Here is a 57,671-nt window from a genome sequence, read left to right on the forward strand (position 1 = left end):
CGGTGCAGCCAGCGCCTTAAGCGTCTGCTGCGAGGTGGCGTATATTACGCTTTCCTCCTCCGGAGTCAACCACTTTTTTCAGCGTTTTCTCCGGCGGGGTGAATCGCTTCACGCCCTGCTGAGCCCGGCTGCGTTGCCGCTTTGCCGTCTCAGTGGTGGCGCATTATAGGGAGTTCTCGCCGGGTGACAAGCACTAATTTCAACTTTTTTATCACCCGGTTAATGTTTGCGCAAAACCGGTTATTTATGCCTGTTTAATGCGCGCCGGCAGCTCTGCCAGGCTATTTAACACCCAATCTGCTGCTGCTTCACCTTCAGCGGTAACCGTTTTACCGCTGCGCACCAGCACGCGGGTGCCGACGCCAGCGGCCTGCCCTGCCAGCATATCTTCCAGCTTATCCCCTACCATATATGAAGCGGCCATATCGATGTTCAGCTCTTGCTGCGCAGACAGCAGCATTCCAGGCTGAGGTTTACGGCAGTCGCAGTTTTGACGGTAAGCAGGCACGGTGGCATCCGGCAGGTGAGGACAATAGTAGATGCCGTCCAGGTCGATATCGCGATCGGCCAGTGACCAGTCCATCCACTCCGTCAGCTGCATAAAGGTATCTTCCGTAAACATCCCGCGGGCAATACCCGACTGGTTAGTGACCAGCACCAGCGCGTAGCCCATCTTTTTCAGCGCCTGCAGCGCTTCAATGGTGCCTTCTATAAACTGAAAATTGTCGATCTCATGAACATAACCGTGATCAACATTTAATGTGCCATCACGATCGAGAAAAATAGCCGGGACTGGGTTCGCCACGTAAATACTCCTGCTGCAATTAATAGTGCTAAGTATTGCATGATTGGGCATAGCGAGAGAATGGCAGATTGCATTACGTCGATTGATTTAGACGTCTGGATGCCTTACCATCCATTCAGCTTTCGTCCAGCTTCGCTGATCGAATATTGATACACCACGGATAACGTCAGACGATAATAATTAACTAATGATTAAACTCGAAAATATCACCAAAGTGTTCCAGCAGGGCTCACGCACAATACAGGCGCTCTCCGGCGTCAGCCTGCATGTGCCGGCGGGACAGATTTATGGCGTCATCGGTTCGTCAGGCGCGGGCAAGAGTACGCTGATCCGCTGCGTCAACCTGCTTGAGCGCCCTACATCCGGTCGTGTGCTGGTCGACGGACAGGATCTCACCGCACTCTCTTCCGGGCAGCTGACGCTGGCACGTCGCCAGATCGGCATGATTTTTCAGCACTTCAACCTGATGAACTCGCGTACGGTGGCCGGCAATGTGGCGCTGCCGCTGGAGCTGGGCAATCTGTCACGCGATCAGATCAAAGCGCGCGTTAGCGAGCTGCTGGAGCTGGTTGGCCTGAATGACAAGCATGACAGCTGGCCAGCTAATCTCTCTGGCGGGCAAAAACAGCGTGTGGCTATTGCGCGTGCGCTGGCCAGCAATCCCAAAGTACTGCTGTGCGACGAAGCCACCAGCGCGCTCGACCCGGCGACCACCCGTTCGATACTGGAGTTGCTGAAAGACATTAACCGCCGCCTCGGTATTACTATTCTGCTTATCACCCATGAGATGGATGTGGTTAAGCGCATCTGCGATCAGGTTGCTGTGATCAGTAACGGCGAGCTGATTGAAAAAGATAGCGTCAGCGAAGTTTTTTCTCATCCAAAAACGCCGCTGGCGCAGCAGTTTATTCAGTCGACGCTGCATCTGGATATTCCGGAAGATTATCAGGAGCGCATGCGCGCGCAGCCTGCCGCACAGGCTGTGCCCCTGCTGCGCCTGGAGTTTACCGGGAAATCTGTTGATGCACCGCTGCTGTCAGAAGCTGCCCGCCGCTTTAATGTGAACAACAACATTATCAGTGCGCAGATGGATTATGCAGGCGGAGTCAAGTTCGGCATCATGCTGGCAGAAATGGATGGCAGTGAAACAGATACGCAGGCCGCGATAAGCTGGCTGAAAGAACATCATGTGAAAGTAGAGGTATTAGGTTATGTCTGAAGCGATGCTGTGGTTACTGACGCGCGGCGTCTGGGAAACGCTGATGATGACCTTTGTCTCTGGCTTTTTCGGGTTTGTTATTGGCCTGCCGGTCGGCGTACTGCTGTATGTTACACGCCCTGGTCAGATTCTGGCGAACAGCGCGCTTTACCGCGTGCTCTCTGCTATCGTCAATATCTTCCGATCGATCCCGTTCATTATATTGCTGGTATGGATGATTCCGTTTACCCGCGCAATTGTCGGCACCTCTATCGGCCTGCAGGCGGCGATTGTCCCGCTGACCGTTGGCGCCGCGCCGTTTATTGCCCGTATGGTTGAAAACGCCCTGCTGGAGCTGCCGACCGGCCTGATCGAAGCCTCCCGCGCGATGGGTGCCACGCCGCTGCAGATTGTCCGCAAGGTGTTGCTGCCGGAAGCGATGCCGGGCCTGGTTAACGCGGCCACCATTACGCTCATTACGCTGGTTGGCTATTCTGCTATGGGCGGTGCCGTGGGCGCGGGTGGTCTGGGCCAGATTGGCTATCAGTATGGCTATATCGGGTATAACGCTACCGTAATGAATACTGTACTGGTGCTGCTGGTCGTGCTGGTATATCTGATTCAGTTCTGCGGCGATCGCATTGTTCGCGCGGTGTCGCATAAATAAGCCAATAACATCAATACTTCTCTATTAAGGAAAGGATATGTCTTTCACATTTAAAAAGATTGCCGCAGCAGGTGCTCTGATTGGTGCTATTGCTCTGGCCGGATGCGATCAGCAGGCAAAAGATCCCAACCATATCAAAGTGGGCGTGATTGTTGGTGCTGAACAGCAGGTTGCTGAAACCGCCGTTAAAGTGGCTAAAGATAAATATAATCTCGACGTCGAACTGGTAACGTTTAACGATTACGTTTTACCTAATGAAGCGCTGAGCAAAGGGGACATTGACGTTAACGCTTTCCAGCATAAGCCCTATCTGGATCAGCAGATTAAAGATCGTGGCTACAAGCTGGTACCGGTTGGCAACACCTTTGTTTACCCGATTGCCGGCTACTCTAAAAAGATCAAGTCGCTGACCGAACTGCAGGATGGCGCGCAGATCGCCATCCCTAACGATCCGACCAACCTGGGTCGCTCCCTGCTGCTGCTGCAGAAAGCGGGCCTGATTAAGCTGAAAGAGGGTGTGGGCCTGCTGCCAACTTCACTGGATATTGTGGAAAACCCGAAGAACCTGAAGATTGTTGAGCTGGAAGCGCCACAGCTGCCGCGCTCACTTGACGATCAGCAGATTGCGCTCGCGGTAATCAACACAACGTATGCCAGCCAGATTGGTCTGACCCCGGCAAAAGATGGCATCTTTGTGGAAGATAAAGATTCCCCATACGTTAACCTGCTGGTGAGCCGTGAAGATAATAAAGACGCTGAGAACGTGAAGAAGTTTGTTGAAGCGTATCAGTCAGACGAAGTGGCTGAGTCTGCCAACAAAATCTTTAACGGTGGCGCGGTTAAAGGCTGGTAAGTTCACTTCTTTTCTCTCCCGAGGGCGGCGCTGGCCGCCCTTTCTATTTCTGCATGTGGCTGCTGACTTGTTATTTGCGGGCGTCCTTGTTTCAATAACGCCACTTTTATTACAGGAGGATGTTGCCATGCGTTTTTTACCGCTCTGCCTGTTGGCGTTGATGCTGACCGGGTGCGTTCGTGAATATCACCCGATAAGCAGCGCTCCGGCTCGTCCGCAGCAGTCATCAGCTCAGCCACAGCGCAAGCCGGCCCCGCGCCCGGCTCCGGTGAAAATCTATACCGACGCAACCGATCTGGTCAGCAATCCTTTCCGCGATCTGGGTGAAGTGTCTGGCGAAGATTGCCAGAGCAGCACGCAGGATTCGCCTCCCAATATCAATACCGCGCGTAAACGTCTGCAGATCAAAGCAGCGGGTATGAAAGCCAACGCCGTGCTGCTGCACAAATGTGAAATTGTGACCAGTACGCCAGGCTGCTACCGCCAGGCAATTTGCCAGGGCTCAGCGCTGAAAGTTTCCGGTCAATGAGTGAGTTTGCCGTTGCGCAGATTGGCGTGATCCGCTCCCCGTGGAAAGAGAAATTTGCCGTGCCGCGCCAGCCGGGCCTGGTTCAGGATGGCGGCGGTGAACTGCATCTGCAGGCCCCGTACAATCAGCCGGAAGCCGTACGCGGTCTGGAGGCGTTCAGCCACATCTGGATCCTGTTTATGTTTCATCAGACCATGGCCGGCGGCTGGCGCCCTACTGTCCGTCCGCCCCGCCTCGGCGGTAACGCGCGTATGGGCGTCTTTGCAACGCGATCAACGTTTCGTCCTAACCCGGTGGGCATGTCGCTGGTTGAGCTAAAAGGGATCCGCTGTGAAAAATCGCAGGTTATCCTGCAGCTCGGCAGCCTTGATCTGGTTGATGGCACACCGGTGATTGATATCAAGCCCTACCTGCCGTTTGCCGAAGCGCTGCCCGACGCGCGCGCCGGCTATGCTCAGGCTGCACCTGAAGCGACCATGCCGGTGCGTTTTTCAGCCGCCGCTCAGCAGCAGATTCAGCAGCAGGCGCATATTCCTCAGCTGCAGCGTTTTATTACCGAAGTTCTGGCCCAGGATCCGCGTCCCGCCTATCGCAAAGGTGAATCGCTGGATCGCGAATATGCCGCCTGGCTGCTCGATTTCAACGTGCGCTGGCGCATTGATGAAGCGGGTACTGAGGTCATTGCCGTGGATCCACGCTAAAACAGGCTTTTGAGCGCTGTTTCTCGCTGGTACACTAACGGCCAGTAACGGTCTGCTCTTCTTCTTCCATATAACTGGAATCATAATTAATGCGTACTACTCAATATCTGCTCTCCACGCTTAAGGAGACGCCTTCCGATGCAGAAGTGATCAGCCATCAGCTGATGCTGCGTGCCGGGATGATCCGCAAACTGGCTTCCGGACTCTATACCTGGCTGCCGACCGGGGTTCGCGTGCTGCGAAAAGTTGAAAACATCGTGCGCGAAGAGATGAACAACGCCGGCGCAATTGAAATCTCTATGCCGGTGGTTCAGCCGGCCGACCTGTGGGAAGAGAGCGGGCGCTGGGAGCAGTATGGCCCGGAGCTGCTGCGCATTAAAGATCGTCACGAACGTCCGTTTGTGCTCGGTCCGACGCATGAAGAGGTCATTACCGATCTGATCCGCAACGAGCTGAGCTCTTATAAGCAGCTGCCGCTTAATCTGTATCAGATTCAGACCAAGTTCCGTGATGAAGTGCGCCCGCGGTTTGGCGTGATGCGTTCGCGTGAGTTCATCATGAAAGACGCTTACTCCTTCCATACCTCGCAGGCGTCGCTGCAGGAAACCTACGATGCGATGTATCGCGCCTACAGTCAGAGCTTTACCCGCATGGGTCTCGATTTCCGCGCGGTGCAGGCTGACACCGGCTCTATCGGCGGCAGCGGTTCACATGAATTCCAGGTACTGGCGCAGAGCGGTGAAGATGATGTGATCTTCTCCAGCGAGTCAGACTACGCCGCAAACATTGAGAAAGCTGAAGCGCTGGCTCCGGCTGGCGAGCGTCCGGCGGCAACACAGCCGATGACACAGTTTGCTACGCCACATGCCAAAACCATCGCGGAGCTGGTTGAGCAGCATCAGATCCCGGTTGAAAAAACGGTTAAGACGCTGATTGTGAAGGCGAGTGAAGAGAGCGGCCATCAGCTGGTTGCTCTGCTGGTGCGTGGCGATCATGAGCTGAACGAAATCAAAGCTGAACATCTTGATATCGTTGCTTCGCCGCTGGAAATGGGCAATGAAGAGGCGATCCGTGCCGTAACGGGTGCAGGCTTTGGCTCTATCGGTCCGGTCGGTCTGACCATCCCGGTGATTGCGGACCGTACCGTGGCAAAAATGAGTGACTTCTCCGCCGGTGCCAACATCGACGGTCAGCACTTTGCCGGCATCAACTGGGGCCGCGATCTGCCGGAAGCGCGGGTTGAAGATATCCGCAATGTGGTCGAGGGCGATCCAAGCCCGGATGGTAAAGGCGTACTGCAGATCAAGCGCGGTATCGAGGTGGGTCACATTTTCCAGCTCGGCACCAAATACTCCGATGCGATGAAAGCAGCCGTACAGGGCGAAGATGGCCGCAACCAGATCATGACCATGGGCTGCTACGGTATCGGTATTACCCGCGTGGTGGCTGCCGCAATTGAGCAGAACCATGACGAGCGCGGCATTATCTGGCCTGCGGCGCTGGCACCGTTTGAAGTCGCAATTCTGCCAATGAATATGCATAAATCTTTCCGGGTTCAGCAGCTGGCAGAATCGCTCTACAGCGAACTGCGCGCCAGAGGCATCGACGTTATCCTCGACGATCGTAAAGAGCGTCCGGGCGTGATGTTTGCTGATATGGAGCTGATTGGCGTGCCGCACACCATCGTGATTGGCGATCGCAATCTCGATAACGAAGAGATTGAGTACAAATCCCGCTCCGCAAGCGAGAAGCAGATGATCAGCCAGCATGAGATCGTCAGCTTCCTGGCCAGCGCGCTGAATAAGTAATGGCAAACGCCTCCTGCGGGAGGCGTTTTTTATCGCACTTTGCCGCGCATCGCTTTTACGCTGCTGCGCCGCGATTTCCCCTCCAGCCGCCGTTCTTTTGACGCGCGCGTGGGCCGCGTCGCGCGACGCGCTTTCTCCACCGTGGTTAACTCGCGGATCAGATTGATCAGGCGCTGCAGCGCGGCCTCACGATTCATCTCCTGACTGCGATACTCCTGCGCTTTAATAATGACCACGCCTTCTGCCGTAATCAGGTGATGACTGGCAGCGAGCAGCCGCGTTTTATAAAACTCCGGCAGCGAAGATGCGCGGACATCAAACCGCAGATGAATAGCCGTCGAGGTTTTATTCACGTGCTGCCCCCCTGCCCCCTGAGCGCGGATAGCCGTCAGCTCTATTTCACTCTCCGGGATCTCAACCGTGCGCGACAGCATAATCATCTGTCACCTGCCGGTTCATACGGCGTTCTGTACTGAATTTTCCTGTTCATCAACTTAACCTTTTGTGCGCCAGCCAGCGTCCGGCAGGCCATGCCAGCCGCTGTTCTGCTGCTTTTCTTTCTCTGTTTCCCCGCTTGCCCTGGCTGATTTCCGGGAAACCCCTGTGTTATAGTCGCCAGGCAACCAGGGTATTTATGCTCTGCTGAGGAGGTGCATGTGCAAACGTATTGTGAGTTAGTTCGCCAGAAATATGCTGAAATCGGCAGCGGTGAGCCGGGATATGTGCCCGACGCGCTGATGTGCGCGCTGAATGCACTCAATGATATCGCCGCTCATTCCGCGCTAAACTCTTCTGTCAGGGATCAGGCAGCCTCGGCTGCTGCAAACTTATTGGTGAGCGACTATGTTGACAAATGAAGCTTATAAACCCATCAATTGCGATGACTACGACAACCTGGAACTCGCCTGCACCCGACACTGGATGCTGTCACTGCAGCTGAAAAATGGTGACCAGCTGAAGGCGAAAGCGCGGGATATGGTTTCGCGCAAAAACGTCGAATATCTTGCGGTTGACCTCTCCGGGGAAACCCGCGAGCTGCGCCTCGATCACATTGCCAGCTTCAGCCATCCTGAACTCGGCACCGTGGTGGTCAGCGAAGACGAGTAGTCTCGCGGCGGGCGGACCCTCTCCGCCCGCGTTTCCTACGGCTTAAGTCCGCTATAGTAAGCCGCTAAATCCTCAATATCGGTATCGCTTAGTCCCGCCACAAACGCTTTCATCACCTCTGCCTGACCGCCGCTGCGCTCACCTTTCTGATAGGCGTGCAACGCATGCGCCAGATAAGGCGCCTGCTGCCCGGCCAGATGAGGATAGAGGGGTATCGCGCTTTTGCCCTCTGCACCGTGACACGCCATACAGCGGGCTGCTTTTTCTGCGCCCGCGGCCGCATCGCCTTCTGCCCATAGCGGCAGCGATACAAAACATAGCACAGCCGTCAGCCAGTGCCTCATGATACCTTCTCCCTGTCAGGCTGATGCCAGATCGCCTGCCAGCCCCGATCGCTGCAGGCAGCGCCTTCATGGGTAACAAACAGGCCCGGCGCGCAAATCAGCGTCTGGTTATAGTAGATCAGTGGGATACGCTCCCGCTGCCAGGGCGGGATCGCCAGCTCCTGCCACAGTTTTTTCATTTCGCGTCCGCCCGCCCGTCCCAGCAGATGATAGTAGCCGCGCGCCTGAAAGCGAACGTGGACCGTTTCATCCGCCGCAGGCAGACGCAGCTCCGCGCGTGAGAAGTCAGCCAGCAGCTGACCCACTCCGCCGGGCAGCACCAGCGATCGGGTAAGCTGCGGCCAGCAGCATGCCTGGTCACGCAGCGACGGCTGCGGCGGCAACCAGTAGAGGGCATCGCGATAGCGGCGCAGCGTAAAATTTCCCAGCTGCAGCGCCGGCTGTGCATCAGTCCGGCTTGCGATAACGTCGGTACTGATGCGCTGCAGCGCCGCACGTGACGGCATCGCCCCGCCCTGCCCGGCGATCCAGCGCCGCAGTAGCGCGTTACGCCGCGCTTCGCTCATGCTCTGCAACGGCGGAAAATGCAGTGCGCCCTGTGGCGTAAGCAGCTGGCTCAGCTCCTGCTGTAGCAGCTCATCCAGCAGCTGCTCCTGCTCTGCGCAGAGCGCGGCGCTGCGGGCGCTGGCAGCGCTGAAGTGCGGCCAGCGCTGATGCAGCAGCGGCATAATCTGCTGACGCAAAAAGTTGCGGTCGTAGCGGCTGTCGTCATTGCTCTCATCCTCAATCCAGCTGAGCTGGTGCTCAGCCGCCCACTGCTCCAGCTGCTCACGGCTAAGGCTGAGCAGCGGACGCAGATGTTCATGCCCCTGCACTGTGCGCCGCGGCGGCATCGCCGCCAGCCCCGCCGGGCCGCTGCCGCGCTTTAGCGCCAGCAGCAGCGTTTCGCACTGATCGTCCAGATGCTGCGCGGTGAGCAGCTGTTCATCCGGCTGCAGCCGGGCGAACAGCGCCTGATAGCGCTCTCTGCGCGCCGACGCCTCCACGCCTCCTGCCCTGGCATCAACCGTTACCGGCAATACGTCGCAGGCGATATGCCAGCGCTGGCACTGCTGCCGGCAGTGTGCGGCCCACCGGTCGGCGTGCGGACTCAGGCCGTGATGCACGTGCAGCGCCCGCACGCTCAGCTGCGGATGCTGCTGCTGCCAGCAGACTAGCTGATGCAGCAGCACGGTGGAGTCGAGCCCGCCGCTGAATGCCACCACGTAGCGACCGGCGGGATCCAGCAGCGCAGCAAGGTGGGAAAAAGACATAGTGCCGTTCCATCTGATGATGCCGCCTGATTGCGGCATTCTGCGGCGGCTATTTTACGCCTGATAAAGCTCCAGCGGCAAACCATCCGGATCGGTAAAAAAGGTGCAGGCTTTACCGGTCAGCGCATCGATACGCACCGGTTCGCAGATCACGCCTTTTTCTGCCAGCGCCGCAACCGACTGCGCCACATCCTCTACGCAAAATGCCAGATGGCGCAGGCCGCAGGCTTCAGGTGCGGTTACGCGCGGCGGCGGGGAGGGAAATGAGAACAGCTCAATGGTATAGACGCCGTGCAGGCCGAGGTCGCCTTTCCATGAATCCCGCTCCGCGCGGTAGTACTCACCCAGCAGGGAGAAGCCCAGCACATCGCAGTAGAACGCTTTGCTGCGCGGATAGTCAGTGGCAATAATCGCAATGTGGTGAATCTGTTTGATCTGTAGCATAGCGGCTCCGAAAAAAAATCTGAGCCGCCAAGCCTACGTGCCGGACGTCAGCGTGACCAGAGGCATTTATCCGAAGTCAGGGCTGCGGCGCGTCGCGCAGTACCCGAACCAGATAGCGCCCATCCTCTGTCAGCGTGGTGCCGTGAATATCGGTTTCAAAGCCAGGGTAGTGGCGCCCGATGGTGCAGAGCATCAGCAGAAAGTCGAGCACGGCCCGGCTCTGTTCTGTGATCATCTCACCGGGCATTACCAGCGGCACGCCTGGCGGATAGGGCAAGATCATATTGGCGGAGGTACGCCCTACCAGCTCGCGGATATCCACGGTTTCAACCTCACCTTTGACCTGATGCTGGAACGCCTGATGCGGCGTCATTTTCATTTCAGGCAGGACATCAAAGGCTTTCAGCATCAGCCGCGGCAGATCGTGCTGCAGGATCAGCTGGTGGATCCCCTGCGCCAGCGTCTGGATCCGCATATTGCGATAGAAATCGGGATCCTCCGCATAGAGATCCGGCAGCATATTTTTCACGCGCAGATTAAGATCGTAGGCGCGTTTAAACTCGGTCAGACCGCGCAGCAGGCTCATGGCGCGGGTTTTATCGATCCCGATACTAAACAGAAACAGCAGATTATAAGGCCCGGTTTTCTCTACCACCACGCCGCGCTGATCGAGAAATTTCGCCACCAGCGCCGCCGGGATCCCCTCTTCCGCCATCGCGCCCAGTTCGCTCATGCCGGGCGTCAGGATCGTGACTTTAATGGGATCGAGATACATATGATCGCGATCGGCCTGCTGAAAGCCGTGCCACGCCTCTTCTCCCGGCTGGATCGGCCAGCACTCTGCCTCATCCACCTGCTCTGGCTGCCAGATATCAAAAAACCAGCCATCAGACTCTTCACGCAGCCGCTGGATCTCGCGCCGGAAGTGCAGCGCGCGCTCAACCGAACGGTTAATTAGCCGCTTACCCGGATTGCCGCGCAGCATCGCCGCAGCGGTTTCAATCGATGACACAATGCCGTAGCTCGGCGAGGTAGTGGTGTGCATCATATAGGCTTCGTTAAACGTATCGTGGTCGTAGTCGCCTTTGATATGAATCAGTGAAGCCTGGGAAAACGCGGCCAGCAGCTTATGGGTGGATTGCGTTTCATAGATCACCTTGCCCGGGATCCGTTCACCGCTCATGCCGCTTTTTCCGCTGTAGATGGGATGAAAATTGGTATAAGGCACCCAAGCGGAATCGAAGTGGATCGACGGCACATCCAGCGTCTGCTTGATATATTCCGTGTTGTAGAGCAATCCGTCGTACGTTGAATTGGTGATCACTGCATGGACCGGCCAGCTGGCGCGCGGCGTGCTATCCACTTTGCTCTGAATAGCCTCCCGGGTAAATTCACGCTGCGGAATACCGCCCAGAATGCCCAGCGCATTACGCGTTGGCTTGAGCCAGACGGGCACGATGTCGCTCATCATCAGCAGATGGGTCAGCGATTTGTGACAGTTGCGGTCAATCAGTACCGTACTGCCTGCCGGGGCGGCATACATACCGACAATTTTGTTTGAGGTTGAGGTGCCGTTGGTCACCATATAGCTCTGCTCTGCCCCAAAGGTACGGGCAATATACTCTTCGGCGTCGAGATGCGGGCCGGTATGGTCGAGCAGCGACCCCAGTTCAGTGACGGAGATAGAGACATCGGCTTTAAGCGTGTTAGCGCCGAAAAAGTCATAAAACAGGCTGCCGACCGGGCTTTTCTGAAAGGCGGTACCGCCCATATGGCCTGGCGTACAGAAGGTGTATTTACCCTCTTTAACATAGGTAAACAGCGCTTTGGTCAGCGGGGGTAAAATTTTATCGATGTACTCATCGGTATACTGGCGGATATGCAGCGCGATATCGTCTGCGGTGCTGAGCGCATATTCAAAAAACTGCAGCGCCATGCGCATTTCATTAACGCTGACGTCCATCTGCGAATGCGTGTTGATAAAGGCGTAGAGCGGCAGCGACTCATTGAGCTGGTTGATGTCGCTGCAGAGCGCCATGCTGTACTCATCCCAGTCAAATACGACGCCGCATACGCGCGGGTTGTGCTCAATCAGCTTCAGCAGGTCGCTGGCATTGCTGGGATAAACGGTGTGAAAGCCCTGCAGTTTCAGCGCGGCATCCAGTTCGCGAATTGGTTCATCTTTGTAGAACGCGCCGTGCGGTCCCATGATCGCAATAATATTCAATGCTCACCTCCTGTGGTCTTGTGGCACAGAGTAAGGATAGCGAAAAGTGGCCGGAGAATGTTCCGGAATAGCGCCGTTGCAGGCCTGATGTTTTCAGCGATGCATTTCGGTCGCCATAAATGGCGCCCTTGGGGGATCGCTGCCGCCATAAATGGCGGTCCTGCAGGGAACTCAGGCCCGATCGTGGAAAACAGGCATAAAAAAAGCGGACCGGAGTCCGCTTTTTTGCTGCAGGGCTTACCTTACGCGTAACCGTAGTTCATCAGGCGCTGATAGCGGCGATCGAGCAGCTCTTCCGTGCTCAGCCCGTCGAGATCGGCCAGATCGGCCAGCAGCTGCTGTTTCAGAGAAGCGGCCATATCAACCGGACGACGATGCGCGCCACCCAGCGGCTCAGGAATGATTGAGTCGATCAGCTTCAGCTCCTGCAGACGCCCGGCGGTGATGCCCATCGCTTCTGCCGCCAGCGGCGCTTTATCTGCGCTTTTCCACAGAATTGACGCACAGCCTTCCGGTGAAATCACCGAGTAGGTGCTGTACTGCAGCATGTTCACTTTGTCGCCCACGCCAATCGCCAGCGCGCCACCAGAGCCGCCCTCGCCAATCACGGTGCAGATCACCGGAATTTTCAGACCAGACATCTCACGCAGGTTACGGGCAATCGCTTCAGACTGACCGCGCTCTTCGGCGCCCACGCCCGGATAAGCACCCGGCGTGTCGATAAAGGTGATAAGTGGCATCTTAAAACGCTCTGCCATCTCCATCAGACGCAGCGCTTTACGATAGCCTTCTGGTGCAGGCATACCGAAGTTACGGCGAATTTTCTCTTTGGTTTCACGCCCTTTCTGATGACCAATGATCATCACCGGACGGCCATCCAGACGTGCGATACCACCCACAATCGCTTTGTCGTCAGCATAGGCGCGATCGCCTGCCAGCTCGTCAAAGTCGTCAAATGCGTTGCGCACGTAGTCCAGCGTATAGGGACGCAGCGGATGACGCGCCAGCTGCGCGACCTGCCATGCACCTAAATCGGAGAAGATTTTACGGGTCAGTTCAACGCTTTTCTCGCGAAGGCGCTGAATCTCTTCATCCAGATTAATATCGTGTTTCTCATCTGAACGGCCAATCGATTTAAGCGAATCGATCTTCGCTTCGAGTTCGGCGATCGGCTGTTCAAAATCCAGGTAATTAAGACTCATAATGTTCCTGTTTTAGTCAAACTCCAGTTCCACCTGCTCCGATCCTACTAACGACCGCAGGTCGTTAAGTAAACGATCGCTGGGCGAAATACGCCACGCTGCACCAAAGCGCAGCTTCGCCCGCGCATCTGCTCTCTGATAATAGAGATGTACCGGAATGGTCCCGGAACGATGAGGTTCCAGAGACTGGCGGAGACGGTTTAAAAGCTGGTCATCAATTTGCCTGTCCGTCAGCGAGATAGCAAGTCCGCGCGCATATTTTTCCCGCGCTTCATCGATATCCATCACTTCCCTGGCGGTCATTTTAAGCCCGCCGCTGAAGTCATCAAAGCTGACCTGTCCGCTGACGATCAGGATACGGTCTTTCTCCAGCAGCTGCTGGTACTTATCTAACGCATCGGTAAATAGCATGACTTCCAGACGACCGGAGCGATCGTCCAGAGTACAAATACCAATTCGGTTGCCGCGCTTGGTCACCATCACGCGGGCGGCAATCACCAGCCCCGCAGCGATGGTGACCTTGCCACGTTCAGTAGGATGCATATCTTTCAGCCGCATCCCGCCGACGTAGCGCTCAATCTCTTTCAGATACTGATTAATCGGATGCCCGGTAAGATAGAGCCCCAGCGTTTCACGCTCGCCATCCAGCTGCACCTGCTCTGGCCACGGCGTAATTGACGCATACGATTTTTCGACCTGCTCCGGCTCTTCAGCCAGCACGCCAAACATATCTGCCTGCCCCGTCGCCTCTGCTTTAGCATGCTGGTCAGCGGCTTTCAGGGCATCGCTCAGGGCGCTCATCAGCGCCGCACGATGGGGTCCGAGCCGGTCAAACGCGCCGGACATGATCAGCTTCTCCATCACCCGGCGGTTAATTTTGCGCGTATCGGTACGCGCGCAGAGATCGAACAGCTCTTTAAAATAGCCGCCCTGATTACGCGCTTCGAGAATCGCTTCAATCGGGCCTTCACCGACGCCTTTGATCGCGCCGATGCCGTAGACAATTTCACCGTCGTCGTTAACGTGGAACGGATAGAGGCCGGCATTGATATCCGGCGGCAGCACTTTCAGGCCCATGCGCCAGCACTCATCCACCAGCCCGACCACTTTCTCGGTGTTATCCATATCGGCGGTCATGACCGCAGCCATAAACTCAGCCGGATAGTGTGCTTTCAGCCACAGCGTCTGATAGGAGACCAGCGCATAGGCTGCAGAGTGCGATTTGTTAAAACCATAGCCGGCGAACTTCTCTACCAGGTCGAAGATTTTCATCGACAGTTCGCCGTTGATACCCATGCTTTCAGCGCCCTCTTTGAACACTGAACGCTGCTTCGCCATCTCTTCCGGTTTCTTTTTACCCATCGCACGACGCAGCATATCAGCGCCGCCCAGCGTATAACCCGCCAGCACCTGTGCGATCTGCATCACCTGCTCCTGATAGAGAATGATGCCGTAGGTAGGCTCCAGTACCGGCTTCAGACTCTCATGCTGCCACTGGATGTCAGGATAGGAGAGTTCTTCGCGGCCATGCTTACGGTCGATAAAGTTATCCACCATGCCGGACTGCAGCGGGCCGGGACGAAACAGCGCCACCAGGGCGATCATATCTTCAAAGCAGTCAGGCTTCAGTCGCTTGATCAGATCTTTCATGCCGCGCGATTCAAGCTGGAACACCGCGGTGGTCTCTGAGCGCTGCAGCATATCGAAGCTTTTTTTATCATCAAGCGGAATAGCCGCAATGTCGATCGGCGGCAGCCCCTGCTTTTCACGGCGCGGGTTGATCATCTTCAGCGCCCAGTCGATGATGGTCAGCGTACGCAGGCCGAGGAAGTCAAACTTCACCAGTCCGGCATACTCCACATCATTTTTATCAAACTGGGTGACGGGGAACTGGCCGTTTTCATCGCAGTAAAGCGGGGCAAAATCGGTGATTTTGGTCGGCGCAATGACCACGCCGCCAGCGTGCTTGCCGGCGTTTCGCGTGACGCCTTCCAGCTTGCGCGCCATGTCGATCAGCGCCCTGACCTCTTCATCGGCGTCATAGATCTCAGGCAGCTGCGGTTCAGCCTGAAACGCTTTTTCCAGCGTCATGCCCGGATCGGGCGGCACCAGCTTGGAGATGCGATCGACAAAGCCATAAGGATGGCCCAGCACGCGCCCTACATCGCGGATCACCGCTTTCGCCGCCATGGTGCCGAAGGTGATAATCTGCGAAACCGCTTCACGGCCATACATCTCGGCAACGTGATCGATCACCTGATCGCGCTTCTCCATGCAGAAGTCGACGTCAAAGTCGGGCATGGAGACACGTTCCGGATTCAGGAAGCGTTCAAACAGCAGGTCAAATTCCAGCGGATCGAGGTCGGTAATCTTCAGCGCATAGGCCACCAGTGAACCGGCACCGGAACCGCGTCCGGGTCCGACCGGGATCCCGTTATCTTTTGACCACTGGATAAACTCCATCACGATCAGGAAGTAGCCCGGGAACCCCATCTGGTTGATAACGTTGAGCTCAATCTCCAGACGCTCATCGTAGGCCGGGCGCTTCTGCGCACGCAGCTCTTCATCCGGAAAGAGAAACGCCAGGCGCTCTTCAAGCCCCTCGCGTGATTTCACCACCAGAAACTCTTCGGTGGTCATCTCGCCGGTCGGGAACTGCGGCAGAAAATATTCGCCGAGGCGGACGGTGACGTTACAGCGCTTAGCAATCTCTACGCTGTTTTCCAGCGCTTCCGGGATGTCCGAAAACAGCTCGCACATCTCCTCTTCGCTGCGCATATATTGCTGAGGACTGTAGTGGCGCGGACGTTTCGGATCGTCCAGCGTATAACCGTCGTGGATCGCCACGCGGATCTCATGCGCATCGAAGTCCTCTTCATTGATGAAGCAGACTTCATTGGTTGCCACTACCGGTATCCCTTCCGCTATCGCCAGCTCAACGGCGGCATGCAGATAGCTCTCCTCATCGGCGCGTCCGGTGCGGAGCAGCTCAAGGTAGTAACGGTCGGGAAAGTGCTGCTGATAAAAGCTCAGACACTGCGCCACCAGCGCGTTATTGCCGCGCAGCAGGCTGCGTCCGACATCGCCGCGTCGTCCGCCCGACAGGACAATCAGCCCTTCGCCCAGCTCAATCAGCCAGTCGCGATCGAGGATAGGCCCGGCAATGCCGTAGCCGCGCTGATAGGCGCGCGAAATCAGCAGTGTCAGATTCTGATAGCCGGTGTTATTCGCCGCGAGCAGCGTAAGCTGCGTAAGCTCATCGCCCATCAGCTCGCTGGCGACCTGGAAATCAGCGCCGATAATCGGCTTAACGCCGGCACCGTGGGCGCTGCCATAGAAGCGCACCAGGCCGCAGAGGTTGGTGTAATCCGTAATCGCTATTGCCGGCATCCCCAGCGCCGCGGCTTTTTTCACCAGCGGACCGGTCTTCGCCAGGCCATCGACCATGGAGTAGTCGCTGTGCACGCGCAGATGTATAAAACGAGGTTCAGCCATATCGGTTTCCGGTTAAAACAGCGTCAGGCTTAATAAAGCGGCGCGGGTTGTACTGAGGCGTGCAGTTCGGCATCCAGCAGCGCGTTGCGCACCGGCGCAAAACTGCGACGATGATGCGGCGTGGCACCAAACTGTTTGAGCTTCGCCATATGAAGCGCGGTGGGGTAACCTTTATGCTGCGCAAAGCCATACTGCGGAAAGAGACGATCGAGTTCAGCCATTTCGCGATCGCGCGTCACTTTGGCAATAATGGATGCAGCGCTGATTTCCTGCACCAGACTGTCGCCTTTGATCACCGCCTGCGCAGGCATCGCCAGCGCCGGACAGCGATTGCCATCGATCAGCACAAAATCGGGCGTAAGGTGCAGCCCTGCCACCGCGCGCTGCATCGCCAGCAGCGTGGCATGCAGAATATTGAGCTGGTCGATCTCTTCTGGCTCAGCCCTGCCGAGGCTCCACGCCAGCGCCTTTTCGGTAATTTCATCATACAGCGCCAGACGGCGCTTTTCCGACAGCTTTTTTGAGTCTGCCAGACCAGCAATCGGGTTAGCAGGATCGAGGATCACCGCCGCCGTTACTACGGCCCCTACCAGCGGGCCGCGTCCGACTTCGTCCACGCCCGCAATACGTTGCGCATCAGGATAGATAAATTCAGCCATGAGCAATCTCCAGTACCGCATCCGCCGCCTGCTCATCGGCATTCCAGCGGATCTGCTGATGCAGTTGAGTAAAGGTTTCCAGCAGCGCGTCGCGTTCGGCACCCGCATGCAGCAGCGGCTCCAGCGCGGCGGCCAGCGTCTGCGGCTGGCACTCATCCTGCAGCAGCTCTTTAACCAGCTCCCGTCCCGCCAGCAGATTAGGCAGCGAGACGTAAGGCGTTTTGACCAGGCGCTTCGCCAGCCAGAAGGTAACGGGTTTCATACGATACCCCACGACCATCGGGCACTTTGCCAGCATACACTCCAGCGCCGCGGTGCCGGATGCCAGAATAGCCGCATCGCTGGCGATCATCGCCTGACGCCCTTTGCCATCCAGCAGGTGCATAGGCAGCTCAGGCGCAATCTCCGCTTTAATCTGTTCAAACTGCGCCCGCCGCTTTGCGTTAACCAGCGGAACCACGATTTCCAGCGCCGGGTAGCGCTGACGCAGCAGCTGCGCCGCGCGCAGAAAATCGGCGCTCAGCATTTCAACTTCTGCGCCACGACTGCCTGGCAGTAAACCCAGACAGATCGCGTCGTCTGCAATACCCAGCTCGCGACGCGCGGCCTGCTTATCAGGCTGCAGCGGCATCGCATCAGCCATGGTGTGACCGATAAAACGACACGGCACGTTAAAGCGATCGTAAAACGCTTTCTCGAACGGCAGAAACGCCAGCACCATATCGGTATTGCGGCCAATCTTAAAGACGCGCTTCTGACGCCATGCCCAGACGGAAGGGCTGACGTAGTGCACGGTACGAATACCGGCGCGCTTCAGGTTGCCTTCCAGGGTGATATTAAAATCTGGCGCATCGATACCCACAAATACGTCAGGGCGGAGCGCGGTGAAGCGTTGCGTCAGGTCTTTGCGGATGGTCAGCAGGCGTCGCAGGCGGCCCAGCACTTCGACAATGCCCATGACCGCCAGCTCTTCCATTTCGTACCAGACTTCGCAGCCTTCTGCCTGCATCAGCGGACCCGCTACGCCAACAAAGCGTGCATCAGGATGACGCGCTTTCAGCGCGCGGATCAGACCGGCACCAAGAATATCGCCGGAGGTTTCTCCGGCGACCAGGGCAATCGTTAAGGGACGCACTGACATGAATTAACGGATCAATCCACGGGTTGAACGGGCGAAGAAATCAAAGAACGGCTGGACTTCGCTGTGCTGCTGCGCCAGCGCCTCGATTTCAGGCTTTACCTCATCCAGCGTTTTACCACTGCGGTAGAGCAGCTTGTAAGCGTTGCGAATAGCATGCAGCGCCTCTTTGCTGAAGCCGCGACGCTTGAGACCTTCAATATTGACGCCAAACGGCGTGGCGTGGTTACCCTGCGCAATAATGTATGGCGGAATATCCTGCGCCACGCCGGAACAACCGCCAACCATAACGTGAGCGCCGATAGTGCACCACTGGTGCACGGCCGTCACGCCGCCGATGATCGCAAAATCATCCACGGTAACGTGGCCACCCAGCGTCACGTTATTTGCCAGAATGCAGCGGCTGCCAATCACGCAGTCGTGTGCAATGTGCGCATTCACCATCAGCAGGTTGTCGCTGCCAACTTTAGTCAGTCCGCCACCCTGCGTGGTGCCGCGATGAATGGTCACGCTTTCGCGGATCCGGTTGCGATCGCCGATTTCGGTGCGGGTAGGCTCACCCGCATATTTCAGATCCTGGTTTACCTCACCAATAGAGACAAACTGATAGATCTGGTTTTCTTCGCCGATGCGCGTATGGCCATTAACCACAACGTGTGATTTCAATACCGTACCTGCGCCAATTTCCACGTCAGCGCCCACAATACAGAAGGGACCGATATGAACATTTGCACCCAGTACAGCACCCTCTTCAACGATGGCGGTCGGATGGATGGTGGCGGTTGAATCAATCACTAATTATGCCTCCCGGCTACGGGCACACATCATGGTCGCTTCACAGACAATTTTACCATCCACTGTAGCAACGCCTTTAAAACGTGTCAGACCACGACGGGTTTTTTCGAAGGTGACTTCCATGATCATCTGGTCACCTGGTACTACCGGGCGCTTGAAGCGGGCTTCATCGATACCGGCAAAATAATAGAGCTCGCCAGGTTCCAGTTTGCCAACGCTTTTAAACGCCAGAATACCGGTCGCCTGCGCCATCGCTTCTAAAATCAGAACGCCTGGGAAAATCGGTTTACCAGGGAAGTGCCCCTGGAAAAACGGTTCATTAACAGAAACGTTCTTTACCGCACGCAGATATTTGTGCTCTTCAAAATCCAGCACGCGATCCACCAGCAAAAACGGATAGCGGTGCGGCAGCAGTTCTAAAATCTCTTCGATTTTCAGAGTATGCGTTTCAGTAGTCAAAATACTCTTCCTGTCCTAAAAAATCTGATGGCAACAATAACACGGCCTGCACCGATCAAAATGATCTTTCGCAGGCCGCAAATCAGTTCGGTGGCGTTCGCTTCTCTGCGCTACCTGCCGTCCTTTACCACACTGAAGGGCAAAAGCAGGCAGGCGGCATTATTATGAAAGCGGGTCGCGCGGATGTGCTTAGCTGTTTTTATCAACTTTGCGTTCGATGGCTTTCAGACGTTTGCTTATGTCATCGATATTCATCACCAGCGCTGCCGTTTTACGCCAGGCTTTGTTCGGTTGCAGTGGGATCCCTGAGGAGTAAACCCCCGGCTCTGTAATGGGACGCATCACCATGCCCATACCGGTTACGGTTACTTTATCGCAGATCTCCATATGGCCGTTAATGACGCTGGCGCCGCCAATCATACAGTAACGTCCAATCTTCAGGCTACCGGCCATGATCACACCTCCCGCAACGGCTGTATTGTCACCAATTACAACGTTGTGGGCAATCTGACACTGGTTGTCTATGATAACACCATTGCCGATCAGAGTGTTATCCAGCGCACCGCGATCGATAGTGGTGCAGGCACCAATCTCTGTCCGGTCACCGATGATGACCGTGCCGAGCTGAGGGATTTTCACCCAGTTGCCGCGATCGTTAGCATACCCGAAACCATCTGCACCGATGACAGTGCCTGACTGAATCAGACAATCCTGACCAATCTGAATCTCATGATAAATCGTCACGTTGGCCCAGAGGCGCGTGCCGCTGCCAATCCGGCTCTTTTTGCCGACAAAGCAGCCTGCACCAATCACAACGTTGTCACCCAGCTCAACGCCAGACTCAATCACCGCGTTCGCCCCTACCGACACATTTTGTCCCAGCGAGGCGGAAGGATCGATCACCGCGCTGGGCGCGATATTCTGCGCGGGCTGCGGCGTGGTGTCCAGCAGTTGTGCCATGCGGGCATAGGTAAGATAGGGATTTTTCACTACCAGGGCGGCAGTATTGCACCATTCCAGATCCGCTTCCGTCAGCACCACGGCTGACGCCTGAACGCTGGCGAGCTGCTCGCGGTAGCGGCTGTTGGCAAGAAAAGTGATTTGACCAGGGGTGGCGGATTGCATAGAAGCAATGCCGGAGATGACGATATCGCCATCTCCGTGCAATTCTGCATCCAACTGCTGGGCTAAATCAGCCAGTCGAATTGATGACATCGATTATTTAACCTGTTTCAGCACGTCAGCAGTAATGTCTTTCGCATTAGCAGCATAGGCTACGGCGTTAGCATCAATCACGACATCATAACCATCGCTGTCTGCCACTTTCTTCACGGCATCCTGGATACGGCTCAGCAGTTTGTTACGCTCTTCCATCTGGCGACGACGGTTATCCTGTTCGAAAGCCTGGGCTTTGCTGGAGAAGGCTTCGCGCTGGGACATGATGTCTTTTTCCATGCGGCTGCGCTCGCTCGCCTTCATGGTAGAAGCATCACGCTGCAGTCTCTGCATTTTGGTCTGCAGATCGCGTTCCTGGCCCTGCAGCTCAGTTGCGCGGCCTTTGAACTCATTTTCAAGCTGTTTAGCAACGGTCGCACGTTGCGGTAACTGCTGGAAAATGCTGGACACGTTTACCACTGCAATTTTGTCAGCAGCCTGAACGCCAGCGGAAACCGCTAAAGCAAGACCCAGACCTGCGGCACACAACAACTTTTTCACTATAAACTCCTTACCATCAACGTTTGTGTCTGCGACACAGTGTTTGGCTCGCTTAGCGCTTTGCTGCGCTAAGCTATGCCGTACTTCGCTTCCGCTTCCCTGCTCAGAACATTACCAGGTTTTACCAATGTTAAACTGGAACTGCTCTGCTTTGTCTCCCTCGACTTTCTTCACCGGCTGGGCATAGGAGAAGACCAGCGGGCCCAGTGGCGACATCCACTGCAGCGCCAGGCCTGCAGAGACGCGAATGTTGTTAGGATCGCTGTAGTCCGGAATATCCGCAGCGCGGGTGGCTGCCGTATTCTGCCAGTTGGTATCCCAGACGGTACCGGCGTCCACAAACAGTGAAGTGCGCACGGAGTTAGCGTACTTCTCGCTCAGGAACGGCGTTGGCGTGATCAGCTCGAGGCTGGCAATCGCCATTGCGTTACCGCCCACCGCATCATCTGACTTACAGATCCCGTTTGGATCGGTCAGATTACACGATGAGGAGCGATCGTTAAGGTAAGCGGCTTTCGGACCAATAGTATTGGAACGGAAACCACGCACCGTACTGGAGCCGCCGGCGTAGAAGTTCTCATAGAACGGCATCTCTTTATCCCCGATGCCGTCTCCATAGCCCACACGACCACGCCCCAGGACTACCCAGGTGCCGTCACGGTTCAGCGGCACATACTGCTGCGTATCCAGCGTCGCTTTATAGAACGCGTTGTCTGAACCTGGAATCGTCACCTTACCGTTCAGGTTGGTGCGGTTACCGCGCGTCGGGAAGAAGCCGCGATCCAGCGTATTGTAGGTCCAGCCATAGTTAAAGGTAAAATCATCCGCAGAGAAATCGCCTTTATTATTGAGTCCCTGTGGACGCCCGACCGAGTCGAGGTAACGCCACATTGCTACCTGCGGCCGCATGTTCGACAGATCGTTATGCACATAGCCTAAGCCAACGCGCAGGGTGTTGTTCTCATTAACCGGGAAGCCCAGCGTGCCATCAACACCGTAACTCTTGTTGGTGTAGTCTGACAGATCGGCATCGTCCGCTTTAAAGTCGTTATAGAACAGGCGACCGCCCAGACTCACGCCGTCAACCGTAAAGTAGGGATCGGTCAGTGAGAATTCAGCATAGGTCTGATAATCATTTTTGGTACCGCTGATACTAACGGTATTACCGGTACCGAGCCAGTTATCCTGGGTAACACCCACCTGGAAGCTGACGCCGCTTTCTGTTCCGTAGCCCACGCCAAAGTTAAAGGTACCGGTGTTGCGCTCTTTAACTTTGTAGACCACATCCACCTGATCCGGCACGCCTGGTACGCGCTGCGTATCCACATCAACCGTTTCAAAGTAACCGGTGCGGTTCAGACGCTCTTTACCCTGATCAACCAGATCGCTGCCCAGCCATGCGCCTTCCATCTGACGCATCTCACGGCGCAGTACAGCATCTTTTGAGGTGTCGTTCCCTTCAAAACGGACTTTACGCACGTAATAGCGATTACCGGCATCAACGTTAATATGCAGCTTAACGGTTTTGTCAGCGTCGCTGATTTCCGGCTGCGTCACGACGCGCGGATAGGCATAGCCATAGCGGCCCAGCAGCTTTTTGATATCATCTTCCATCTGCGTCACTTTGGTGCCGTTGTAAAGCTCACCATTCGGGATTTTGGTCAGATGTTCAATTTCTGCTGAGTGGCCTGCCATGCTGCCGTTCACAATCACGCCGGCGATTTTATACTGGTCGCCTTCGTTGATGTTGACGGTGATGTAGATGCCTTTTTTATCCGGCGTCAGGCTGACCTGAGTCGAGTCGATATTAAAGCGCGCATAACCGCGATCCAGATAGAAACTGCGCAGCGTCTCAAGGTCGCCGGCCAGCTTCTGCTTCTGATATTTGCGATCGCCAACCACGTTCCACCACGGCACTTCATCACGCAGCTGGAAGCGGGAGATCAGTTCATCAGAGCTGAACGCTTTGTTACCCACGATGTTGATCTGCTGAATTTTGGCAGAGACACCTTCCTGGAAAACAAATTTCAGATCCACGCGGTTACGCGGCAGCGGTGTGGCAATCGCTTTTACGCTGGCGGTGTATTTGCCGACGCTGTAGTAGAAATCTTCCAGTCCCTTCTCGATTGAAGAGAGCGTGGTGCGATCCAGCGCTTCGCCGACGCGAACGCCTGACGCTTCGAGGTTCTGCTTCAGCTGATCCTCTTTCACCGCCTTGTTACCGGAGAATGTGATGCTGGCAATAGTCGGACGCTCTTTAACCTGAACAATCAGGGTCGTTCCGTCACGTAAAACCTGCACATCTTCAAAATTGCCGGTGGCAAACAGTGAGCGAATGGTGTTTCTGATATCATCATCATTCACCGTATCACCGACGCGTACCGGCATGCTGAGCAGAGCCGCGCCGACGGCGACTCGCTGGAGACCTTCGAAATGAATGTCGTTCACCACGAAATCGTCTGCACCGTAAACGGTGGCGCTGCTAAACAGCAGCGACGCTATGAGCAACTTTTTCATCGCCATCGTTGTTATGCGTTTTCCTAACACATCCCGCACCTGTCTGCGTTCCAGACGTTACAGGCGAGAGAAATCATTGAAAAGTGCAAGCCCCATTAACAGCACCAGCAGAATTGAGCCGATGCGATAACTGAAGTCCTGAACTCGCTCGGACACCGGTCCTCCTTTGATCTTTTCGATCGCCAGAAAAAGCAGATGCCCACCATCTAAAACCGGTAACGGAAACAGGTTGATGATGCCCAGATTGACGCTTATCAGCGCCAGGAACATCAGATAATAAATCACCCCGTACTCCGCTGATAAACCGGCACCCTGCGCAATCGAAATCGGGCCGCTCAGGTTATTCAGCTTTACATCACCTGTAATCAGCTTACCCAGCATCGACACCGTAAGCTTCATCAGCTGCCAGGTTTTGACGCCTGCCTCACCGATAGCGGCCACCGGCCCATACTGTTTCACCGTTTTATATGCGTCAGGCAGCGGCTGCACGCGCGGAATAACGCCGGCGAATCCCTCTTCAGGCTTGCCCGGCTTCGCGGCTGGCGTCAGCGTCAGAGAGTGCCGGGCGCCATTTCGCTCAACCTCAAGCGCCATCGGTTTACCCGGATTATCCCGTACCTGCCCGGCAAATGCCTGCCACTGCGTTAACGGCTGACCATCGACTTTAACGATCCTGTCGCCCGCTTGCAAACCGGCAGCGCTGGCGGGTGAATCCGCCTGTATTTCTGCCAGCGTGGTTTCAATCTGTGGCCCGCGTGGACGAATGCCGAGCGCTACCACCGGATCCTGCTTGTCTGGCTCAAACTGCCAGTCACGCAGGTCGACCCGCTTCTGCTGGGTTGCGCTTTCGCCAAACTGAGAAACGGTCAGCGTGGTACTCTCATCGCCGATTTTCCCAATCAGGGCCATGCGCACAGCATCCCAGTCAGGCGTTTCGATACCGTCAACTGCGTTAAGTTCCATGCCTGGCTGAATTTGCGCTTCCGCTGCGACGGAGCCGCTCACAATTTCGCCAACCACCGGCCGTACGCCGGGCACGCCATGCATAAAGACCAGCCAGTAAGCGAAGATAGCGAAGAGGAAATTGGCAACCGGCCCCGCGGCGATGACGGCAGCACGCTGCAGCACGGTTTTGTTGTTAAACGCCTCGTGACGGCGCTCAGCGGAAACGCTCTCTACACGCTCATCCAGCATTTTGACATAGCCGCCGAGCGGGATCAGCGCAATAACATACTCTGTCCCCTGCCGGTCAGTCCGTCGCCAGAGCGCCTTACCGAAACCGATAGAAAAGCGTTCGACATAGATGCCGCACCGGCGTGCCACCCAGAAGTGGCCAAACTCATGCACGGTGATCAGCACGCCCAGCGCGACGATGAAAGCAGCAAAACTCCAGAGAATGCTTAACATAGTTGCTGCTCCTAGAGGGTATGAAACACCAGCAGCAGCAGGCAGGCAAATACCGGCACGGCCGCTGTGAGGCTATCGATACGATCGAGGATACCACCGTGGCCGGGGATAAGATTTCCGCTGTCTTTAATGCCCGCTTCACGCTTAAACATACTTTCAGTGAGATCGCCCAGTACTGAGGCGAGCGTGGCAACAACGGCACACGCAATCAGCGTGCCCGGTGCCACCGTCAGCGGAGCCAGCAGCGCAAACAGCCAGGCGATGATAGCGGAGGAGAGCAGCCCGCCAAAAAAGCCTTCCCAGGTTTTACCCGGCGAGACTTTAGGCGCCAGCTTGTGTTTGCCGAACAGCCGACCAAACATATAGGCACCCGAGTCCGCGCCCCATACCAGCAGCATAACGAACAGGAGCCACCAGGCGCCGGCGAAGTGATCAATGTCGTAGTGATACTGGCGCAGCGCGATCATGCCACAGAAAAACGGGACGATAGTCAGCACGCCAAACAGCAGACGAAGCGGACGCGAGCCGCGCCAGAGTGCGGCAGAGGCGGGATAGAACAGCACCAGAAAGAGAGCAACGACCCACCAGCCAAGTGCGGCCCAGAGCGAGCTTTCCAGCTGAGGCTGATGCGCATCGTGAGAATAGGACGGTAAGGTAAACAGCATCGCTGCCAGCAGCAGGCCACAGAGCAGCGCCAGCCAGACGCGCTGCTGACGGGTAGCCATACCGGCCAGCTGCCCCCACTCCCAGGCGGCGAGCATGCAGATAGCAATCGTGGTAATCGCGAAACCAGACAGCGGTAACCAGAATAGCGCAGCGATCACCAGCGGAATCAAAATAAACGCAGTGATCAGACGAGACTTCAGCAAAGGTTACCCCCAGGTAGCTCAGGCGCCGCCTGGTGCAGCGCCGCCATAGCGTCGCTCCCGCAGAGAGAATGCATTCAGTGCACCTTCAAAAACATGTTCATCAAAATCAGGCCAAAGAACATCGGTAAACCAGAACTCAGCATAGGCTATCTGCCACAGCAGGAAGTTGCTGATTCGATGCTCTCCCCCGGTCCTTATCACTAAATCCACCGGCGCCAGCTCCTGCATACAGAGGTAGGGAGCAAGGCTTTCTTCGGTTATCTGGTCAGGACGCAGTAGCCCTTCCTGAACCTGTTCGGCCAGTTTCCTGGCACCCTGGATAATATCCCAACGGCCGCCATAGTTGGCAGCAATGTTGAGGGTCAGTCCATTATTTTGTTGAGTCAGTTCCTCGGCGCGGCGAATGCGTTCCTGAATACGACCAGAAAAACGGCTGATATCACCAATAATGCACAGACGTACATTATGCTTATGCAGGCTCTTTACTTCACTGTCGAGAGCCCAGATAAATAATTCCATTAACGCCGTCACTTCCTGCGGCGGTCGGCTCCAGTTTTCACTGCTGAACGCATAGAGCGTTAACGCTTCCAGCTTGTGGCTGACCGCAAAGCTGACGGCACGGCGAACCGATTTTACCCCGGCTTTGTGGCCTGAAATACGCAGTTTGCCCTGATTTTTTGCCCAGCGACCATTACCATCCATAATGATGGCCACGTGACGTGGTGTGCAGTACGACCCGTCATCGATTGTATTGTGATTGTTGGACGACATAACGCGTAATAATTCCTTTCATCAGAAATGCTGTGTTTTCTGAATACATTGCGCCTGCGGCAAAGGCCGGCCCGTAAGCCGGATGACATCGAAACAATGTCGTGCCGTAAAACGCGAGCGACTATACCATTTTCAGCCAGAGCGAACAAATAGCGGGGCTATCAGCCAGCCAGAGTGACGCGTGACAGCAGTGCCTTTGCATGCTGCCGCGCCAGCCGATCGATTTCCAGCACCTCATCAATACTGGCTGGCTCCGGCGAGCTGAGCGTAGCCAGTACTTCGCTGTTGAGGGCGGCAATATCGGTAAAGCGAATCTGATGCTGCAAAAACGCTGCTACCGCGATTTCATTTGCTGCATTCAGCGTCGTCGTGGCCGCCTGCCCTGCAGTACACGCATCGATTGCCAGCTTCAGGCAGGGATAGCGTACGTAATCGGGTTCAGCAAACGTCAGCGCTTTCATTCGGGTGAAATCAAGCGGCGTGACGCCAGCGGCGATACGTGCAGGCCATGCCATGCTGTGAGCAATCGGTGTGCGCATATCAGGCGATCCCAGCTGCGCCAGCACGCTGCCGTCACAATAACGCACCATAGAGTGGATCACCGACTGCGGGTGCAGGATGACCTCCATTTGCGCGTCAGTGGCGTTGAACAACCAGCGGGCTTCAATGTATTCAAGACCTTTATTCATCATAGTGGCCGAATCAACGGAGATCTTGCGCCCCATTGACCAGTTCGGATGCGCACAGGCCTGATCCGGCGACATAGCAGCCAGATCTGCCAGTGGCGTGTCACGAAAAGGACCACCCGATCCCGTGAGGAGAATCGAGTCGATCCCGTTCTCCCGCAGATCAGCGTACCCCAACTGATGCTGTATGGAAGCGGGCAAACTCTGAAAAATGGCATTATGCTCGCTATCGACCGGCAGCAGCTGCGCCTGATGCTGACGCACTGCCTCCATAAACAAGCGGCCGCACGTGACAAGTGACTCCTTGTTAGCCAGCAGCACGGTTTTTCCGGCACGAATCGCTGCCAGCGTTGGCTGCAGGCCCGAGGCGCCGACAATCGCCGCCATCACCTGATCAACCTCATCCAGCGCCGCCAGATCGCAGGCTGCCTGAACGCCGGAGAGCACTTCGGTATCGACGTTGAGTGCTCTCAGTCGCTCACGCAGGTCGGCAGCGGCGGTCTCATCAGACATCGCCGCATAGCGCGGCCGGAACTGCTGGCACTGCTCAGCCATCAGCGCAGCATTCTGCCCTGCGACCAGCGCCGTAACCTGATAGAGATCGGGATTCGCGGCGACAACCGCCAGCGTACTGGTGCCAATTGAGCCGGTGGATCCCAGAAGAGTTAATTGCTTCATCATGCTATCCCTGTGAAGTCATCATAGGTGCCCGCAACGGCGCCAGGCACAATGTAAAACGCCGCCAGAGTGCATTCGGTACGAATACGGCTCTGAACGGCGTTTTATATCTGTTACAGGCAGGCGCTTACCTGCCTCCAGCAGATACAGATCGGGCTGACAGACTCAGAAGTCCATCAGCTCCTTCTCTTTTTCTGCCAGCGCAGCATCAACATGCTTGATGTGAAGGTCGGTCATTTTCTGGATATCATCCTGTGAACGACGTTCGTCATCTTCGCTGATCTCTTTATCTTTCAGCAGCGCTTTGATCTTATCGTTGGCATCACGGCGAACGTTACGCACGGAAACACGCCCCTGCTCTGCTTCGCCACGAACGATTTTGATCAGATCTTTACGGCGCTCTTCTGTCAGCGCTGGCAGCGGAACACGGATGTCGGTGCCGGCTGAACTTGGATTCAGGCCGAGGTCGGACGTCATGATCGCTTTCTCAACGGCCGGACCCAGAGAGCGATCGAACACGTTGATTTTCAGCGTACGGGAATCTTCTACCGTTACGCTGGCGAGCTGACGCAGTGGCGTAGGTGTACCGTAGTATTCCACCACAATGCCGTCGAGCAGTGAAGGTGAAGCACGACCGGTACGCACTTTGCTGATGGTGCTTTTGAATGCTTCCACGCACTTGTCCATGCGTGTTTCGGCATCTTTTTTAATATCGTTAATCACGTTAAAACCCTTGGATTCGGTTTGACCTGGCCATTTCCGCACGCGTCGGAACTGGTATCGATAAACATCGATCATCCTGCTACCTGCTGCTGACGTACAAGCCGCCTGCAACATCGATTATGTCAGGTAGTGGCGCAGCGTCAGGCACTGCGCTATCAGAATATACCTTATTTTACCTTGCGTCGGATATTAATGCGTAATCAGGGTGCCTTCTTTTTCACCCATTACCACGCGACGCAGTGCGCCAGGCTTATTCATGTTGAAGACGCGAATCGGCAGTGCGTGGTCACGCGCCAGCGTAAAGGCGGCCAGATCCATAACTTTCAGCTCTTTTTCCAGCACTTCAGCGTAGCTGAGCTGATCGTACAGCGTCGCGTCCGGATTTTTCACCGGATCGGCTGAGTAGACGCCATCTACTTTGGTCGCCTTCAACACGACGTCCGCTTCAATCTCAATGCCGCGCAGGCAGGCAGCAGAATCGGTGGTAAAGAACGGGTTGCCGGTACCGGCAGAGAAGATCACCACGCGGTTATTACGCAGCAGGCTGATCGCTTCAGCCCAGCTGTAGTTGTCACAGACGCCGTTAAGCGGGATGGCAGACATCAGGCGTGCGTTCACATAGGCGCGGTGCAGCGCATCACGCATTGCCAGGCCGTTCATGACGGTCGCCAGCATACCCATGTGGTCGCCTACTACGCGGTTCATACCCGCCTGAGCGAGGCCTGCGCCACGGAACAGGTTACCGCCACCAATCACCACACCTACCTGGATGCCCAGCTCAACCAGCTCTTTCACCTCTTGCGCCATGCGGTCAAGCACGCTCGCGTCGATACCAAAACCTTCGGCACCCTGCAGGGCCTCGCCGCTCAGTTTCAGTAGGATACGTTGGTATACAGGTTTTGCGTTGGTCGCCATGGTCAATTCTTCCTGGAGGATAAGATGAATGAGAAGTTAAATCTGGTGGATCATCCGCTTAGCGCGTCAAAAAAGCTATTGGGATGAGACTGAAAATCACTGCGCCAAAACGCAGACAAAAAAGAACCGCCTCGCGGCGGTTCCGGTCACTCATTAAGACTGTTTGGACATCGCAGCCACTTCAGCTGCAAAGTCGGTTTCAACTTTCTCAATGCCTTCGCCCACTTCAAAGCGGATGAAGTTGATGACATCTGCGCCTTTCTCTTTCAGCGCCTGACCCACAGTTTTGCTTGGGTCGATAACGAAAGCCTGACCAGTCAGAGAGACTTCGCCGGTGAATTTCTTCATACGGCCTTCAACCATCTTCTCTGCGATCTCTTTTGGCTTGCCAGACTGCATCGCGATATCCAGCTGTACCTGGTACTCTTTCTCAACCACGTCAGCAGAAACATCTTCTGGCTTAACGAACTCTGGCTTGCTTGCCGCAACGTGCATTGCGATCTGCTTGCTCAGCTCTTCATCAGCAGCGGTGGTAGAAACCAGAACGCCGATACGCGCGCCGTGCTGGTAGCTGTTCAGCTGAGCGCCTTCCAGTACTGCTACGCGACGGATGTTGATGTTCTCACCGATTTTAGCAACCAGTGCAACACGCTCTTCTTCGAACTGTGCTTTCAGCGCTTCAACGTCGGTGATTTTGCCGGCAGTAGCTGCATCCAGAACTTTGTCAGCAAACGCCTGGAAACCGCCATCTTTAGCAACGAAGTCAGTCTGGCAGTTAACTTCCAGAATCACACCGTAACCATCAACGATTTTGGTTTTGATCACGCCGTCAGCTGCAACGTTACCTGCTTTTTTCGCAGCTTTGATTGCGCCAGACTTACGCATGTTTTCAATTGCCAGCTCGATGTCGCCGTTCGCTTCGGTCAGCGCTTTTTTGCAGTCCATCATGCCTGCGCCAGTACGCTCACGCAGTTCTTTTACCAATGCAGCGGTAATTTCAGCCATTCCAGAATCCTCGGTTCGTTTCCGGGTGCGTGCGCACGCGCAGAAACCTGTTGCGGAAAATTTACTCTGCCCCGCCAGCCCGTAACAGGGAGCGCGACAGACGGAGATAAATAAAAGGGGCCTGTGCGGCCCCTTATACAGATAACATCTGATGTCTAAGGGCTCTCAGAAAGAGCAATCCTTATTAAGCGTTTTCTAAAGACGCGTCTTCAGCCTGCTCAGCCAGGTCCTGTGAACGGCCTTCGCGCACGGTAGTGGCAACAGCAGTCAGGTACAGGCTTACAGCACGGATCGCATCGTCGTTACCAGGGATAACGAAATCAACGCCATCTGGATCAGAGTTGGTATCAACGATAGCAAATACCGGGATACCCAGGTTGTTTGCTTCTTTGATTGCGATGTGTTCGTGGTCAGCATCAACAACAAACAGCGCATCTGGCAGACCGCCCATGTCTTTGATACCACCCAGGCTGTTTTCCAGCTTGGCCAGCTCACGAGCACGCATCAGTGCTTCTTTCTTGGTCAGTTTGTCGAACGTGCCGTCCTGAGACTGAGTTTCCAGATCTTTCAGACGTTTGATTGACTGACGAACGGTTTTCCAGTTAGTCAGCATACCACCTAACCAGCGGTGGTTAACGAAGAACTGGTCGCAGCTCAGAGCTGACTCTTTTACCGCTTCAGCAGCAGCGCGCTTGGTACCAACGATCAGGATTTTACCTTTGCGAGAAGATATCTTCTGCAGCTCAGCCAGAGCATCGTTGAACATTGGTACAGTTTTCTCAAGGTTGATGATGTGAACCTTGTTACGTGCACCAAAAATGAATGGCTTCATTTTTGGGTTCCAGTAACGGGTCTGGTGACCGAAGTGAACACCAGCCTTGAGCATGTCGCGCATGGAAACAGTTGCCATGATTACCTCTAAAGTATTTTTGGGGTTGGGCCTCCATGTATCCCATACGACCGACCTCTTTCAAGGCACCCCGGCGTATGTGTCGATACATGTGTGTTTTAGTACACATAATGAGATTTATGCGCTTCCTGCCGTCTCGCTTTCGTAAGACAGCAGAGAATCGTCGGCGCGCTTTATACCATAACAGGTATAAATACGCCAGCGGTTGTTAGCGCAAAACGTGTGCGGCAATCCCGATTTGGCAGCCCATTTGCTGCCTGCTAACATGACTGCCACAGAACTCATTATTGTCGAAAATTTCGGCGATTGCGGAAAAATTCATGGCTATCTCAATTAAAACTCCTGACGAAATCGAAAAAATGCGCGTGGCGGGCCGCCTGGCCGCTGAAGTGCTGGAAATGATCGCCCCTCACGTTGTGCCGGGTGTGACCACCGGTGAGCTTGATCGCCTCTGCCACGAGCACATCACACAGCAGCAGCAGGCGGTTTCTGCCTGCCTTGGCTATCACGGCTTCCCTAAATCGGTCTGCATCTCGGTAAACGAGGTGGTGTGCCACGGTATTCCCAGCGACGATCGCGTCCTGAAAGAGGGTGATATCGTGAACGTTGATGTCACCGTCATTAAAGATGAGTATCACGGTGATACCTCAAAAATGTTTATCGTCGGCAAACCCACTATCCTCGGCGAGCGCCTCTGCCGCGTGACGCAGGAGAGCCTCTATATCGCTCTGCGTCTCGTTAAGCCAGGCATCCGCCTGCGTGAGCTGGGACGCGCGATCCAGCAATACGTTGAGGCGCAGGATTTCTCCGTGGTGCGTGAGTATTGCGGTCACGGTATTGGCAAAGGCTTCCATGAAGAGCCGCAGGTGCTGCACTATGACGCCGACGACAGCGGTGTGGTGCTGCAGGCCGGCATGACGTTTACCGTGGAGCCGATGGTTAACGCAGGCGATTACCGCATCCGCACCATGAAGGATGGCTGGACGGTGAAAACCAAAGATCGCAGCTTGTCCGCGCAGTATGAGCATACTATTGTGGTGACAGAAACTGGCTGTGAGATTCTGACGCTGCGTGAGGATGACACTATTCCGGCGCGGCTGGAAAACGTCTGATCCTCTCTCTGCTACCCACTGAGCCGGCTTAATGCCGGCTTTTTAATGCGCGAAGGGGCATGTTGATGAGCGGTAACGTGACCGAGGCAGTACACAAAATTCTCACCGATTCACCCGCCGGCTGGGCTGACGACGCGCTAACGCGTGAACAGCTGAAAGCCGCGCTGGAGCAGTTTCAGCACGCGCTGAGCCTCGCCTTTGATGCCGGCAGCGACGTGGAGTCGCTGATCGACACGCGCACGCTGTTTATCGATCGTCTGCTGCGACGGCTGTGGCGTTTCTTCGGTTTTGATACGCTAAGTGATATGGCGCTGGTCGCGGTGGGCGGCTATGGCCGTGGCGAGCTGCATCCGCTGTCGGACATCGACATTCTGATCCTCAGCCGTCAGCCCCTTGATGAGGCCGCCGCGCAGCGCACCTCTGAACTGATCACGCTTATGTGGGATCTGCGGCTTGAGGTGGGACACAGCGTGCGCACGCTTGAGGAGTGCCTGCTGGAGGGCTTATCCGATCTCACCGTGGCAACCAACCTGATTGAGTCGCGCATGCTGACCGGCGACGTTGCGCTGTTTCTTGAGCTGCAGAAGAATATCTTCAGCGAAGGCTTCTGGCCCTCATCGCGCTTTTTTGCTGCCAAAATTGAAGAGCAGCAGGAGCGCCATCAGCGTTACCACGGCACCAGTTACAATCTCGAACCCGATATCAAAAGCAGTCCGGGCGGCCTGCGCGATATCCATACCCTGCAGTGGGTAGCGCGTCGCCATTTTGGTGCCACCACCATGGATGAGATGATGGGCTTTGGGTTCCTGACCGAAGCGGAGCGCAATGAGATCAACGAGTGTCAGGAGTTTCTCTGGCGCATCCGCTTCGCCCTGCATCTGACGCTGCCACGCTACGACAACCGCCTGCTTTTTGATCGGCAACTGACCGTCGCGCATCGCCTCAGCTACTCCGGCGAAGGCAACGAGCCGGTTGAGCGCATGATGAAAGATTTCTACCGCGTAACGCGCCGCATTAGCGAGCTGAACCAGATGCTGCTGCAGCTGTTTGATGAAGCGATCCTCGCCCTGCCAGCGACCGAAAAGCCGCGTGCGCTGGATGATGATTTTCAGCTACGCGGCGACCTGATTGACCTGCGCGACCCGGATCTGTTTCAGCGCGAGCCGCAGGCCATTCTGCGCATGTTTTATGTCATGGTACGCAACGCCTCAATTACCGGGATCTACTCCACTACCCTGCGCCAGCTGCGTCATGCGCGCCGCCATCTGCGGCAGCCGCTGTGCCAGATTGCTGAGGCGCGCCGCACTTTTATGGCGATTCTGCGTCATCCCGGCGCGGTAAAACGCGCGCTGCTGCCGATGCATCGCCATAGCGTACTCTCCGCCTATACGCCGCTCTGGGGCAACGTGGTCGGCCAGATGCAGTTTGATCTGTTTCACGCCTACACGGTGGATGAGCACACCATTCGCGTGTTGCAGAAGCTGGAGAGCTTCGCCGATGAGAGCACGCGGCCAAAGCATCCGCTGTGTGTGGAACTCTGGCCGCGCCTGCCCCAGCCGGAGCTGCTGCTGATGGCAGCGCTGCTCCATGATATTGCCAAAGGCCGCAACGGCGATCACTCAATACTGGGCGCGCAGGATGCGCTGGAGTTTGCTGAGCTGCACAACCTCAACTCCCGGGAGACCCAGCTGGTGGCCTGGCTGGTGCGTCATCATCTGCTGATGTCGGTCACCGCCCAGCGTCGCGATATTCAGGACCCTACGGTGATCCAGCAGTTCGCCGAGGTAATGCAGAATGAGAATCGCCTGCGCTATCTGGTCTGCCTCACCGTCTCCGATATCTGCGCCACCAATGAGAGCCTGTGGAACAGCTGGAAGCAGAGCCTGCTGCGCGAGCTGTTTTTTGCTACCGAGAAGCAGCTGCGACGCGGCATGGAAAATAGCCCGGATCTGCGCGAGCGGGTGCGCCACCATCGTCTGCAGGCGCTGGCGCTGCTGCGCATGGAGAACCTCAATGAAGAGCGGCTGCACCATATCTGGAGCCGCTGCCGCGCCGACTATTTTCTGCGCCATACGCCTAATCAGCTGGCGTGGCACGCCCGTCATCTGATTGACCACGACCTCAGCCAGCCGCTGGTGCTGGTCAGCCCGCAGGCGACGCGCGGCGGCACGGAGATTTTTATCTGGAGCCCGGATCGCCCCTATCTGTTTGCCGCCGTAGCGGGTGAACTCGACCGCCGTAATCTCAGCGTGCACGACGCGCAAATCTTTACCAGCCGTGACGGCATGGCAATGGATACCTTTATCGTCCTCGAACCCGATGGCAGTCCGCTTTCACCCGATCGCCACCCGCTGATTATTCAGGCATTACAGCAGGCCATTACGCAGCAGGAGTGGGTGCCGCCGCGTACCCGTCGCCAGTCCGCGCGCCTGAAACATTTCAGCGTGGACACTGACGTGAAATTTTTGCCGACCCACACCGACCGGCGCAGCTATCTGGAGCTGATCGCGCTCGATCAGCCAGGATTGCTTGCCCGGGTAGGTGAAGTCTTTGCCGATCTCGGCGTGTCGCTGCACGGTGCGCGCATCAGCACCATCGGCGAACGGGTTGAGGATCTCTTTATCCTCGCCAACAGCGAACGGCGTGCGCTGAATGCAGAAATGCGCGATGTGTTACAACAACGGTTGACAGAGGCCCTTAATCCAAACGATAAAGTGTCCTGAATCACACTGTACAGATAAATTGAATCCTGTCCGGACACGTCCGGGCATCCGTATGACAGACTCAGGAAATAGCTATGCAACAGTTACAGAGCGTTATTGAATCCGCCTTTGAGCGCCGTGCTGACATCACGCCCGCCAGCGTCGACAGTGCCACCCGTGAAGCGATCAATCAGGTGATTGGTCTGCTGGACAGCGGCGAACTGCGCGTCTCTGAAAAAATCGATGGCGAATGGGTAACGCATCAGTGGCTGAAAAAAGCGGTGCTGCTGTCGTTTCGCATCAATGACAATCAGGTTATGGAAGGGGCTGAAACCCGCTTTTATGACAAGGTGCCGATGAAATTTGCCGGCTGGGACGATGCGCGCTTTAAAGCGGCAGGTTTCCGCGTGGTGCCACCAGCGGCCGTACGCCAGGGCGCTTTTATTGCGCGTAACACCGTGCTGATGCCTTCCTACGTCAACATCGGGGCTTTTGTCGATGAAGGTACCATGGTTGATACCTGGGCCACCGTGGGCTCCTGTGCGCAGATTGGCAAAAACGTGCATCTCTCCGGCGGCGTGGGCATTGGCGGCGTACTGGAGCCGCTGCAGGCTAATCCAACCATCATCGAAGATAACTGCTTTATCGGCGCACGTTCCGAAATCGTTGAGGGCGTGATTGTCGAGGAGGGTTCGGTGATCTCAATGGGCGTTTATATCGGCCAGAGCACCAAAATTTACGATCGCGAAACCGGTGAAGTTCACTACGGCCGCGTCCCGGCTGGTTCAGTAGTGGTCTCAGGTAATCTGCCGTCGAAAGATGGCAGCTACAGCCTCTACTGCGCGGTAATCGTGAAAAAAGTTGACGCTAAGACGCTGAGCAAAACGGGTATCAACGAACTGCTGCGTACTATCGATTAACTTCTCTGAGCGCTTTTCTTACGCATGACGGCACTGGCAACGGTGCCGTCATTTTTTCTTTACACCCCGCCTGATACAACCTGTTTTGCGCCGCAAATTAACTGGTGCGTTTACTTTTCAAACAGTTCATAATCCGCGCCAGTTAACTCCGGACGCGCACTGTCTGACCCGGTTTTTCGTCTAAAGTTTATAAGTATGCCGTAAGCGTTCCGGATCCGACCTGGAACGATTGATGACATGTCTGCGCGCTCACTCACTCTCAGAGGGAATTTAAACGCCATGTATGACAACCTGAAAAGCTTAGGTATCAGCAATCCTGAAGACATCGATCGTTACAGTCTGCGTCAGGAAGCGAACAACGACATCCTGAAAATCTATTTCCGCAAAGATAAAGGCGAATTTTTTGCCAAGAGCGTGAAATTCAAATATCCGCGCCAGCGCAAAACCGTGGTGGCCGAACATAACGGTCAGGGCTTCCGTGAAATTCAGGAGATCAGCCCCAACCTGCGTTACGTTATCGATGAGCTGGATCAGATTTGCCAGCGCGATCGGGTTGAGGTGGATCTGAAGCGCAAGATCCTCGACGATCTGCGCCATCTGGAGAGCGTGGTCTCTAATAAGATCGCTGAGATTGAAGCCGATCTCGATCAGCTGACCCGTAACAGCCGCTGATCCGTTTACACATCGCACTCAGGCCAGCGCTGCTGGCCTTTTTTACGCCCGTTCATCCAGCTGCAGCGCCACATACAGCAGCAGCCGGTCGTCGAAATTGCCGAGATCCAGTCCGGTCAGTTCTGAAATCCGGTTCAGACGATACTCCAGCGTATTACGATGAATAAACAGCGCGCGTGCCGTGGCGCCAGGCTGCACGTTATGACTGAACCAGGCGAGCAGCGTACGCCGTAATAAACCGTTGGTATCGATGCTTCTGAGTTTTTCCAGCGGACGCGCCAGCTCGCTGGCCTGCCAGCCGCCACGCAGGCTGTCGAGCAGTACCGGCAGCACCAGATCCTGATAAAAAAAACTGCGCTGCTCCGGCATACGCTGCTTGCCCACTGACATAGTGGTGCGGGCAGTACGCCACGAGCGCGCAATGCCGCCCGGTCCGGGGAAATAATTGCCCAGCGCAATCCGCATACGCACCTGACCGCTCTCTTTCATACGCTGCAGCAGCTGGTCAACGCGCCGGCGGTGATCGTCGTGATCGTAACGGCCGTGAGCGTTCAGCGCGGGTTTCAGCACCACCATCTCCGTCAGCGATACGATGGCAATGAGGTTATCGCGATCCGGCGTGGTCAGCAGCGTCTGCAGCTGCTGCAGCTCTGACATTGCGCTGTCTACGCCCAGCTGGCCGCTATCCACTTCCACTACCGCCACCACACGCGGCTGGTTAAGATCGATACCCAGCCGCTGCGCCCATTCGTTCAGCGTCGGCGAGAGTGTGTCGCTGCGGATCAGGTTAAGCACCAGCTCTTCGCGCAGGCGGCTATCCTGCGCCAGCAGATGCAGCAGCCGCGCCTGTTCCAGCATCATCTCCGCCGTCATACAGACCAGTTCGCCGTAATGCCGCAGGGCAGCAGGTTCTCCGGTCAGCCCGATGACTCCCACGATGCTGCCTTCAATGCGCAGCGGCAGATTGATGCCAGGCCGCACGCCGTGCAGATGCTTTGCTACCGCTTCATCAATATCTACCACCCTGCCCTGCGACAGTACCAGCAGCGCGCCCTCGTGCAGCTCGCCGATACGTTCACGATCGCCGCTGCCGATAATGCGCCCGCGCGCATCCATCACGTTGACGTTGCTGTCGATAATTTTCATGGTGCGCGCAACGATATCCTGCGCCAGACGCGCATCAAGATGAGAGGTTGCCATGGATCACTTCCTGAGCAAGGGGCAAACCGACAGAATACGCATCCTGCTGACGGCTGACATTGTGCAATTGCACATAGTGGCGGAGAGATTGCGGAAAATGTTACCGGGCGCACAAAAGAAAAAAGGCGAGCCGCAGCCCGCCCGGTTTATGCAGGGAGAATTACTGCATCAGCAGATAAAGCGACGCGTCACCGCGCAGAATGTTGAGCGCCAGTACCGGCGGTTTCGTGTCGAGAATTTTACGCAGTTCACCCAGGTTATCGATCGCCTGCTGGTTAACCCCGAGGATGATGTCACCTTTCTTCAGGCCGATACGCGCGGCCGCGCTGCCTGCTTTCACGCTGTCAACGCGCACCCCTTTGTGGCCATTGCTCTCCACGTTGCTGAGATCGGCGCCTTCAATACCGGTGTAAATGGTCGCCGACTGCACTTTATCTTTGGTGCTCTGCTGCAGCTCTACCGTCACGCTCTGGGATTTACCCTCGCGCAGCAGACCCAGCTGAAGTTTGGTGCCCGTCGGCAGCGAGCCCACTTCAGCACGCAGGGCAGCAAAGCTGCTCAGCGGCTTGCCATTCAATGAAACCACGACGTCGCCGGCTTTCACGCCCGCTTTTGCCGCCGCAGAACCAGGCAGAACCTGGCTGACAAAGGCGCCGCGCTGGGCATCAACCTTCATCGCTTTCGCCAGCTCTGAGTTCAGCTCGGTGCCGAGGATCCCCAGCTCACCGCGTTTAACCTGACCAAACTCCACCATCTGCGCCGTCAGGTTTTTCACCATCGAGCTGGGAATAGCAAAGCCGATGCCGATGTTACCGCCATCCGGTGCCAGAATAGCCGTGTTAATCCCGATCAGCTCGCCGTTCAGATTGACCAGCGCACCGCCCGAGTTGCCGCGGTTGATGGCGGCGTCAGTCTGGATAAAGTTCTCGTAATTCTCCACATTCAGGCCGCTGCGGCCCAGCGCAGAGACGATGCCGGAGGTCACGGTTTCACCCAGCCCGTAAGGGTTGCCGATCGCAACGGTATAGTCACCTACCCGCAGCGTATCGGAATCGGCCATTTTAATCGCCGTGAGGTTTTTCGCATCCTGCAGTTGGATCAGGGCAATATCAGACTGCGGATCTTTACCGATGATTTTGGCCTCATAACGGCGGCCGTCGCTGAGCTGAACCTGAATTTTTGTGGCGTTGTCCACTACGTGGTTGTTGGTAACCACATAGCCTTTCTCTGCGTTGATAATGACGCCGGAACCGAGTGCGCGGAACGGCTGTTTTTGTGCATTGCCCGGTGCGCCATCATCTGCGCCACCGCCACCCTGACAGAGCGGCGATCCCTGAAAGGGCGATCCATCCTGACAGAAAGGCGAATTATCGCCAAAGAACTGCTGAAACTGCTGCGGCATGCGCGGCGTTTTTACTGCAGTGCTGCCTTCAACGTTGATGCTCACCACGGAAGGCATCACTTTTTCCAGCATGGGTGCCAGACTGGGCAGCTGCTGGCTGGAGGAGGACGCCGTTTCAGCGGCAAATACTGCAGCAGGCGCGCACGCCATACTCAGACTCAGTGCCAGCGCACTCAGCATCAATCTGTTTTTTTTCATTCGTTTTTTCTCTCTGAAAGTTGCAGCCTGACCATTGCTGTGGCCGTCATAACGGAGATAAATTTTATACGCAAAAAAGGCGATAAAGTTTTGCCTAAAGGTAAATATTTATGCGTCGTCTTTACAAAACTGGCCCTATTCTACCGCCATCATCCGGCGATATTCGTCCCACGCATAATTATCCGTCATGCCGCTGATGTAATCCTGAATAAGGCGGAAGCGATAATAGCGCTCCCATAACAGCCGCTGATATTTATGCTCAACGACGCGCGCGCGCATCTGCTGCTGGTACGCCTTACGATGTTTACCGGAGAGCTTATGGAACAGGCGCGTCTCAATAGGATGGCCCGCCAGATAATCATCATTCATTAAGGTGGTAAATTGCTCATAATTGAGCTGCATCAGCGACTGATAGATCTCCAGCAGGCCTTTAATTACCCGGTAGCCCTGCAGCTCCAGCTGCTCTACTTCAGGATGATTAAATACTTGCTGACGCGCCACAGTTTTAAACAGCTTCAGCAGCCGCCCTTCATCACCATCATCTTCCAGCAGGGCGTGATTAAAATTGCCGGAGAAAATGGCCGGCAGGTTATCGACAAAGCGCCGCACCGCATGGCCTACCAGCAGATTCTGCACGTTTACGCGCAGCGACATAAAAAACTGATCGCTGATGCTGCGCCGTTTTTTCTGATTCGCCTCTTTCCAGGCCTCACCAATGGTGCGGCTAAATGCATCACCGGGAATCAGCGGCCCCCAGGCTTTAACCAGCGCGTGATAGAGCGTATCCACGGTAAATATCGCTTTTTCAACGGCATCATCCAGGTCGGCAATACAGTATGAAATATCATCCGCCGCCTCCATTATCCAGGTCAGCGGATAGCGATGATGTTCCGCCAGATCGGTGGCGACGCGCAGCTCCGCAATATATTCCCGTTCAGAGAGATAAAAGCCGGGTTTTTTCATCAGGACGCTGAATTCAGCCGGCTTCTCACCCTGCCACCAGGCGGGGGCAGTATATTTCAGAATGCAGGCGACCTGGGCATAGCTAAGGTTAAGCTGCAGCAGCGTATGGACCAGCCGAATCGCCTGTGCATTCCCCTCAAAATTGCACAGATCCTGACGAATCATTGCATTCAGTTCGTTAAAGTCAGCCTGCTGTTCGTCGCTGGCCACGCCGGCGACCAGCGGATCCACCAGCTCTGCCGGCAGATTATCTTCGAACCAGTCATTAATCGCTGCTTCGCCAAAATGTCCAAACGGCGGGTTGCCGACGTCATGCAGCAGACAGGCCATCTCGACCAGCGTCTCTGTAGCCCCTTCAAAACCGTCCAGGCCATACTGCTCCAGCCCGCCGCCCTGGGTTTTCAGGGTATGGAGAATCTCCTTGGTAATGTAGCGGCCGGTCTGCTGGACCTCCAGCGAATGAGTCAGCCGCGAGCGTACGGCTGCGTTGCGCTCCAGCGGGAATACCTGGGTTTTTTGCTGCAGCCGGCGGATAGCGGCGGAGTTAATGATCCGGCCCCGATCGCTCTCAAAATGGCGGGTGATCGCGTATTCGCCTTCCGGCGCTTTACGGCTGGTATAAGGGCGCGTGAAACCGATCTTCTTCCTGAAATTAATCGCCACCATAGCGGGCCCTCTTTTTGGTGAATTCATCGCTCTGAAGCCATGATAGACTATGCCTCAGTTTCCTCTTAAACATCTATAAACACAGCGAGATTCTTTATGAAAGCAGGCATTATTGGCGCGATGGAGCAGGAAGTTACCCTGCTGCGTGACAAAATTGAAAACCGTCAGACGCTGAAGCTGGCCGGATGTGAAATCTATACCGGTACCCTGAATGGCGTTGAGGTTGCCCTGCTGAAATCAGGAATCGGGAAAACGGCCGCCGCGCTGGGCACCACCCTGCTGCTGCAGCTCTGCAAACCCGATCTGGTGATCAACACCGGCTCTGCGGGTGGCCTTGCGCCGACGCTGCAGGTCGGGGATATCGTGGTATCTGATGAAGTACGCTATCACGACGCCGACGTCACCGCTTTTGGCTATGTGCCGGGTCAGATGGCAGGTTGCCCGGAAGCGTTTGTGGCCGACAGCCAGCTGGTGACGGCCGCTGAGCAGACAATTAGCGAGCTGCAGCTGAACGCCGTGCGCGGCCTGGTGGTCAGCGGCGACGCGTTTATCAACGGTGCAGAGCCGCTGGCACGCATCCGCTCACAGTTTCCGCAGGCGATTGCCGTAGAAATGGAAGCCACCGCCATTGGTCATGTTTGTCACCAGTTTAACGTGCCGTTTGTCGTGGTACGCGCCATCTCTGACGTCGCCGATAAAACCTCCCACCTGAGTTTTGATGAGTTTCTCAGCGTGGCGGCCAGACAATCCTCTCTGATGACAGAGCGCCTGCTTGCCCGTCTGACGCATGGCTAAGTGGCTGCTCGCCGGGCTGCTGCTGCTCTGCAGCGGCCTGGTGTTAGCGGCTCCGCGCGTCATTACCCTCGCCCCGCATCTTACAGAGATGGCCTTTGCCGCCGGTATCACACCGGTGGCGGTCAGCGCCTGGTCCGACTATCCACCCGCTGCCCGGACGCTGCCGCAGGTAGCGAACTGGCAGGGCATCGGCGTTGAGCAGGTGCTGCAACTGAAACCAGACGTGGTACTGGCGTGGCGTGGCGGTAACCCGGCGCGTCAGATTGAACAGCTGCAGCACGCTGGCGTCAGGGTGGTCTGGATCGATCCGCAAAGCCTGGATGAGATGATAGATACCGTGCAGTCGCTGGCGCGCTGGAGCCCGCGGCCTGAACAGGCTGTTTCAGCTGCGCAGGCGCTGCGGGCGCAGGAAGCTGCATTGCGCCAGCGCTACCGGCACGCTGCTCCGGTGGCGCTGTTTCTGCAGTTCGGACAGCAGCCGCTGTTTACCGCTTCGCGTAACACGCTGCAAAATGAGATCGTCACGCTGTGCGGCGGGCAGAATATTTTTGCCGACAGCCGGGTTAGCTGGCCGCAGGTCAGCCGGGAGCAGGTGCTGATACGGCAGCCGCAAGCGATTGTCATCAGCGGCGATACCGCACAGGCCGCCAGCATCACCCGGTTCTGGCGCTCACAGCTCAGCGTACCGGTGATTGCCATTAACCCCGACTGGCTGAGCCGCCCCGGTCCGCGCCTGCTGCTGGCCGCGCAGCAGCTCTGCGCTGCGCTGCATCCGCTAAAAAAATAAGCGCCCGCGCATAAAGTTTAGCCCGCATATGTCGACAATGAAGAGAGCAGGCACGGCAGCCACGTAAGCTCCGTGCCCTTTTAGCGCAACGCGCTTTTGACTACACCAGGAATTAATCATGACCCGAGCTGTACTGCTGGCCATTATGCTGGCGGGCGCGGCGTCCGCCATGGCGGCTGGCACCAGCGGCTCGATTGCGGTGTCGCTGACTATCGTGTCACGCTGCACTGTCTCATCCGCCAGTGCACCGGGGCTGCCCGCCGCTGACTGCGCGGGCGGTAGCGGCGCTCAGCCGCGTATTTCCCGGCAGACGCTCACGGGCGATGCGCGCCGGCACGACACAACACAATTAGTCACTATTGAGTGGTAGAACTGGCTGCCGGAACGGCAGCCAGACTGGCATCAGATACTGAAAGAGGAACCACAGCCGCAGGTGGTTTTAGCATTGGGGTTGGTAACAATAAAGCGCGAACCTTCCAGACCTTCGGTGTAGTCCACCGATCCGCCCACCAGATACTGCAGGCTCATTGGATCCACTACCAGCGATACGCCCTGCTTTTCGATGGTCATATCGCCATCGTTCATCTGGTCATCAAAGGTAAAACCATACTGGAAGCCGCTGCAACCGCCGCCGGTGATATAGACGCGCAGTTTCAGCGCCGGATTCTCTTCATCCGCAATCAGATTTTTTACTTTATTGGCTGCTGCATCGGTAAACTGCAAAGGCAGCGCTGCTACGTCATCACTCATGTTTTACTCCGCGTAAACGTCCAGGTCAGAAAACAACCTTAATCACGCTATTATCTGCCAGCCGCCCGGTGCAATCAAGTAGCACCCTTGACACTGTGTGCCCCTGAAATGAACTACAGTTTGAACCCTGCGTGCGCGAGGCCCCTGCTGCGCGCCGCGCGGCGGTTCACCGTCGCGGCATCTTCCCGTAGAATGACGGGATGAATTTTTCCAGACAGCCGGAGCCAAACCATGAGTAAGTCAGAAAATCTATACACCGAAGCACAACGTCTGATCCCGGGCGGCGTGAACTCCCCGGTGCGCGCGTTTACCGGTGTCGGCGGCGTACCGCTGTTTATTGAACGCGCCGATGGCGCCTTTTTGTATGACGCAGATGGTAAAGCCTATATCGACTATGTCGGCTCCTGGGGCCCGATGGTACTGGGCCACAATAACGCGACCATCCGCAACGCGGTCATTGAGGCTGCCGCGCGCGGCCTGAGCTTTGGTGCGCCGACTGAGATGGAAGTGAAAATGGCGGAGCTGGTGTGCGAGCTGATGCCGGGTATGGATATGGTGCGTATGGTGAACTCCGGTACGGAAGCGACCATGAGCGCCATCCGCCTGGCGCGCGGCTTTACCCATCGCGATAAAATTATCAAGTTTGAGGGCTGCTACCATGGTCATGCCGACTGCCTGCTGGTCAAAGCGGGTTCCGGTGCACTGACGCTGGGTCAGCCGAACTCCCCTGGCGTGCCGGCTGACTTTGCCCGCCATACGCTGACCTGCACCTATAACGATCTCGCCTCTGTCCGCACGGCGTTTGAAGAGTATCCGGACGATATCGCCTGTATCATCGTGGAACCGGTTGCCGGCAACATGAACTGTATCCCGCCGCAGCCTGACTTCCTGCCAGGCCTGCGCGCGCTGTGCGACGAGTTTGGTGCCCTGCTGATTATCGATGAGGTGATGACCGGTTTCCGCGTGGCGCTGGGCGGCGCGCAGACCTACTACAACGTGATGCCTGACCTTACCTGCCTCGGTAAAATCATCGGCGGCGGCATGCCGGTCGGCGCATTTGGTGGCCGTCGCGACGTGATGGAAGCGCTGGCACCTACAGGTCCGGTCTACCAGGCGGGCACGCTGTCGGGTAACCCGATTGCGATGGCAGCCGGTTTTGCCTGCCTGACGCAGATTGCTCAGCCAGGCACGCACGCCACGCTGACCGCGCTAACCACGCAGCTGGCTGAGGGCCTGCTGGCTGCCGCGCAGGCGGAAAATATCCCGCTGGTGGTAAACCACGTGGGCGGCATGTTTGGTCTGTTCTTCACCGATGCTGAAAGCGTGACCTGCTATGCAGATGTCACCCGCTGTGACACAGAGCGTTTTAAGCGCTTCTTCCATCTGATGCTGAGCGAGGGGATCTACCTGGCCCCCTCCGCCTACGAGGCGGGCTTTATGTCGCTGGCGCACACGCCGGAAGATATTGAGCGTACCGTTGCCGCAGCGCGTCGCTGCTTTGCCCAGCTGTAACGCCGGACTGCTCCGAGGAGCGACCCGCCCTGCCCTGGCAGGCCATAACAAAAAGGTGCGCCACGGCGCACCTTTTTTCTGTTACGCGCGGCGCAGCAGCCAGATGAAATAGGGGGCGCCAAAGAAGGTTGCCATCAGCCCTGCCGGGATCTGATCCGGAAACGCCAGCATCCGGCCGCACCAGTCAGCCACCAGCATCAGCCCGGCGCCGGTTACGCCAGCCATCATCATCTGCGGCAGCGCGCGCCGGAAGCCGAGCATACGCACAATATGCGGTGCCATCAGCCCGATAAAGCTCAGCGGTCCGACCGTCAGCGTCGCGGCGGCGGTCAGCGCGGCGGCCAGCAGCAGCAGCAGCAATCGTGAGGCAGTCAGTGACATCCCCGCGGAGCGGGCGGTGGCACTGCCAAGCGGCAGCAGCGTCAGCCAGCGGCTTGCCAGCGGTGCCAGGGCGACCAGTATCAGCGCGATGACCGCACTCTGCAGCGCCTGCGGCAGCGAGATGCTATAGGTGGAGCCGGAGATCCAGCTCAGCAGCCCCTCCATGCGCGGATCGCCGCTCGCCAGCAGTAGCATCAGCAGCGTGGCAAACGCGCTGTTCAGCGCCATTCCTGCCAGCAGCATACGCTGCGGTGAAAAGCCCCCCCGGCTGGCAACCAGCATAATGACGCCGAGCGTTAACGCTCCTCCGGCTATCCCTGCCGGCAGCAGCCACGCCAGCGCATTGCCCGGCACAAAAAACAGCATCAGCACCACGCCGCACGCCGCCCCGGAACTGATACCCAGCACTTCCGGGCTGGCCATCGGGTTGCCGGTCAGACGCTGGATCAGCGTACCCGCCACGCCCAGCATCATTCCCACCGCCAGAGCCGCCAGCACGCGCGGTGCGCGCCACGGCAGCAGCTGCTGCAGCATGTCACCGCTTACCCATGCCCAGCCCGTAGCGTTACGGCCAAAACTGATACCCGCAACGGTCAGCAGCAGCAGCACCGCCAGCCCCGTCAGCACCCAGCGCAGCACACGCTGACGCTCGGCCGGCACCCGATCCCCGGCGTTCATCTCCGGCGGCTGAGAGCCGGCACGCAGCCGCGGCAGCAGCCACAGCAGCAGCAGCACCCCGGTCAGCGCCGTTGCCGTGCCGGTCGAAATCTCACGCCAGTACACCGTGAGCAACTGCACCGACTGATCGGCCAGCCACAGCAGCAGTGCACCAATCAGCGGAGCCAGCAGAATGCGGCTGAGCAGCCGCCGCGCACCCAGCATTTTTGCCAGCAGCGGCGCAAATAGCCCAATAAAACCGATAATGCCGGCAATGTTCACCAGCTGCGCGCTGAGCAGAATTGCCAGCGCCAGCGCGGCAACGCGTGCGATGGAAAGCGACAGGCCAAGATTTTTTGCCACGCCATCATCCAGTCCCATCAGCGTCAGCGGACGCAGCAGCGCCAGCGTCAGCACAAACGCCAGCAGCAGCCGGGGCCAGAGCAGCGCCACGTTGTGCCCGTCGAGCTGATTAAGCGCCCCGGTGCTCCAGAGAAACATATTCTGCAGCTGATCGTGATTAAAGATGGCAAAGACCTGATTGACCGCGCCGGCATACAGGCTCAGAACCAGTCCGGCGAGGATCAGCGTCACCGGTGAAAGCCGTCTGCCCCACGCCACGCCAAACACCAGCACGCCGACCAGCAGCGCACCACCTGTCGCCGCAAACTGCTGCGTAAGCTCACCACCCGGCAGCTGCCACAGCGTGGCAACGGTAATGCCCAGCTGAGCGCCGGAGGAGATACCCAGCGTGGCAGGCTCTGCCAGCGGATTACGCAGCACCTGCTGAAACAGCAGGCCCGCCAGTCCCAGTCCGGCGCCGAGCAGCAGCGCCAGTGCCAGACGCGGCAGCAGACTGTAGTGAAAGACCATCTGGCGAATCGCATCGATATCGGGCGTGAAAAACGCCTGCGGCCACTGCGCCAGCGGCAGTGCGTGCTGCAGGTTGACAAAGGTCAGCAGCAGAGCGATAGCAAATATTGCGCTCAGCAGCGCGGCGGGAAAAAGAGAGATACGCATTAACGGGGCTCCAGCGCGCTTTCCAGCACGCGTACAAATCGCAGGGCTGCCAGCGTGGCACCGTAATACCATACGGCCGGCACGCGCCGGAAGCGGCCAGCACGCACAAACGGCAATGCCTGCCACAGCGCGGTGCGGGTCACCTGCTGCATATCGCGCTGATTATCGTGGTCAAAGCAGAGCACCTCAACGTTACCCACTTCAGCCAGCCGCTCCAGGCCGATGACCGCGCTGCCCCAGTAGCTGGTTTCACCCTGCCAGGCACTGGTAAGACCGAGCCGCTGCATGACATCCAGAAACAGGCTGTTCTGCCCGAAAACAATGGCGTGCCGGCTGTCGAGCAGCGACATCAGCAGAATTGGTCGTCCGGCCCATCCCTGCAGGCGCACCCGTGCCGCCGCCAGCTGCTGTCCGGTCTCCTGCAGATGCTGCTCCGCCTGCGCCTCGCGTCCAATGCGCGCGCCCAGCTGCCGCAGCGAGTGTTGCGCGGCGCTGAACGGCTTGCCGTCGCCGCTGTGAAGCGAAAAACCCAGCGTCGGGGCGATATGCTGCAGCGTTTCTGCTGACGGACCAAAGCCGCTGTAATACAGGATCAGTGAGGGATCCAGCTGCGTCATCAGCTCCAGATTAGGTTCACCACGCAGGCCAAGATCGACGGTACTGGCGGGCAGCGGCGGCTCGCCAACCCAGATATTGTAGTTGTGTACATCCGCCACGCCGAGCGGTGCCACGCCCAGCGCCATCAGCAGTTCAGCTGAGAGCCACTCCAGCGCCAGAATGCGTGAATTGTCCGGCACGGCAGCACGCAGCGGCGCGCACTGCATAAGCGGCGAGAGCGCCAGCGCCGTCAGCAGACGACGACGGGTCAGTGAGATCATCCCTGCTCCTCAGCGAACAAAACTGACGGGCGCGCCGCCCTGCGGGTGCGGCAGTATGCCCATCGGAATACCGTAGATCGTGCCCAGCACGTCAGCCTGCATGATCGCCGCCGGTTCCCCTTCGGCGATAACCTCGCCCTGACGCAGCGCCACCAGCCTGTCGCAGTAGCGCGCCGCCATGTTGATATCGTGCAGCACGACAATCACGGTGAGTCCGCGCTCGCGGCTCAGCCGCTGGATCAGCGCCAGCACCTCAACCTGATGCGCAATATCCAGCGCCGACGTCGGCTCATCCAGCAGCAGGCAGCGGCTATTTTGCGCCACCAGCATCGCCAGCCAGGCGCGCTGACGCTCGCCGCCGGAGAGGCTATCCACCAGACGGCCGGCAAAGGGTTTCAGCCCCACCAGCGCAATCGCCTCCTCAACCCGGTTGCGATCTTCCGCGCCGTAACGTCCCAGCGCACCGTGCCACGGATAGCGCCCCATCGCCGTCAGTTCGCGCACCGTCATGCCTTCTGCCGCAGGCAGCTGCTGAGGCAGATAGGCCACCTGACGTGCAAACGCTTTGCTGTTCCAGTGCGCCACCGGTTCGCCGTTCAGCAGCACTTCTCCTGCCGTCGCAGCATGATGGCGCCCCAGCATTTTCAGCAGGGTCGATTTTCCCGAGCCGTTATGGCCAATCAGTGCGGTCACTTTTCCCGGTGTAAACGTAAGCGACAGCGGATGCAGCAGCGTGCGCCCCGGCACGTGAAAGCTGGCACTATCCAGCGCAAAAGTGGTTTCGGCGTAGTGCGAATGCAGCATGGTACTCCCTGGCTAACGGGCGCAGCGCGCCCGGATATCAGTCTCAGAAACGGAAGGTAGCGGTACCCACGATACGGCGCTCAGCGCCCCAGTAGCAGGCGTAGTCGCGGTAGCAGCTGGCGACGTAGTCACGATTGAACAGATTGTTGACGTTGACGCCCACAGTCGAACCCGGCAGGCCGAAGCGACCCAGGTCGTACTTCAGCGCGGCGTCTACCGTGGTGTAAGCGGCGACATCGAAGTTCTGGTTCGCGTTGCTACCGCTGGCATACAATCCTTTGCTTTCACCGACGTAACGCACACCGGCACCGATAGTTACGCCCGATAGCGCCGTGTCATGGAAGGTGTAGTCGCCCCACAGCGATGCCATGTGCTTCGGCACCTGCACCGGCGTGCGGCCTTTCAGCAAGTTATCTTCGGTGTATTCCGCATCGGTATAAGAGTAAGCCGCCGTCAGGTTGATGCTGGCGTTCACCGCGGCTTTCGCTTCCAGCTCCACGCCGCGTGAACGGATTTCGCCGCTCTGCACGCTAAACTGCGGATTATCAGGATCGGCCGTCAGGTTTTTGGTTTTGGTGAGCTGATACACAGCGGCCGTCATAACAATCGGACGATCTTTCGGCACATATTTTACGCCTGCCTCATACTGCTTAGCGCGTGAAGGATCGAACGCCTGACCGTTCCCTGTCGCACCAGCATTCGGGATGAACGCTTCGCTATAGCTGAAGTAAGGTGCAATACCATTATCGAATACGTAGTTAACCCCGCCGCGCCAGGTAAATGCCTGATCATTCTGACGGTCTACGGAATTTTCCACCCGATCGGTAACGGAGTTCATCGCGTAATCGTAGCGGCCACCGAGTGTTAACACCCAGCGGTTCCATTCCATTTGATCCTGCGCATACAGGCCAGTCTGGCGCTGCTGATTTAAATGCTGATAAGGATTGGTATAAGGGGTATAGCTGTCATCACCATATTGCGGATTGAATGGGCTAAGACCACTGGCGACACCAAACTGACCATCAATGTCGTTACGGGTGCGCTGGAAATCAACGCCCAGCAGCAAGGTATGAGCTAAATCACCGGTAGCAAAGTTAGCCTGGGCCTGCGTATCAACCGCGAACTGGTTGAGTTTCTCTTTCGAGAATGCCGCATTACGGGTAATACGTTGATTATCAGGGTTATAACCGAAGCCATAAATGCTGCGGTAATCCGTACGCAGTTCGGCATAGCGCAGGTTCTGCCGCACCGTCCAGGTATCGCTGAAGCTATGCTCAACGCTGTACCCGACCATTTTGGTGTTGCGCGAAATCTTGTTGCTCTCTTCGCCTTCATCAAAATGGGTCGGCAGTTTGTAACTGCTGCCGTCCGGGCGGGTGATGCCCACCACCGTGCCTTCGCGCGGCAGCCAGCCGTAATAGCCGGTTTCCGGTTCATTCTGGAAGTAAGTCAGCAGGTCAAAACGCGTATTTTCGTCCGGACGCCAGCTGAATGAAGGCGCAATGGTGTAGCGCTTCTCTTTGTTCATCGCCTGCTGCGCATCAGCGCTGCGCGCGAGGCCGGTCAGACGATAGCTGTAGACGCCTGCGTCATCGAGCGCGCCGCCGAAATCGAAGCCGGTTGAGAACAGATTGTCATTGCCCATCTGGAACTGCACTTCACGCAGCGTCTCCTGCGTGGGGCGCTTGCTGACCAGCGCCACTACTCCGCCCGGATTACTTTTTCCATAGAGCACCGATACCGGGCCGCGCAGCAGCTCCGCACGCTCCAGGAACCAGGGATCGAGGGCGAATTCTGAGTAGTTGTCGCCCTGCAGTTTCAGGCCATCCAGATACTGATTGGTGTTGGTTTCGCTGAAGCCGCGAATCGAGAGTGCATCAATCACGTCCGAACTGCCGCGGTTACCGGTCAGTACGCCAGGGGTATAGTTGAATGCCCCTTTAACGCTGGTGACGGCATGCATCGCCATCTCTTCCTGCGTCACCACCGAAACCGACTGCGGGTTTTTTTCAATCGGCGTATCGGTTTTGGTGCCGGTGGCGCTCTGCTTCGCCGCAATGGTCGGGGCCGGGCCCCAGGCGCTCTCCTGTGCCACCGTGCCGGTATCGGCAGCGGTGACAACAACAGTCTCTTCTGCCAGCGCCTGCGCGCTCAGCGTACCCAGTGTTAACGCAATAAATAAAGCCAGCGGGCGACGAGGCGTCAGCTCCGGCCGGAAAAAAGTAGTTCGCGCACTCATGAAGGAGTCTCTCAACAGATGAACAATGCGGGCGAATGAAAACGATAATGATTATCAGACGCAAAGATTCTAGGCGAAGCTGCGCGCGATCTGCAAGATGTAATCTGCGCGATTGCCGCAATTACTGCCCGATTGCAGCATCGATTTATCGCGGATAAAAAACCGGAGGCAAAAAAAAGGGCGCCGGAGCGCCCTGTATGAAGGGATGACTTATTTACTGCCGAACATATCTTTGATCCAGCCCGCCACGCCGTCAGAATCCTTTTGCTCATTCTGCGACTGTTGCTGCTGTTGCTGTTGCTGTTGCTGCTCAGGCTGCTGCTGCTGTTGCTGCTGGAACACCTGCTGCTGCTCCATCTGCTGCTGGCAGAGTGCGGCCGGATCCAGCGTCCAGACCGGCAGTGAACGCCAGGTACTGCTGCCAGATCCGCAGACGAAATTACCCGCAGAATCAACGTTCATCTGCGTGATATCCTCCGGCGGCGTCAGGACCAGCGGCATCGGCGCCTGATTATCGAGATAGCGACGGTAAATCTGCATCGCACCGCTGGAGCCATAGAGTTTCGACGTCTGGTTGTTATCACGTCCGACCCAGGTAATCGCCACTTCTTTACCGTCAACACCGGCAAACCAGCTATCGATCAGATCGTTGGTGGTCCCGGTTTTGCCCGCCAGGTGCGCTTTCGGATAGCGTGCGCCCAGAGCATGGGCGGTACCGCGTTCCGCCACCTGCTGCATGGTATAGAGCGTCAGATAGGCCGCCTGAGCAGGCTCCACGCGCTGCGCCTGCGGAAAGCTCTGGAACAGAACCGAGCCATCTTCAGCGATGACCGAACGTACCGCCGACAGGTCAGCACGGTTGCCGCCGCTGGCGATCGACTGGAACGCCTGCGCCACTTCCACCGGCGTCAGGTTCAGCGCGCCCAGCAGCATCGCCGGCACCGGATGTAGCTGATCTTTCGACACGCCCAGTTTATTCCAGGTATCCACTACCGCATCCAGCCCCAGCGTCATGCCCAGATTAACCGTTGGCACGTTCATGGAGTTAGTCAGCGCATCCACCAGCATCACCTTGCCGCTGAAGCGACGATCGTCGTTCATTGGCTTCCAGACGCTGCCATTGGGCTGCTTCAGCGCAATCGGTTCATCCGCGATCCAGCTGTTCAGCCGGTAGCTGTTGGGCTGGCTCAGCGCGGTCAGATAGGTAGCCGGTTTCGCCAGCGAGCCGATAGAGCGGCGCGCCTGCAGCGCGCGGTTATAGCCGGCAAACTGCGGATCGGAACCGCCCACCATAGCACGCACTTCACCGCTGAAGCGGTCTACCACCACCATGGCGGTTTCCAGATCTTTCAGCCCGCGCTGTTTCTTCAGCGTGGGGATCCCCTCTTCTACCGCCTTTTCAGCCGCGTCCTGTGAAACCGGATCGAGCGTGGTGAAAATTTTCACGCCCGAGAGATCTTTTACCTTGTCGCCCAGCTTCGCCTGCAGCTCATTACGCACCATCTGCATAAAGGCGGGCTGCGGGGTGATCACGCCGCCTTTAGGCTGTACGCCCAGCGGACGCGCCGAGAGCATGTCATACAGCTCCTGGTCAATCACCTGCTGCTGCTGCAGCAGACGCAGCACTAGATTACGTCGCTCCAGCGCCAGCTTTGGATTCCGCCACGGGTTGTAGAGCGAGGCGCCTTTTACCATTCCGACCAGCATCGCCTGCTGATCGAGGCTGAGCTCATCAACCGGACGCCCGAAATAGTAGAGGCTGGCCAGCGGGAAGCCGCGGATCTGATCGTTACCGGCCTGACCGAGATAGACCTCATTGAGGTAGAGCTCAAGGATGCGATCTTTGCTGTAACGCGCATCCATGATCACCGCCATATAGGCTTCACGCGCTTTACGCCATAGTGAGCGCTCATTGGTCAGGAACAGGTTTTTAACCAGCTGCTGCGTCAGCGTACTGCCGCCCTGTACCGCTTTTCCGGCGGTGATGTTGGCCAGAAATGCACGGCCGATCGAGTAAGGGCTGATCCCGTCATGCTCATAGAAGTGACGATCTTCGGTCGCGATCAGCGTATCGACCAGCAGATCCGGGAAGCCGGCACGCGGCACAAACAGACGCTGTTCGCCGTTAGGCGACTGCAGCATGGTGATCAGGCGCGGATCGAGACGGAAGAAACCGAAGTCGCGCCCGGTATCGAGATTTTTAATACCGGAGAGCTCATCGTTGCTGAAGGTCAGACGCGCGTTGATCTGTCCCTCTTTGCTGTCAGGAAAATCAAACGGCCGGCGCAGCAGATCGATGGTATTGCCCTTGACGCTGAACTCGCCCGGACGCGTAATGCGCGACACTTCGCGATACTGCGTACCTTCCAGCAGCGCAATCATCTCTTTCTTATCATAGGCCATGCCAGGCTCAAGGCTGACCATGCGCCCGTAGACGGCGGCAGGCAGCTGCCAGACTTTACCATCAATACGGCTGCGGATCTCAGAGTCGAGATAGACGCCCCAGGCCGCCATCACAACAACAACAACGAGGAAGAGCTTAATGAGCCAGCCTAACCAGCGGCGCTTGCCGCGCTGCGGGCCTTTACCCCTTCCTTTACTTTTCGGTGGCACCGGAGCGCTCTCCTCATAATCTTCATCAATATCAGTTTGCCCGATGTGGCCATCAGGCTCTTTGCGGTGCCCGCGCCGCGCGGTAGTGCGCGGCGGCTTTGGCGCTTTTCCTTTGCGCCCAATAGGTTCGCGATCGTTCCCAGACATACTCTCTTCTCTCCAGGCATAGCGGTAGCTGCGGCCGTTACTCTAACTGCTTTCTCCCGCGGCGCATGGCAGAACCCTCTGAATTCGATCCACAGGGTTACGGGGAAAACTTTTTGGTGCGCCTTGTTGGCAGGGCGCTGGCCGGATCGTCCGGCCATGGATGTTTGGGGTAGCGACCTTTCATCTCTTTCTGCACCTCGGGGTACGCGCCGCGCCAGAACGCCGCCAGATCGCGGGTGATCTGCAGCGGACGATGCGCCGGTGACAGCAGCTCCAGCACCAGCGGCACGCGGCCCTCAGCGATAGCCGGATTCTGCGCCTCGCCAAACATCTCCTGCAGGCGAACGGCCAGCGCGGGCGGATTCTCTGCGTGATAGCGGATGGGCAGGCGGCTTCCGGTCGGCACAGTGTAGTGAGTTGGCAGCGCACTATCCAGCCGCTGACGTTGCGACCATGTCAGCAAATGTAATAATGCCCGGCTGAGGTTAATGCCCTGCAGCCCTTTCAGATCGCGCACGCCCGTCATCTCAGGCAGTAACCAGCTTTCCAGTGTATCAAGCAATGCCGTATCGTCCAGCGGCGGCCACCCCTCTTCCGGCAACCACTGCGTCGCGCACTGCAGGCGCAGGCGCAGCTGCTCCGCTTCCGGCGTCCAGCCCAGCACCGACAATCCCTTTTCGCGTATCCAGCGCAGCATGGCAGGATGCAGAATCTCAGCGTCTGGCCGCGCCTGCGGCTGCGCGCTGAGCACCAGCTCGCCCAGCAGTTCGCGTTTCCAGGCGCGCAGCGTGCCTCTCTCCTCATCCCATTCCACGTCAACCCGGCGGGTAATGAGCTGCGGCAGCGCTGCCCGCAGCGCCGTCAGGTCCACCGGCAGCGCCAGCAGCATGCGTGCGTCCGCCGCGCCCGCCCCCTGCAGCAGCGCGGGCGCAATCAGGGCGGGATAGCGACTAAGGCCGTGATCCTCATCCAGCATGGCGCCGAGACCGTTTGCCAGCTGGTAGCGTGCGCTCTCGCCGCGCCGCTGCGCAATGCGGTCGGCAAAACCCGCCGCCAGCAGCAGCGGAATGCGATCAACATCCACCCGTCCACCGCTGGCGTGCAGACGCTGCTGCCACTGCCGCGCCCGCCGCTGCCACTGCGGCTGGGGATGGTTCAGCGCGTCACGCAAATCGACGCTGCCGCCGCGCGGCGGATCTTCGAGAGTGGCCACCAGCAGCGCCGCGCTGGCAATGGCATCGCTCTCCTCCCCCGCCGCGCAGAGTATGGCCGCAAGACGCGGATCGCTGCCGAGCCGCGCCATTTTCCGGCCGGTGGCGTTAAGCCGTCCGGCGCTGTCCAGCGCGCCCAGCTGGTGCAGCAGCGCGTCCGCCGCCTGCAGGTTGCGGGCCGGCGGCAGGTCAAGCCACTGCAGCTGCGCTGCCGTGCTACAGCCCCACTGCAGCAGCTCCAGCCGCAGACCGGCGAGATCGCTGCTTAAGATCTCTGCATCACTCTGCGCCGGCGCGCGCAGCGCCTGCTCCTGTGCCAGCAGATGTAGGCAGATACCCGGCTCAAGCCGGCCGGCGCGCCCGGCGCGCTGCGTCATGGATGCCTGACTGATACGCTGCGTTTGCAGCCGGGTGACGCCGCTGCGGGCATCAAACTGCGCGACCCGCTCCAGCGCGCTATCGACCACCAGACGGATCCCCTCGATGGTCAGGCTGGTCTCCGCAATGTTCGTAGCGAGCACGACCTTCCGGCGGCCGGCGGCGGCCGGCAGAATGGCGCGCCGCTGCGCCTCCAGCGGCAGCGCACCGTAGAGCGGAGCCAGATCGATATCGTCCCCCACCCGTGCGCTCAGCTCCCGCCTGACACGCTCAATCTCCGCCACGCCCGGCAGAAACAGCAGCAGCGAGCCGTGCTCCTCGCGCAGCAGCTGGGCGACCTCGCGCGCCACCGCCTCCTCAAAACGCGTCTGCGGATTGAGGCTGGCATAGCGGCGCGCCACCGGATAACTGCGTCCGGCCGATACAATGGCAGGCGCAGCGGGCAGCAGCGCCTGCAGACGCTGATTATCCAGCGTGGCGGACATCAGCAGCAGCTTCAGGTCATCGCGCAGCCCCTGCTGCACATCCAGTAGCAGCGCCAGCGCCAGATCGGCCTGCAGGCTGCGCTCATGAAACTCATCGAGGATCACCAGCGCTACGTCCTCCAGCATGGGATCGCGCTGCAGCATGCGCGTCAGGATCCCCTCGGTGACCACTTCGAGTCGGGTATGCGCACCGACGCAGCTCTCACCGCGCAGCCGGTAACCCACGGTGTCGCCCGGCTGCTCGCCAAGCTGCTCCGCCAGCCGCTGGGCCACATTGCGCGCCGCCAGACGACGCGGTTCCAGCATAATAATACGCCCCGGCAGCGACGCCTGCTGCAGCAGCTGCAGCGGCAGCCAGGTCGATTTTCCTGCGCCGGTAGGGGCCGCCAGCAGCACCTGGGGCGAACGCTCCAGCGCCGTCAGCAGCGCAGGCAATACCTCGCTGACCGGTAATTCACTCACGCTCTTCTCCTGCTCTGCCTGTGCTAATATGGCGCGCATTGTACACCACCCGGCGCAGATTACCGGAGCACGCTTATGACCACGCAACGCCTGTTTTTTGCTCTTGAACTGCCTGCTCCGCTTCAGCAGCAGCTGGTGCAGTGGCGGGCGGATAATTTTGCCGCTGAGGCCGGTACGCCGGTTGCAGCGGCCAACCTGCATCTGACGCTGGCGTTTCTGGGTGAGGTGAACCGCGAGACGCAGGAGAGCCTGCAACAGCTCGCCGCGCGTATTACCCAGCCCGCTTTTACGCTTGACCTGGATGATGCCGGACACTGGCCACGCCCCGGCGTAGTATGGCTCGGCTGCCGCCGCGCGCCGCGCGGACTGCTGCAGCTGGCGTCGCTGCTGCGCGCTCAGGCGGCACGACACGGCTGCGCGCAGAGCGCACAGCCTTTTCATCCGCACGTTACCCTGCTGCGCCACGCCACACAGCGCATTGTGCTGCCGCCGCGCGGGTTTCACTGGCAGATGGAAGCGACCCGGTTTGCGCTCTGTTCATCGCTCTTTTCCCGCGGCCGTACGCGCTACAAAACCGTGGCGCGCTGGCCGCTCACTTCAGCCTGAGGATCCACCATGCAGTTTACTCTGCCGCTTAAGCCGGCTCGTCTGGTGGCGCGCTACAAGCGCTTTCTGGCTGACATCGTGACGCCTGAGGGCGACCTGCTGACCATCCACTGCGCCAACACCGGCGCCATGACCGGCTGCGCCACGCCCGGCGACACGGTGTGGTACTC

General features: G+C 57.4%; 51 protein-coding genes (1 of these 51 running past the window's edge). 18 read left to right on the forward strand and 33 right to left on the reverse strand.

The genetic code is table 11. The features are described from left to right. Positions 1-244 precede the first annotated feature (244 nt). A complete protein-coding gene (gene gmhB, locus C1Y41_RS11775; protein WP_071669039.1) occupies positions 245-805 on the reverse strand; it encodes a D-glycero-beta-D-manno-heptose 1,7-bisphosphate 7-phosphatase in 561 nt (186 codons plus the stop codon). Positions 806-992: 187 nt separating this feature from the next. On the opposite strand from gmhB, the gene metN reads away from it, so the two are divergent. The 6 genes from metN (at position 993) to proS (ending at position 6,561) form a co-directional block, all read left to right on the forward strand. Next, a complete protein-coding gene (gene metN / locus C1Y41_RS11780) occupies positions 993-2,024 on the forward strand; it encodes a methionine ABC transporter ATP-binding protein MetN (RefSeq protein ID WP_071669040.1) in 1,032 nt (343 codons plus the stop codon). Further along, the gene (locus C1Y41_RS11785) at positions 2,017-2,670 is read left to right on the forward strand and encodes a methionine ABC transporter permease MetI (protein WP_039382787.1); all 654 of its coding nucleotides are present in this window, start codon (positions 2,017-2,019) and stop codon (positions 2,668-2,670) included. The genes metN and C1Y41_RS11785 overlap by 8 nt, the downstream gene beginning before the upstream one ends. Positions 2,671-2,707: 37 nt before the next feature. After that, a complete protein-coding gene (locus C1Y41_RS11790) occupies positions 2,708-3,523 on the forward strand; it encodes a MetQ/NlpA family lipoprotein (RefSeq protein WP_065650069.1) in 816 nt (271 codons plus the stop codon). A gap of 127 nt (positions 3,524-3,650) precedes the next feature. Then, positions 3,651-4,052, forward strand: a complete 402-nt coding sequence (gene rcsF, locus C1Y41_RS11795) for an Rcs stress response system protein RcsF (RefSeq protein WP_039382781.1) — start codon at positions 3,651-3,653, stop codon at positions 4,050-4,052. Continuing rightward, positions 4,049-4,753: a tRNA (N6-threonylcarbamoyladenosine(37)-N6)-methyltransferase TrmO gene (gene tsaA / locus C1Y41_RS11800; protein ID WP_071669041.1), complete on the forward strand. Its 705-nt coding sequence runs from the start codon at positions 4,049-4,051 to the stop codon at positions 4,751-4,753. The genes rcsF and tsaA overlap by 4 nt, the downstream gene beginning before the upstream one ends. A gap of 89 nt (positions 4,754-4,842) precedes the next feature. Beyond that, a complete protein-coding gene (gene proS / locus C1Y41_RS11805; protein WP_071669042.1) occupies positions 4,843-6,561 on the forward strand; it encodes a proline--tRNA ligase in 1,719 nt (572 codons plus the stop codon). A gap of 29 nt (positions 6,562-6,590) precedes the next feature. Here the strand turns inward: proS and arfB are convergent, their stop codons facing one another. Continuing rightward, positions 6,591-7,001, reverse strand: coding sequence for an alternative ribosome rescue aminoacyl-tRNA hydrolase ArfB (gene arfB / locus C1Y41_RS11810; RefSeq protein WP_039382771.1), 411 nt, complete (start codon positions 6,999-7,001; stop codon positions 6,591-6,593). 216 nt (positions 7,002-7,217) lie between these two features. Between arfB and C1Y41_RS11815 the strand changes: the two genes are divergently transcribed. Next, entirely contained in the window at positions 7,218-7,418 is a 201-nt protein-coding gene (locus C1Y41_RS11815) for a YaeP family protein (protein ID WP_071669043.1), read from the forward strand. Beyond that, complete coding sequence (gene rof, locus C1Y41_RS11820; RefSeq protein WP_039382769.1) at positions 7,405-7,668, forward strand: Rho-binding antiterminator; 264 nt, start codon at positions 7,405-7,407, stop codon at positions 7,666-7,668. The genes C1Y41_RS11815 and rof overlap by 14 nt, the downstream gene beginning before the upstream one ends. Before the next feature lie 35 nt (positions 7,669-7,703). Here the strand turns inward: rof and C1Y41_RS11825 are convergent, their stop codons facing one another. The 21 genes from C1Y41_RS11825 to rpsB all read right to left on the reverse strand — a co-directional run bounded on the left by C1Y41_RS11825 (position 7,704) and on the right by rpsB (position 31,941). Next, the gene (locus C1Y41_RS11825) at positions 7,704-8,012 is read right to left on the reverse strand and encodes a cytochrome c (protein ID WP_071669045.1); all 309 of its coding nucleotides are present in this window, start codon (positions 8,010-8,012) and stop codon (positions 7,704-7,706) included. After that, positions 8,009-9,325 (reverse strand): tRNA lysidine(34) synthetase TilS, encoded by a 1,317-nt coding sequence (tilS, locus tag C1Y41_RS11830; protein ID WP_104085516.1) that lies wholly within the window; start codon positions 9,323-9,325, stop codon positions 8,009-8,011. The genes C1Y41_RS11825 and tilS overlap by 4 nt, the downstream gene beginning before the upstream one ends. Before the next feature lie 54 nt (positions 9,326-9,379). Then, positions 9,380-9,769: a VOC family protein gene (locus C1Y41_RS11835; protein WP_039382762.1), complete on the reverse strand. Its 390-nt coding sequence runs from the start codon at positions 9,767-9,769 to the stop codon at positions 9,380-9,382. Between the two features lie 76 nt (positions 9,770-9,845). Then, positions 9,846-11,996 carry a lysine decarboxylase LdcC gene (locus tag C1Y41_RS11840; protein WP_039382758.1) on the reverse strand — a complete coding sequence of 717 codons (2,151 nt, stop codon included), beginning with the start codon at positions 11,994-11,996 and terminating at the stop codon, positions 9,846-9,848. Positions 11,997-12,238: 242 nt separating this feature from the next. Then, the gene (accA, locus tag C1Y41_RS11845) at positions 12,239-13,198 is read right to left on the reverse strand and encodes an acetyl-CoA carboxylase carboxyl transferase subunit alpha (protein ID WP_039382756.1); all 960 of its coding nucleotides are present in this window, start codon (positions 13,196-13,198) and stop codon (positions 12,239-12,241) included. A gap of 12 nt (positions 13,199-13,210) precedes the next feature. After that, positions 13,211-16,693, reverse strand: a complete 3,483-nt coding sequence (gene dnaE / locus C1Y41_RS11850; RefSeq protein ID WP_071669047.1) for a DNA polymerase III subunit alpha — start codon at positions 16,691-16,693, stop codon at positions 13,211-13,213. A 29-nt stretch (positions 16,694-16,722) separates the two neighbouring features. Then, on the reverse strand, positions 16,723-17,352 hold the full coding sequence (gene rnhB, locus C1Y41_RS11855; protein WP_104085517.1) for a ribonuclease HII: 630 nt from the start codon (positions 17,350-17,352) through the stop codon (positions 16,723-16,725). Continuing rightward, positions 17,345-18,493, reverse strand: coding sequence for a lipid-A-disaccharide synthase (lpxB, locus tag C1Y41_RS11860; RefSeq protein ID WP_039382748.1), 1,149 nt, complete (start codon positions 18,491-18,493; stop codon positions 17,345-17,347). The genes rnhB and lpxB overlap by 8 nt, the downstream gene beginning before the upstream one ends. A gap of 3 nt (positions 18,494-18,496) precedes the next feature. Beyond that, entirely contained in the window at positions 18,497-19,285 is a 789-nt protein-coding gene (gene lpxA / locus C1Y41_RS11865) for an acyl-ACP--UDP-N-acetylglucosamine O-acyltransferase (RefSeq protein WP_039382744.1), read from the reverse strand. A 3-nt stretch (positions 19,286-19,288) separates the two neighbouring features. Continuing rightward, positions 19,289-19,744, reverse strand: coding sequence for a 3-hydroxyacyl-ACP dehydratase FabZ (gene fabZ, locus C1Y41_RS11870; protein WP_007893924.1), 456 nt, complete (start codon positions 19,742-19,744; stop codon positions 19,289-19,291). Between the two features lie 189 nt (positions 19,745-19,933). Continuing rightward, on the reverse strand, positions 19,934-20,959 hold the full coding sequence (gene lpxD, locus C1Y41_RS11875; protein WP_039382740.1) for a UDP-3-O-(3-hydroxymyristoyl)glucosamine N-acyltransferase: 1,026 nt from the start codon (positions 20,957-20,959) through the stop codon (positions 19,934-19,936). A 3-nt stretch (positions 20,960-20,962) separates the two neighbouring features. Then, positions 20,963-21,460, reverse strand: coding sequence for a molecular chaperone Skp (skp, locus tag C1Y41_RS11880; RefSeq protein ID WP_039382739.1), 498 nt, complete (start codon positions 21,458-21,460; stop codon positions 20,963-20,965). Between the two features lie 111 nt (positions 21,461-21,571). Continuing rightward, the gene (gene bamA, locus C1Y41_RS11885; RefSeq protein WP_039382738.1) at positions 21,572-23,983 is read right to left on the reverse strand and encodes an outer membrane protein assembly factor BamA; all 2,412 of its coding nucleotides are present in this window, start codon (positions 23,981-23,983) and stop codon (positions 21,572-21,574) included. 51 nt (positions 23,984-24,034) lie between these two features. Then, positions 24,035-25,384 carry a sigma E protease regulator RseP gene (gene rseP, locus C1Y41_RS11895; RefSeq protein WP_104085518.1) on the reverse strand — a complete coding sequence of 450 codons (1,350 nt, stop codon included), beginning with the start codon at positions 25,382-25,384 and terminating at the stop codon, positions 24,035-24,037. Positions 25,385-25,395: 11 nt separating this feature from the next. Continuing rightward, on the reverse strand, positions 25,396-26,253 hold the full coding sequence (gene cdsA, locus C1Y41_RS11900) for a phosphatidate cytidylyltransferase (protein ID WP_039382735.1): 858 nt from the start codon (positions 26,251-26,253) through the stop codon (positions 25,396-25,398). Between the two features lie 18 nt (positions 26,254-26,271). Beyond that, positions 26,272-27,024, reverse strand: a complete 753-nt coding sequence (gene ispU / locus C1Y41_RS11905) for a (2E,6E)-farnesyl-diphosphate-specific ditrans,polycis-undecaprenyl-diphosphate synthase (RefSeq protein ID WP_039382733.1) — start codon at positions 27,022-27,024, stop codon at positions 26,272-26,274. Positions 27,025-27,185: 161 nt separating this feature from the next. Further along, positions 27,186-28,388 carry a 1-deoxy-D-xylulose-5-phosphate reductoisomerase gene (ispC, locus tag C1Y41_RS11910; protein WP_175540480.1) on the reverse strand — a complete coding sequence of 401 codons (1,203 nt, stop codon included), beginning with the start codon at positions 28,386-28,388 and terminating at the stop codon, positions 27,186-27,188. A gap of 165 nt (positions 28,389-28,553) precedes the next feature. Continuing rightward, on the reverse strand, positions 28,554-29,111 hold the full coding sequence (gene frr, locus C1Y41_RS11915) for a ribosome recycling factor (RefSeq protein WP_039385717.1): 558 nt from the start codon (positions 29,109-29,111) through the stop codon (positions 28,554-28,556). Between the two features lie 189 nt (positions 29,112-29,300). Next, a complete protein-coding gene (gene pyrH, locus C1Y41_RS11920) occupies positions 29,301-30,026 on the reverse strand; it encodes a UMP kinase (RefSeq protein ID WP_039382729.1) in 726 nt (241 codons plus the stop codon). 153 nt (positions 30,027-30,179) lie between these two features. Beyond that, complete coding sequence (gene tsf, locus C1Y41_RS11925; protein ID WP_039382726.1) at positions 30,180-31,031, reverse strand: translation elongation factor Ts; 852 nt, start codon at positions 31,029-31,031, stop codon at positions 30,180-30,182. A gap of 184 nt (positions 31,032-31,215) precedes the next feature. After that, positions 31,216-31,941 (reverse strand): 30S ribosomal protein S2, encoded by a 726-nt coding sequence (gene rpsB / locus C1Y41_RS11930; protein WP_039382724.1) that lies wholly within the window; start codon positions 31,939-31,941, stop codon positions 31,216-31,218. 320 nt (positions 31,942-32,261) lie between these two features. Here rpsB and map point away from each other — a divergent pair, with 320 nt between their 5' ends. The 4 genes from map to C1Y41_RS11955 all read left to right on the forward strand — a co-directional run bounded on the left by map (position 32,262) and on the right by C1Y41_RS11955 (position 37,347). Beyond that, positions 32,262-33,053 (forward strand): type I methionyl aminopeptidase, encoded by a 792-nt coding sequence (map, locus tag C1Y41_RS11940; protein WP_039382722.1) that lies wholly within the window; start codon positions 32,262-32,264, stop codon positions 33,051-33,053. 65 nt (positions 33,054-33,118) lie between these two features. Beyond that, on the forward strand, positions 33,119-35,776 hold the full coding sequence (glnD, locus tag C1Y41_RS11945; protein ID WP_071669050.1) for a bifunctional uridylyltransferase/uridylyl-removing protein GlnD: 2,658 nt from the start codon (positions 33,119-33,121) through the stop codon (positions 35,774-35,776). A 74-nt stretch (positions 35,777-35,850) separates the two neighbouring features. Next, positions 35,851-36,675, forward strand: a complete 825-nt coding sequence (gene dapD / locus C1Y41_RS11950; protein ID WP_039382717.1) for a 2,3,4,5-tetrahydropyridine-2,6-dicarboxylate N-succinyltransferase — start codon at positions 35,851-35,853, stop codon at positions 36,673-36,675. Between the two features lie 279 nt (positions 36,676-36,954). Beyond that, positions 36,955-37,347 (forward strand): DUF3461 family protein, encoded by a 393-nt coding sequence (locus C1Y41_RS11955; protein WP_039382714.1) that lies wholly within the window; start codon positions 36,955-36,957, stop codon positions 37,345-37,347. Between the two features lie 42 nt (positions 37,348-37,389). Here C1Y41_RS11955 and C1Y41_RS11960 read toward each other — a convergent pair whose 3' ends face one another. From C1Y41_RS11960 to dgt, 3 genes are all read right to left on the reverse strand, one after another. After that, on the reverse strand, positions 37,390-38,547 hold the full coding sequence (locus C1Y41_RS11960; protein ID WP_104085519.1) for a CdaR family transcriptional regulator: 1,158 nt from the start codon (positions 38,545-38,547) through the stop codon (positions 37,390-37,392). 160 nt (positions 38,548-38,707) lie between these two features. Beyond that, positions 38,708-40,147 (reverse strand): serine endoprotease DegP, encoded by a 1,440-nt coding sequence (degP, locus tag C1Y41_RS11965; protein WP_039382707.1) that lies wholly within the window; start codon positions 40,145-40,147, stop codon positions 38,708-38,710. 135 nt (positions 40,148-40,282) lie between these two features. Then, entirely contained in the window at positions 40,283-41,776 is a 1,494-nt protein-coding gene (dgt, locus tag C1Y41_RS11970; protein WP_039382705.1) for a dGTPase, read from the reverse strand. A 96-nt stretch (positions 41,777-41,872) separates the two neighbouring features. Between dgt and mtnN the strand changes: the two genes are divergently transcribed. The 3 genes from mtnN (at position 41,873) to C1Y41_RS11985 (ending at position 43,728) form a co-directional block, all read left to right on the forward strand. Then, a complete protein-coding gene (gene mtnN / locus C1Y41_RS11975; protein ID WP_039382702.1) occupies positions 41,873-42,571 on the forward strand; it encodes a 5'-methylthioadenosine/S-adenosylhomocysteine nucleosidase in 699 nt (232 codons plus the stop codon). After that, on the forward strand, positions 42,564-43,358 hold the full coding sequence (gene btuF / locus C1Y41_RS11980; protein WP_094111885.1) for a vitamin B12 ABC transporter substrate-binding protein BtuF: 795 nt from the start codon (positions 42,564-42,566) through the stop codon (positions 43,356-43,358). Before mtnN ends, btuF begins: the two co-directional genes overlap by 8 nt. Before the next feature lie 118 nt (positions 43,359-43,476). Then, entirely contained in the window at positions 43,477-43,728 is a 252-nt protein-coding gene (locus C1Y41_RS11985) for a hypothetical protein (protein WP_039382696.1), read from the forward strand. A gap of 32 nt (positions 43,729-43,760) precedes the next feature. Here C1Y41_RS11985 and erpA read toward each other — a convergent pair whose 3' ends face one another. Then, a complete protein-coding gene (gene erpA, locus C1Y41_RS11990; RefSeq protein ID WP_039382693.1) occupies positions 43,761-44,108 on the reverse strand; it encodes an iron-sulfur cluster insertion protein ErpA in 348 nt (115 codons plus the stop codon). Between the two features lie 231 nt (positions 44,109-44,339). Here erpA and hemL point away from each other — a divergent pair, with 231 nt between their 5' ends. Then, entirely contained in the window at positions 44,340-45,620 is a 1,281-nt protein-coding gene (hemL, locus tag C1Y41_RS11995; RefSeq protein WP_039382689.1) for a glutamate-1-semialdehyde 2,1-aminomutase, read from the forward strand. Between the two features lie 81 nt (positions 45,621-45,701). Here the strand turns inward: hemL and fhuB are convergent, their stop codons facing one another. From fhuB to hrpB, 6 genes are all read right to left on the reverse strand, one after another. After that, a complete protein-coding gene (gene fhuB / locus C1Y41_RS12000) occupies positions 45,702-47,678 on the reverse strand; it encodes a Fe(3+)-hydroxamate ABC transporter permease FhuB (protein WP_104085520.1) in 1,977 nt (658 codons plus the stop codon). Beyond that, positions 47,678-48,556: a Fe(3+)-hydroxamate ABC transporter substrate-binding protein FhuD gene (gene fhuD / locus C1Y41_RS12005; protein ID WP_104085521.1), complete on the reverse strand. Its 879-nt coding sequence runs from the start codon at positions 48,554-48,556 to the stop codon at positions 47,678-47,680. Before fhuD ends, fhuB begins: the two co-directional genes overlap by 1 nt. A 9-nt stretch (positions 48,557-48,565) precedes the next feature. Beyond that, positions 48,566-49,360, reverse strand: coding sequence for a Fe3+-hydroxamate ABC transporter ATP-binding protein FhuC (fhuC, locus tag C1Y41_RS12010; RefSeq protein WP_104085522.1), 795 nt, complete (start codon positions 49,358-49,360; stop codon positions 48,566-48,568). Between the two features lie 43 nt (positions 49,361-49,403). Continuing rightward, positions 49,404-51,599 carry a ferrichrome porin FhuA gene (gene fhuA / locus C1Y41_RS12015; protein ID WP_104085523.1) on the reverse strand — a complete coding sequence of 732 codons (2,196 nt, stop codon included), beginning with the start codon at positions 51,597-51,599 and terminating at the stop codon, positions 49,404-49,406. 210 nt (positions 51,600-51,809) lie between these two features. Beyond that, positions 51,810-54,359 carry a bifunctional glycosyl transferase/transpeptidase gene (mrcB, locus tag C1Y41_RS12020; protein WP_104085524.1) on the reverse strand — a complete coding sequence of 850 codons (2,550 nt, stop codon included), beginning with the start codon at positions 54,357-54,359 and terminating at the stop codon, positions 51,810-51,812. Between the two features lie 97 nt (positions 54,360-54,456). Then, positions 54,457-56,934 (reverse strand): ATP-dependent helicase HrpB, encoded by a 2,478-nt coding sequence (gene hrpB, locus C1Y41_RS12025; protein WP_104085525.1) that lies wholly within the window; start codon positions 56,932-56,934, stop codon positions 54,457-54,459. Between the two features lie 36 nt (positions 56,935-56,970). Here hrpB and thpR point away from each other — a divergent pair, with 36 nt between their 5' ends. Then, positions 56,971-57,501, forward strand: a complete 531-nt coding sequence (thpR, locus tag C1Y41_RS12030; protein WP_039382671.1) for an RNA 2',3'-cyclic phosphodiesterase — start codon at positions 56,971-56,973, stop codon at positions 57,499-57,501. 9 nt (positions 57,502-57,510) lie between these two features. Then, positions 57,511-57,671, forward strand: the beginning of a protein-coding gene (gene sfsA, locus C1Y41_RS12035; protein ID WP_039382667.1) for a DNA/RNA nuclease SfsA. 559 nt of this gene lie beyond the right edge of the window; the window shows 161 of its 720 coding nt (coding positions 1-161); it begins with the start codon at positions 57,511-57,513; its stop codon lies beyond the right edge, outside the window.

Source organism: Pantoea sp. ICBG 1758, assembly GCF_002928325.1.
Taxonomy (GTDB): Bacteria; Pseudomonadota; Gammaproteobacteria; order Enterobacterales; family Enterobacteriaceae; genus Pantoea; species Pantoea eucrina.

Coding starts and splice junctions, on each gene's coding strand:
- metN (WP_071669040.1), top strand. CDS start 993: ATGATTAAACTCGAAAATATCACCAAAGTGTTCCAGCAGGGCTCACGC.
- C1Y41_RS11785 (WP_039382787.1), top strand. CDS start 2,017: ATGTCTGAAGCGATGCTGTGGTTACTGACGCGCGGCGTCTGGGAAACG.
- C1Y41_RS11790 (WP_065650069.1), top strand. CDS start 2,708: ATGTCTTTCACATTTAAAAAGATTGCCGCAGCAGGTGCTCTGATTGGT.
- rcsF (WP_039382781.1), top strand. CDS start 3,651: ATGCGTTTTTTACCGCTCTGCCTGTTGGCGTTGATGCTGACCGGGTGC.
- tsaA (WP_071669041.1), top strand. CDS start 4,049: ATGAGTGAGTTTGCCGTTGCGCAGATTGGCGTGATCCGCTCCCCGTGG.
- proS (WP_071669042.1), top strand. CDS start 4,843: ATGCGTACTACTCAATATCTGCTCTCCACGCTTAAGGAGACGCCTTCC.
- arfB (WP_039382771.1), bottom strand. CDS start 7,001: ATGATTATGCTGTCGCGCACGGTTGAGATCCCGGAGAGTGAAATAGAG.
- rof (WP_039382769.1), top strand. CDS start 7,405: ATGTTGACAAATGAAGCTTATAAACCCATCAATTGCGATGACTACGAC.
- C1Y41_RS11825 (WP_071669045.1), bottom strand. CDS start 8,012: ATGAGGCACTGGCTGACGGCTGTGCTATGTTTTGTATCGCTGCCGCTA.
- tilS (WP_104085516.1), bottom strand. CDS start 9,325: ATGTCTTTTTCCCACCTTGCTGCGCTGCTGGATCCCGCCGGTCGCTAC.
- C1Y41_RS11835 (WP_039382762.1), bottom strand. CDS start 9,769: ATGCTACAGATCAAACAGATTCACCACATTGCGATTATTGCCACTGAC.
- accA (WP_039382756.1), bottom strand. CDS start 13,198: ATGAGTCTTAATTACCTGGATTTTGAACAGCCGATCGCCGAACTCGAA.
- dnaE (WP_071669047.1), bottom strand. CDS start 16,693: ATGGCTGAACCTCGTTTTATACATCTGCGCGTGCACAGCGACTACTCC.
- rnhB (WP_104085517.1), bottom strand. CDS start 17,352: ATGGCTGAATTTATCTATCCTGATGCGCAACGTATTGCGGGCGTGGAC.
- lpxB (WP_039382748.1), bottom strand. CDS start 18,493: ATGTCAGTGCGTCCCTTAACGATTGCCCTGGTCGCCGGAGAAACCTCC.
- lpxD (WP_039382740.1), bottom strand. CDS start 20,959: ATGTCATCAATTCGACTGGCTGATTTAGCCCAGCAGTTGGATGCAGAA.
- bamA (WP_039382738.1), bottom strand. CDS start 23,983: ATGGCGATGAAAAAGTTGCTCATAGCGTCGCTGCTGTTTAGCAGCGCC.
- rseP (WP_104085518.1), bottom strand. CDS start 25,384: ATGTTAAGCATTCTCTGGAGTTTTGCTGCTTTCATCGTCGCGCTGGGC.
- ispU (WP_039382733.1), bottom strand. CDS start 27,024: ATGTCGTCCAACAATCACAATACAATCGATGACGGGTCGTACTGCACA.
- ispC (WP_175540480.1), bottom strand. CDS start 28,388: ATGAAGCAATTAACTCTTCTGGGATCCACCGGCTCAATTGGCACCAGT.
- pyrH (WP_039382729.1), bottom strand. CDS start 30,026: ATGGCGACCAACGCAAAACCTGTATACCAACGTATCCTACTGAAACTG.
- tsf (WP_039382726.1), bottom strand. CDS start 31,031: ATGGCTGAAATTACCGCTGCATTGGTAAAAGAACTGCGTGAGCGTACT.
- rpsB (WP_039382724.1), bottom strand. CDS start 31,941: ATGGCAACTGTTTCCATGCGCGACATGCTCAAGGCTGGTGTTCACTTC.
- map (WP_039382722.1), top strand. CDS start 32,262: ATGGCTATCTCAATTAAAACTCCTGACGAAATCGAAAAAATGCGCGTG.
- glnD (WP_071669050.1), top strand. CDS start 33,119: ATGAGCGGTAACGTGACCGAGGCAGTACACAAAATTCTCACCGATTCA.
- dapD (WP_039382717.1), top strand. CDS start 35,851: ATGCAACAGTTACAGAGCGTTATTGAATCCGCCTTTGAGCGCCGTGCT.
- C1Y41_RS11955 (WP_039382714.1), top strand. CDS start 36,955: ATGTATGACAACCTGAAAAGCTTAGGTATCAGCAATCCTGAAGACATC.
- C1Y41_RS11960 (WP_104085519.1), bottom strand. CDS start 38,547: ATGGCAACCTCTCATCTTGATGCGCGTCTGGCGCAGGATATCGTTGCG.
- degP (WP_039382707.1), bottom strand. CDS start 40,147: ATGAAAAAAAACAGATTGATGCTGAGTGCGCTGGCACTGAGTCTGAGT.
- dgt (WP_039382705.1), bottom strand. CDS start 41,776: ATGGTGGCGATTAATTTCAGGAAGAAGATCGGTTTCACGCGCCCTTAT.
- mtnN (WP_039382702.1), top strand. CDS start 41,873: ATGAAAGCAGGCATTATTGGCGCGATGGAGCAGGAAGTTACCCTGCTG.
- btuF (WP_094111885.1), top strand. CDS start 42,564: ATGGCTAAGTGGCTGCTCGCCGGGCTGCTGCTGCTCTGCAGCGGCCTG.
- C1Y41_RS11985 (WP_039382696.1), top strand. CDS start 43,477: ATGACCCGAGCTGTACTGCTGGCCATTATGCTGGCGGGCGCGGCGTCC.
- erpA (WP_039382693.1), bottom strand. CDS start 44,108: ATGAGTGATGACGTAGCAGCGCTGCCTTTGCAGTTTACCGATGCAGCA.
- hemL (WP_039382689.1), top strand. CDS start 44,340: ATGAGTAAGTCAGAAAATCTATACACCGAAGCACAACGTCTGATCCCG.
- fhuB (WP_104085520.1), bottom strand. CDS start 47,678: ATGCGTATCTCTCTTTTTCCCGCCGCGCTGCTGAGCGCAATATTTGCT.
- fhuD (WP_104085521.1), bottom strand. CDS start 48,556: ATGATCTCACTGACCCGTCGTCGTCTGCTGACGGCGCTGGCGCTCTCG.
- fhuC (WP_104085522.1), bottom strand. CDS start 49,360: ATGCTGCATTCGCACTACGCCGAAACCACTTTTGCGCTGGATAGTGCC.
- fhuA (WP_104085523.1), bottom strand. CDS start 51,599: ATGAGTGCGCGAACTACTTTTTTCCGGCCGGAGCTGACGCCTCGTCGC.
- mrcB (WP_104085524.1), bottom strand. CDS start 54,359: ATGTCTGGGAACGATCGCGAACCTATTGGGCGCAAAGGAAAAGCGCCA.
- hrpB (WP_104085525.1), bottom strand. CDS start 56,934: ATGCGCGCCATATTAGCACAGGCAGAGCAGGAGAAGAGCGTGAGTGAA.
- thpR (WP_039382671.1), top strand. CDS start 56,971: ATGACCACGCAACGCCTGTTTTTTGCTCTTGAACTGCCTGCTCCGCTT.